The sequence below is a fragment of the Blautia fusiformis genome (genome assembly GCF_020686995.1).
In the GTDB taxonomy this organism is placed as follows: Bacteria; Bacillota; Clostridia; order Lachnospirales; family Lachnospiraceae; genus Blautia_A; species Blautia_A fusiformis.
The window spans coordinates 1-57,671 of sequence record NZ_JAJEPT010000016.1 but is presented as its reverse complement, the minus strand read 5'-3'; the positions used below and the strand labels follow the sequence as shown (position 1 = coordinate 57,671).

General features: G+C 41.9%; 58 protein-coding genes, 1 tRNA gene, 2 pseudogenes and 2 riboswitches (1 of these 63 running past the window's edge). Of the genes and pseudogenes, 3 read left to right on the top strand and 58 right to left on the bottom strand.

What is annotated here, in order from left to right; genetic code table 11:
• Nucleotides 1-55: riboswitch (cobalamin riboswitch) on the bottom strand; it reaches 119 nt to the left of the window's first position.
• A 147-nt stretch (nt 56-202) separates the two neighbouring features.
• The 57 genes and pseudogenes from LKD46_RS13455 to LKD46_RS13175 form a co-directional block, all read right to left on the bottom strand.
• The gene (locus tag LKD46_RS13455) at nt 203-1,561 is read right to left on the bottom strand and encodes an MATE family efflux transporter (RefSeq protein WP_015526673.1); all 1,359 of its coding nucleotides are present in this window, start codon (nt 1,559-1,561) and stop codon (nt 203-205) included.
• A 155-nt stretch (nt 1,562-1,716) separates the two neighbouring features.
• On the bottom strand, nt 1,717-2,391 hold the full coding sequence (locus LKD46_RS13450; protein WP_059086423.1) for an ABC-2 transporter permease: 675 nt from the start codon (nt 2,389-2,391) through the stop codon (nt 1,717-1,719).
• Nucleotides 2,388-3,236: an ABC transporter ATP-binding protein gene (locus LKD46_RS13445; RefSeq protein ID WP_059086424.1), complete on the bottom strand. Its 849-nt coding sequence runs from the start codon at nt 3,234-3,236 to the stop codon at nt 2,388-2,390. The genes LKD46_RS13450 and LKD46_RS13445 overlap by 4 nt, the downstream gene beginning before the upstream one ends.
• A 2-nt stretch (nt 3,237-3,238) precedes the next feature.
• Nucleotides 3,239-3,613: a GntR family transcriptional regulator gene (locus LKD46_RS13440; protein ID WP_015526677.1), complete on the bottom strand. Its 375-nt coding sequence runs from the start codon at nt 3,611-3,613 to the stop codon at nt 3,239-3,241.
• A 167-nt stretch (nt 3,614-3,780) separates the two neighbouring features.
• Nucleotides 3,781-3,900: pseudogene (locus LKD46_RS13435) on the bottom strand (methionine--tRNA ligase subunit beta); the annotation flags it as partial.
• A gap of 47 nt (nt 3,901-3,947) precedes the next feature.
• The gene (locus tag LKD46_RS13430; RefSeq protein ID WP_118753269.1) at nt 3,948-5,066 is read right to left on the bottom strand and encodes a PDDEXK nuclease domain-containing protein; all 1,119 of its coding nucleotides are present in this window, start codon (nt 5,064-5,066) and stop codon (nt 3,948-3,950) included.
• A gap of 31 nt (nt 5,067-5,097) precedes the next feature.
• Nucleotides 5,098-6,081, bottom strand: a complete 984-nt coding sequence (locus LKD46_RS13425) for a helix-turn-helix transcriptional regulator (RefSeq protein WP_110103172.1) — start codon at nt 6,079-6,081, stop codon at nt 5,098-5,100.
• 38 nt (nt 6,082-6,119) lie between these two features.
• Entirely contained in the window at nt 6,120-6,440 is a 321-nt protein-coding gene (locus tag LKD46_RS13420; protein ID WP_110103171.1) for a TfoX/Sxy family protein, read from the bottom strand.
• A 35-nt stretch (nt 6,441-6,475) separates the two neighbouring features.
• Nucleotides 6,476-7,108, bottom strand: coding sequence for a GyrI-like domain-containing protein (locus tag LKD46_RS13415; protein ID WP_015526682.1), 633 nt, complete (start codon nt 7,106-7,108; stop codon nt 6,476-6,478).
• A 43-nt stretch (nt 7,109-7,151) separates the two neighbouring features.
• Entirely contained in the window at nt 7,152-7,946 is a 795-nt protein-coding gene (locus tag LKD46_RS13410; protein WP_015526683.1) for a hypothetical protein, read from the bottom strand.
• Between the two features lie 38 nt (nt 7,947-7,984).
• Complete coding sequence (locus LKD46_RS13405) at nt 7,985-9,229, bottom strand: restriction endonuclease subunit S (protein WP_110103170.1); 1,245 nt, start codon at nt 9,227-9,229, stop codon at nt 7,985-7,987.
• Nucleotides 9,222-10,856: an HsdM family class I SAM-dependent methyltransferase gene (locus LKD46_RS13400; protein ID WP_180214239.1), complete on the bottom strand. Its 1,635-nt coding sequence runs from the start codon at nt 10,854-10,856 to the stop codon at nt 9,222-9,224. The genes LKD46_RS13405 and LKD46_RS13400 overlap by 8 nt, the downstream gene beginning before the upstream one ends.
• Before the next feature lie 11 nt (nt 10,857-10,867).
• Nucleotides 10,868-14,053 carry a type I restriction endonuclease subunit R gene (locus LKD46_RS13395; RefSeq protein WP_173740862.1) on the bottom strand — a complete coding sequence of 1,062 codons (3,186 nt, stop codon included), beginning with the start codon at nt 14,051-14,053 and terminating at the stop codon, nt 10,868-10,870.
• Nucleotides 14,054-14,070: 17 nt separating this feature from the next.
• Complete coding sequence (locus LKD46_RS13390) at nt 14,071-14,277, bottom strand: helix-turn-helix domain-containing protein (protein ID WP_008789334.1); 207 nt, start codon at nt 14,275-14,277, stop codon at nt 14,071-14,073.
• A gap of 447 nt (nt 14,278-14,724) precedes the next feature.
• A complete protein-coding gene (locus LKD46_RS13385) occupies nt 14,725-15,312 on the bottom strand; it encodes a helix-turn-helix domain-containing protein (protein ID WP_110103169.1) in 588 nt (195 codons plus the stop codon).
• 315 nt (nt 15,313-15,627) lie between these two features.
• Nucleotides 15,628-16,101 (bottom strand): annotated as a pseudogene (locus tag LKD46_RS13380) (lysine--tRNA ligase); the annotation flags it as partial.
• 170 nt (nt 16,102-16,271) lie between these two features.
• Nucleotides 16,272-17,507 carry a site-specific integrase gene (locus LKD46_RS13375; RefSeq protein ID WP_015526700.1) on the bottom strand — a complete coding sequence of 412 codons (1,236 nt, stop codon included), beginning with the start codon at nt 17,505-17,507 and terminating at the stop codon, nt 16,272-16,274.
• A 35-nt stretch (nt 17,508-17,542) separates the two neighbouring features.
• Entirely contained in the window at nt 17,543-17,713 is a 171-nt protein-coding gene (locus LKD46_RS13370) for a hypothetical protein (protein ID WP_015526701.1), read from the bottom strand.
• A 93-nt stretch (nt 17,714-17,806) separates the two neighbouring features.
• Nucleotides 17,807-18,016: a DUF6462 family protein gene (locus LKD46_RS13365; protein WP_005609464.1), complete on the bottom strand. Its 210-nt coding sequence runs from the start codon at nt 18,014-18,016 to the stop codon at nt 17,807-17,809.
• Nucleotides 18,017-18,108: 92 nt separating this feature from the next.
• Nucleotides 18,109-18,477 carry a hypothetical protein gene (locus LKD46_RS13360; protein ID WP_015526702.1) on the bottom strand — a complete coding sequence of 123 codons (369 nt, stop codon included), beginning with the start codon at nt 18,475-18,477 and terminating at the stop codon, nt 18,109-18,111.
• A gap of 12 nt (nt 18,478-18,489) precedes the next feature.
• The gene (locus LKD46_RS13355; protein WP_005609451.1) at nt 18,490-18,729 is read right to left on the bottom strand and encodes a hypothetical protein; all 240 of its coding nucleotides are present in this window, start codon (nt 18,727-18,729) and stop codon (nt 18,490-18,492) included.
• Between the two features lie 242 nt (nt 18,730-18,971).
• Complete coding sequence (locus tag LKD46_RS13350; RefSeq protein WP_044961323.1) at nt 18,972-19,346, bottom strand: hypothetical protein; 375 nt, start codon at nt 19,344-19,346, stop codon at nt 18,972-18,974.
• Nucleotides 19,339-19,806 carry a helix-turn-helix domain-containing protein gene (locus LKD46_RS13345; protein ID WP_044961321.1) on the bottom strand — a complete coding sequence of 156 codons (468 nt, stop codon included), beginning with the start codon at nt 19,804-19,806 and terminating at the stop codon, nt 19,339-19,341. The genes LKD46_RS13350 and LKD46_RS13345 overlap by 8 nt, the downstream gene beginning before the upstream one ends.
• A gap of 140 nt (nt 19,807-19,946) precedes the next feature.
• Complete coding sequence (locus tag LKD46_RS13340; protein ID WP_015526705.1) at nt 19,947-21,821, bottom strand: AAA family ATPase; 1,875 nt, start codon at nt 21,819-21,821, stop codon at nt 19,947-19,949.
• A 37-nt stretch (nt 21,822-21,858) separates the two neighbouring features.
• Nucleotides 21,859-23,502, bottom strand: a complete 1,644-nt coding sequence (gene mobQ, locus LKD46_RS13335; protein WP_110103167.1) for a MobQ family relaxase — start codon at nt 23,500-23,502, stop codon at nt 21,859-21,861.
• Nucleotides 23,502-23,867, bottom strand: coding sequence for a DUF3847 domain-containing protein (locus LKD46_RS13330; protein ID WP_015526708.1), 366 nt, complete (start codon nt 23,865-23,867; stop codon nt 23,502-23,504). Before LKD46_RS13330 ends, mobQ begins: the two co-directional genes overlap by 1 nt.
• Nucleotides 23,868-24,109: 242 nt before the next feature.
• On the bottom strand, nt 24,110-24,337 hold the full coding sequence (locus tag LKD46_RS13325) for a helix-turn-helix domain-containing protein (RefSeq protein ID WP_015526709.1): 228 nt from the start codon (nt 24,335-24,337) through the stop codon (nt 24,110-24,112).
• Nucleotides 24,338-24,366: 29 nt separating this feature from the next.
• Nucleotides 24,367-24,777 (bottom strand): single-stranded DNA-binding protein, encoded by a 411-nt coding sequence (locus LKD46_RS13320; protein ID WP_015526710.1) that lies wholly within the window; start codon nt 24,775-24,777, stop codon nt 24,367-24,369.
• A 687-nt stretch (nt 24,778-25,464) separates the two neighbouring features.
• Nucleotides 25,465-25,707 (bottom strand): hypothetical protein, encoded by a 243-nt coding sequence (locus tag LKD46_RS13315; RefSeq protein WP_044961316.1) that lies wholly within the window; start codon nt 25,705-25,707, stop codon nt 25,465-25,467.
• Between the two features lie 71 nt (nt 25,708-25,778).
• Nucleotides 25,779-25,919 (bottom strand): hypothetical protein, encoded by a 141-nt coding sequence (locus LKD46_RS13310; RefSeq protein ID WP_015526712.1) that lies wholly within the window; start codon nt 25,917-25,919, stop codon nt 25,779-25,781.
• A gap of 198 nt (nt 25,920-26,117) precedes the next feature.
• Nucleotides 26,118-26,501 carry a hypothetical protein gene (locus LKD46_RS13305; RefSeq protein WP_180214226.1) on the bottom strand — a complete coding sequence of 128 codons (384 nt, stop codon included), beginning with the start codon at nt 26,499-26,501 and terminating at the stop codon, nt 26,118-26,120.
• Between the two features lie 291 nt (nt 26,502-26,792).
• Nucleotides 26,793-29,606 (bottom strand): DNA methyltransferase, encoded by a 2,814-nt coding sequence (locus tag LKD46_RS13300; protein WP_227574221.1) that lies wholly within the window; start codon nt 29,604-29,606, stop codon nt 26,793-26,795.
• A 255-nt stretch (nt 29,607-29,861) separates the two neighbouring features.
• Nucleotides 29,862-30,470, bottom strand: a complete 609-nt coding sequence (locus LKD46_RS13295) for a recombinase family protein (protein WP_015526714.1) — start codon at nt 30,468-30,470, stop codon at nt 29,862-29,864.
• Between the two features lie 109 nt (nt 30,471-30,579).
• The gene (locus tag LKD46_RS13290) at nt 30,580-30,879 is read right to left on the bottom strand and encodes a hypothetical protein (RefSeq protein ID WP_021651153.1); all 300 of its coding nucleotides are present in this window, start codon (nt 30,877-30,879) and stop codon (nt 30,580-30,582) included.
• A gap of 45 nt (nt 30,880-30,924) precedes the next feature.
• On the bottom strand, nt 30,925-31,308 hold the full coding sequence (locus LKD46_RS13285) for a TnpV protein (protein ID WP_015526717.1): 384 nt from the start codon (nt 31,306-31,308) through the stop codon (nt 30,925-30,927).
• 13 nt (nt 31,309-31,321) lie between these two features.
• Nucleotides 31,322-31,549, bottom strand: coding sequence for a DUF6462 family protein (locus LKD46_RS13280; protein WP_015526718.1), 228 nt, complete (start codon nt 31,547-31,549; stop codon nt 31,322-31,324).
• Nucleotides 31,539-31,808: a DUF6462 family protein gene (locus tag LKD46_RS13275; RefSeq protein ID WP_015526719.1), complete on the bottom strand. Its 270-nt coding sequence runs from the start codon at nt 31,806-31,808 to the stop codon at nt 31,539-31,541. Before LKD46_RS13275 ends, LKD46_RS13280 begins: the two co-directional genes overlap by 11 nt.
• 245 nt (nt 31,809-32,053) lie before the next feature.
• On the bottom strand, nt 32,054-33,826 hold the full coding sequence (lysS, locus tag LKD46_RS13270) for a lysine--tRNA ligase (RefSeq protein WP_243148929.1): 1,773 nt from the start codon (nt 33,824-33,826) through the stop codon (nt 32,054-32,056).
• Nucleotides 33,827-34,151: 325 nt separating this feature from the next.
• Nucleotides 34,152-34,637, bottom strand: coding sequence for a transcription elongation factor GreA (gene greA / locus LKD46_RS13265; protein ID WP_015526720.1), 486 nt, complete (start codon nt 34,635-34,637; stop codon nt 34,152-34,154).
• A gap of 269 nt (nt 34,638-34,906) precedes the next feature.
• Nucleotides 34,907-35,857: a glycosyltransferase family 2 protein gene (locus LKD46_RS13260; protein WP_015526721.1), complete on the bottom strand. Its 951-nt coding sequence runs from the start codon at nt 35,855-35,857 to the stop codon at nt 34,907-34,909.
• 115 nt (nt 35,858-35,972) lie between these two features.
• Nucleotides 35,973-36,941, bottom strand: a complete 969-nt coding sequence (gene dusB / locus LKD46_RS13255) for a tRNA dihydrouridine synthase DusB (RefSeq protein ID WP_110103185.1) — start codon at nt 36,939-36,941, stop codon at nt 35,973-35,975.
• A gap of 9 nt (nt 36,942-36,950) precedes the next feature.
• A complete protein-coding gene (locus LKD46_RS13250; RefSeq protein ID WP_015526724.1) occupies nt 36,951-37,319 on the bottom strand; it encodes a DUF6145 family protein in 369 nt (122 codons plus the stop codon).
• Nucleotides 37,320-37,450: 131 nt separating this feature from the next.
• Nucleotides 37,451-38,257 carry a biotin--[acetyl-CoA-carboxylase] ligase gene (locus LKD46_RS13245; RefSeq protein WP_021652593.1) on the bottom strand — a complete coding sequence of 269 codons (807 nt, stop codon included), beginning with the start codon at nt 38,255-38,257 and terminating at the stop codon, nt 37,451-37,453.
• Nucleotides 38,257-39,255, bottom strand: a complete 999-nt coding sequence (argF, locus tag LKD46_RS13240) for an ornithine carbamoyltransferase (RefSeq protein WP_021652592.1) — start codon at nt 39,253-39,255, stop codon at nt 38,257-38,259. The genes LKD46_RS13245 and argF overlap by 1 nt, the downstream gene beginning before the upstream one ends.
• Before the next feature lie 26 nt (nt 39,256-39,281).
• A complete protein-coding gene (locus tag LKD46_RS13235) occupies nt 39,282-40,223 on the bottom strand; it encodes an SPFH domain-containing protein (protein WP_015526727.1) in 942 nt (313 codons plus the stop codon).
• Between the two features lie 3 nt (nt 40,224-40,226).
• Nucleotides 40,227-40,667 (bottom strand): NfeD family protein, encoded by a 441-nt coding sequence (locus LKD46_RS13230; RefSeq protein WP_021652591.1) that lies wholly within the window; start codon nt 40,665-40,667, stop codon nt 40,227-40,229.
• A gap of 15 nt (nt 40,668-40,682) precedes the next feature.
• A complete protein-coding gene (locus LKD46_RS13225; protein WP_110103165.1) occupies nt 40,683-41,459 on the bottom strand; it encodes a TrmH family RNA methyltransferase in 777 nt (258 codons plus the stop codon).
• A gap of 36 nt (nt 41,460-41,495) precedes the next feature.
• Nucleotides 41,496-42,155, bottom strand: a complete 660-nt coding sequence (locus tag LKD46_RS13220) for a potassium channel family protein (RefSeq protein WP_110103164.1) — start codon at nt 42,153-42,155, stop codon at nt 41,496-41,498.
• Nucleotides 42,156-42,168: 13 nt separating this feature from the next.
• Nucleotides 42,169-43,563: a TrkH family potassium uptake protein gene (locus LKD46_RS13215; protein ID WP_021652589.1), complete on the bottom strand. Its 1,395-nt coding sequence runs from the start codon at nt 43,561-43,563 to the stop codon at nt 42,169-42,171.
• 8 nt (nt 43,564-43,571) lie between these two features.
• On the bottom strand, nt 43,572-44,561 hold the full coding sequence (gene pfkA / locus LKD46_RS13210; protein WP_059086454.1) for a 6-phosphofructokinase: 990 nt from the start codon (nt 44,559-44,561) through the stop codon (nt 43,572-43,574).
• 68 nt (nt 44,562-44,629) lie between these two features.
• On the bottom strand, nt 44,630-48,097 hold the full coding sequence (locus LKD46_RS13205) for a DNA polymerase III subunit alpha (protein ID WP_227574220.1): 3,468 nt from the start codon (nt 48,095-48,097) through the stop codon (nt 44,630-44,632).
• Nucleotides 48,098-48,202: 105 nt separating this feature from the next.
• A complete protein-coding gene (locus tag LKD46_RS13200) occupies nt 48,203-49,045 on the bottom strand; it encodes a CvfB family protein (RefSeq protein WP_118515162.1) in 843 nt (280 codons plus the stop codon).
• 178 nt (nt 49,046-49,223) lie between these two features.
• A complete protein-coding gene (locus LKD46_RS13195; RefSeq protein WP_408611455.1) occupies nt 49,224-50,810 on the bottom strand; it encodes a Na+/H+ antiporter NhaC family protein in 1,587 nt (528 codons plus the stop codon).
• 186 nt (nt 50,811-50,996) lie between these two features.
• A riboswitch (Lysine riboswitch) is annotated at nt 50,997-51,167 on the bottom strand.
• A 183-nt stretch (nt 51,168-51,350) separates the two neighbouring features.
• Nucleotides 51,351-51,536 (bottom strand): helix-turn-helix domain-containing protein, encoded by a 186-nt coding sequence (locus tag LKD46_RS13190; RefSeq protein WP_330612728.1) that lies wholly within the window; start codon nt 51,534-51,536, stop codon nt 51,351-51,353.
• 260 nt (nt 51,537-51,796) lie between these two features.
• Nucleotides 51,797-52,498 (bottom strand): L-ribulose-5-phosphate 4-epimerase, encoded by a 702-nt coding sequence (araD, locus tag LKD46_RS13185; RefSeq protein WP_118515168.1) that lies wholly within the window; start codon nt 52,496-52,498, stop codon nt 51,797-51,799.
• Between the two features lie 50 nt (nt 52,499-52,548).
• Nucleotides 52,549-53,256, bottom strand: a complete 708-nt coding sequence (locus tag LKD46_RS13180) for an acyl-[acyl-carrier-protein] thioesterase (protein ID WP_227574219.1) — start codon at nt 53,254-53,256, stop codon at nt 52,549-52,551.
• Between the two features lie 170 nt (nt 53,257-53,426).
• Nucleotides 53,427-53,498, bottom strand: a tRNA-Gln gene (locus LKD46_RS13175).
• Nucleotides 53,499-53,773: 275 nt separating this feature from the next.
• Here LKD46_RS13175 and LKD46_RS13170 point away from each other — a divergent pair.
• Nucleotides 53,774-55,234 (top strand): nicotinate phosphoribosyltransferase, encoded by a 1,461-nt coding sequence (locus LKD46_RS13170; RefSeq protein WP_118515172.1) that lies wholly within the window; start codon nt 53,774-53,776, stop codon nt 55,232-55,234.
• A gap of 72 nt (nt 55,235-55,306) precedes the next feature.
• Nucleotides 55,307-55,870 (top strand): M15 family metallopeptidase, encoded by a 564-nt coding sequence (locus tag LKD46_RS13165; protein WP_227574218.1) that lies wholly within the window; start codon nt 55,307-55,309, stop codon nt 55,868-55,870.
• Between the two features lie 69 nt (nt 55,871-55,939).
• Here LKD46_RS13165 and LKD46_RS13160 read toward each other — a convergent pair whose 3' ends face one another.
• On the bottom strand, nt 55,940-56,488 hold the full coding sequence (locus LKD46_RS13160) for a stage V sporulation T C-terminal domain-containing protein (RefSeq protein ID WP_138276822.1): 549 nt from the start codon (nt 56,486-56,488) through the stop codon (nt 55,940-55,942).
• A 381-nt stretch (nt 56,489-56,869) separates the two neighbouring features.
• Here LKD46_RS13160 and trhA point away from each other — a divergent pair, with 381 nt between their 5' ends.
• Nucleotides 56,870-57,535, top strand: a complete 666-nt coding sequence (gene trhA / locus LKD46_RS13155) for a PAQR family membrane homeostasis protein TrhA (protein WP_227574217.1) — start codon at nt 56,870-56,872, stop codon at nt 57,533-57,535.
• Nucleotides 57,536-57,671: the final 136 nt, after the last annotated feature.

Genomic DNA, 57,671 nt, shown 5'->3' with positions numbered 1-57,671 from the left:
CATTTCACCAGATTCCTTATTAAGTACTTTGTACACCCTTCTGACTATTCAATTTTCATAGTTGCAATGAATAAATATTATAATATCATACTTTTCTTTTTATATAAATAGTTTTTTGTCAAATATAAAATATCTGAACGTTTCATAGTGAAACCCGGATATTTTCTGCCTGTATTATTATAGATCCCTTAAGTAAATAACATTATGTATGAACGGTGACTTCTTTATATTTCCGTATAATGATCATATAACTTACGAATAATAAAACAGCTGCACTGCTCCATGCACAGATCTCTGCATAGTATATTCCATCTTCACCGATCAGTTTTGGCAGCAGCAGCGCAACACTGACACGCATTATAAATTCTGCAATGCCGCTGGCAAGCGGAATCAAAGTATTACCCAGGCCCTGGATAGCGGAACGATACACATACAGCAGATACAGCACCCACAAAAAGACAGCCATGATAAACAAATACTTATATGCTATATCCAATACCTGTCGGGTCTGATCCGGTTCACCGGATACAAACAGGGACAGTACATTACGTCCAAACAGTACCATCATGCCGGAAATGAAAGCCGAAGTGAGCACTGCCATATAAGTGCCGCTGCGCACGCCTTTTCGAATCCTCTGGTATTTTTTTGCACCAAGATTCTGGCCCACATAGGTTGTAATAGCATATCCATATGAAACGGCAGCCATCTCCAAAACCCCATACAGCTTGTTCGATGCCGTAAATCCCGCCACAAACAGAAAACCAAATCCATTGATCACATACTGTACCACAAGTCCTCCCACGGAGATGATCACATTCTGTATCGCAAGAGGAACCGCCAGTTCCAAAAGCCGCAGGCTCATAGAGGGCTGCCTGTAAAAGTCCTTCTTTTCCAGGCGGATATCCGGGATTTTACGTAATACGATCAAACAGTACAAGGCAGAAAATCCCTGCGCGATAACGGTCGCCACTGCTGCTCCGGCTATACCCCAGCCAAAAACCGCCACAAATAACAAATCCAGTCCCACATTGATCACTGCTGCCACTGTCATTGCGATCAACGGAGATCTGCTGTTTCCAAGTGCCCGAAGGATCGCTGCAAATATATTATAAGCAGCTATGATCGGGATTCCTGCAAAGATCAGCCGCAAATATAGCATTGTCAGATCAATGACATTATCCGGTGTCTGTAAAAATAAAAGAACATGATAAACTGTACCTTCACTTACTGCGAGTACGACCACAGACAGTAATGCTGTCATGATATAGCTTTTCGCTACTGCACATTTCAGATTTTCCTTTTCCCTTGCTCCATAATACTGAGATACAAGAATAGAAAAACCCTGTGTGATACCTGTCATAATCCCCAACACCAGCCATACCAGCCAATCTCCGGCACCTACTGCCGCCAGTGCTTTAACTCCTACCACTTGTCCGACGATCATGGTGTCTGCCATTGTATAAAACTGCTGAAAAATATTTCCAAGCATCATTGGTATGGCAAAAGTTATGATCAGTTTTCCGGGAGATCCGGCAGTCATATCTTTTTCATTAGTTCCCATAAGAATCTCCTTTTCTTTTCATCCTTGACCGCTATTTTACAAGGGACTCTTACGAAACACAAGCCTATTTTTTCACAAAGTTTTTCTCATATTTTTGGTAGCTATTACATCTTTATAATCATTATTTTTAATGGATCATCTTTGCCACGCCTATCTTAAAACTCTTTCTTCTTCATGGCGCTCATACTATACTTATACGAAGCAAACCATATAAGCAGACTTAGCACAATGAGGGCAATCCCGATTTCAAGATCCCCTATTCCCCCTATCATATGCAGAATACTTTCTTTTAATCCCAAGTTAGTCTTCACAAAAGATCTAATTGTATAACAAATCGCAAAAATAATTAAAATTGCGATTGGCAGCACAATTCGCCCTTTCTCTCCTTCGAACCTTATCCTGATCGCGATCATAATTCCCGCAATTGCCTGAAACACAAAAAATGTGATCAACTCCATTGCCAGCATTTCCAGATCAAACACCTCTTCAGGATTTATGAGTACCATAATTCCTGCACAGATCATTCCAATGCACCATCCACATGCTGTCATGATAAAGGAAAAAATATATTTTTCTCTGACATATATTTTTTTATTTACGGGTAAAGAAAATAAATATGTGTAACCATGGCCATTTTCATCATAACTGATCGTATTACCTGAATATATCGCCAGAACAGATGGGATATACATTGCAATGAAAGCAGCTGCCTTTTTTCCTGTAAGTATAAAAAACAATGCTACAAACACTAACACCAAAAAAAGATTACCACCCTGTCGAAAAAACAATCGAAAATCCTTTTCCAAAAGCCCTCTGATTCCTTTCATCATCTTTCGCCTCCTGTCAACATCAGGATCACCTGATCGAGTGATCCGCTCTCTACTACGATTTCCGGATAATTTTCTATATAATACTGCTTCTCGTTCGTCAGACAGGCAACTCCAAAAAACTCTTTTTTCTCTTTCAAAAGATACCTTTTGTCCACTGCCTGATATTGTTCCTCACTGACCTTCAACACTGCATATTTTTCAAGAATCGTATCCATCGCTTCATGAAGTACAATCTTTCCTTTATGTATCACATAAATGTCATCACACAGATGTTCTAAGTCCGAAGAAATATGTGAGCTGATCAGGATACTTCTCTCCGGCTCTTCTTCCATATACTCTCTTAAAATATCCAGCATCCTTTCCCTCGCTCCGACATCAAGCCCTGCTGTCGGCTCATCCAGCATCAGGAATTCTGCCTGATGTGTCAATGCAACGATCAGATTCAGCTTTGCTTTCATTCCTGTTGAGTACTCTTTTATAAATTTATCCAACGGAATCTGATATTCTTCACACATCTGATGAAATTTTTCTGCTTCAAACTTTGGATATAATTTGGCAAGGACTGCCTCAACATCTTTCCCTTTCAAGTATCCACTGAATCCGGTTTCTGCCAGGACAACTCCCAGCTCTTCTTTCTCTTTTTCACTTAACTCTTCCGGTATTTTTCCCAGGATCTTTATCTCACCGGCATCATAAGAAATGAGTCCGAGCACTGCCTTGAACAAAGTACTCTTACCGGCTCCGTTCTCTCCAACCAGACCGGTGATTCTTCCTTTTTCTACATTTAACGAACAGTCTAACTGAAATTCACCGTAGCTTTTCTTTACTCCTTTGATCTCCAACATAATCATTCATCCTCCATGATGAGTTCAAACAACGAACGGATCTCTTCCTCTTTCATTCCGCAGCGCCTTCCCTTCTGAATTGCTGCTTCCAGATCCGCCTCAACCTCTTTCCTGCGCTCTTCTTCCATCAGCTGTGTATTCGAAGCCGCTACATACGTTCCTTTCCCATGAACTGTGACTGTCATGCCCTCTGCTTCCAGATTGTCATATGCTTTCTTCACAGTAAGTGCACTGATCTTCAGTTCCTTTGCCATTGTTCTCACGGACGGCAATATATCATTTTCTTTTAACTCTCCGGAGATGATCTGCGCCTTGATCTGCTCCATGATCTGTTCATAAATTGGTACCATCGATGTATTATTGATTATAATCTTCATATGTTCCCTCCTGTTGCAAACAGTATATAACAGTATAATACTGTTGTCAACTGTTATATACTGTTTTGCAGTAGTTGACTGCCGGGATATATTTTTTAGCACGAAAAAAGCACCTCTCGGTTTTCTGATTATTAACTCTGAGAAGTGCTCTTGTTTTATATCTAATTTTAGTACAGCTTTGCACCTGCCGGGATTCTGTCATCTACCATCAGAAGGTTCAGTCCTTCATGACCATCTTCCTCAGGTACTGCTGAGATCAGCATACCCTCGGAATCGATTCCCATCATGAAGGAATTCATTCTGATCAAATGCTCTTATTTTATTTCTTTTTAACTCATTCAATGTTAAAAGTATAGTTTTTGTTTCTGTCTTCATTATCCTGCTGCTGAAGATAAAACATTGCCTTTTGAGTTTCAATCTCCGCTTTCAGTTCTTCTTTTGTCGGCAGGTATAATTTGTACTTGGAAGCAAATAATTGTTCATTGTCATGCATAACAGAATAACGGGCAATATCATCATCTGTATCGGAACAAAGAACAATACCGATTGTTGGGTTATCGCCCTCACTACGTTTCAATTCATCATACATACGGATATACATATCCATCTGTCCTACATCTTGATGTGTTATCTTTTCTGTTTTCAGGTCGATGAGGACAAAGCATTTCAGTATGTAATTGTAAAACACAAGGTCGATATAATAGTCCTGTTTCTCCGTATGGATATGCTGCTGCCTTGCCACAAAAGCATATCCCTTTCCAAGCTCCATCAAAAATTTCTGCAAATTGGAAAGAATACTTTTCTCAAGGTCACTCTCTGTAAAATCTGTATTCTGCGAAAAGCCTAAAAACTCCGCAACTACCGGATTCTTGATAAACTCCAACTTATCATTCTGATACGGTGCAGTCAGTTCCTTCATTTCACTTTCTACAAGCTCTTTTTTCTGAGTTTTGAGCATACGGTAATAATACTGAGAAGAAATATTCCTCTGCAAAGTACGGACACTCCAAGTCTGTTTTGCGGCTTCTTTCTCATACCAGTCGCGAGCTGCCTTCTCTTTAACCTGTAATAATGTTGCATAATGCGACCAAGACAGTAACCCAACAGATTTTCCAGACGATGTCTGGAAAATTTCAGGATAGGTCTTATAGAAAGAATAAAAGCTATATAGATTCGACTTTGTATAACCTTTTCCATATTCAGCCGATAATTCTTTTGCTAACTTTTTTATAATTTCAGCTCCATATTTTGCCCTATCCTCGCCCTGCAATTCTTCACTTGCAATTCTATAACCAAGGAGCCAATTTCTCTGTATAAGCGTTGTATTGACCGCTCGATATGCAGCTTTTTGTGAAGATTCGATAATCCCACACATATCTTTTAAGATGTCATCGGTTTTAACAAAATTATCCATAAAATTATTTTGACCGATTTTTTCTAATTTATTCTCCATAGCTACCGCTCCTTTGGATTTCATTTTCAAATTATTCGCTTTCCTGCATATTCTCATCAGCTTTTGCAATCATCTGTCTGTACTGTTCTTTCACTCTTTCCGGTGCAAGTATCTGTACTTTGCCATTGAAGCCAAACACCCAACCGAAAAAAGTAGGACTGGCTGATACTTCGGTCTGTACTCTGAAAGACGTCATATCATACGCAAGGGTTGTCACATCTTCTCCGAAACGGTCAACCATTGTTTTCATCAGGCTGTTATCACACCGTAAATCCACCAAAACTTTCTCGCCTGAGAACATAAAGAAAACTTCCTTTGTGTAATTCTCAATATCAAAATCATCAGGCATAGGAATAATGTCCTTAGCCAGTATCTCCGGCTTAGAAGCAATACGGTCTACCCTGAAATTGATAACCTTGCTTTTCTTCTCTGAATATCCGAGAACATAATAATAGTCCCCACACCAGAGAAGTTTATACGGACTGAACTTATACACTTCGCCCTTATTCTTCAGAACCTTTTTCTTCAATCCGGTATAATCATAATACTGAAAAGAAATCTGCTTACCTGCATTGATGGCATCATTTATAGCGTCGATGATATAATATATCTGCTCATTATCCGGCTTAATTCGATTGACCACATAGTTATTACGTTTCAGCTTTGCCACCTGTCCCGGACTGGTCATCGTATGTATCTTCTCAATCAGGGTTTCGCTTTTCTTCTTTGTAATGAACTTCGATGACTCTACTGCATCTATCAGCAGTTTCAGTTCCGGCAATTCAAACTTACGACTGGCTACAAAGTATTTGCTCTGAGTAGAATGGATAGTAACAATGTCCATCCCAAACTCCTGAAGTGCTGCAATGTCTTTTGTGACTGTAGTTCTATGTGCAGATATTCCGTACTCATCATTCAATATATTGATTAACTGTGTTGTGGAAAGAGGATTTTCTTCATCAGTTCTTTCCAGTAAAATCTTTTGTAAATATAAAATCCTTGGCTTTGTTTCCATAATTTTTATATACCTATCGCTCCATCAATAGTATCTGTCTACTTTTTCTTTTTAATCTTAGGTGCTGACAATTCATCGTACATTGCATTAAATAGTCCTGTTAAAAATTTCTTATTATCCACATCTTCTACAAGCAGCATTTCCTTTGCCCCATCATACGGCAATTCATAAGTAGCTGTCGGCATATATGAAATTGCTGATTTTATCGGTTTTACAAGTAATCTGTCATCATAAATTCCGCCGACAATTTTACCACGATAATAAATAATATATTCGCCCATCATCGCACGGTAAGTAATCTCGTCCAATTCTGCCAACTGCTCTAATACAAATTCCAAATATTCTTTACTTGATGCCATTAGTTGTCCTCTGACCTAATTTCATTTTACTCAATTTATGCCTTCTTTATTGGGTGTCTTATTACTGTTTTGCATTTCTCCGGTGCAACTTTTCTTGGGTCTGATAAATAGATTTCGTGATGGCGTCGCTCACCAGTAAAATCATTTACATAACCGTTTTCTTCAAGATATTTATCCATCATTGCCACGGTTGCAGGTTCATCATCAAAAGCTCCTATATGCATTATTTGTACGCACAAACCTTCGTCAATACTCAAGAACTCTGCACCAGAGCAATCCATCTTTTTCTTTTTTGAAGCAGTTTCCACCGCCCAATCAAAATCTTTCTTTGCAATAAAATCAGGCATACGAATAATAGAAATCCAGTTGAAAGCTGATTTGTTGGTATAATCTACACTTTCAACATTGTCCTGCCACCAAAATCCCTCAAGCGGTGGTACAACATATTCAAAAAATCCGTCTATTTTGTAATCCGTCTTATAACTCATCTTGAGAGTATAGGCAACAGCATACAAAACACCAATAGCAGTTTTATATTCCTCGCCTTCTTCATTAGGATTTCCTTTACCTCGTACTGCTATATAATTTGCCTTTGGAATTGCCACAATCTGCGGCTTATTCTTCGGCATATAAAATTCTTTATATTCTTTCTTAAAATCGAATGCCATTCATCATTTCCTCTCTGAAAAATCATTTTACTTACCTTATAATTTATAAAACACAATTTGTATATATTTCAAATAAGGCTAATAGGAATAAATCTTCCATTGTTTCTATGACTTCTCCATCGTATCCTCCCGGAGAACCGTATGATTTATCAATGTTTTTATTTTTATTCCCATAGATTGCTGAAAACTCTGCAATAACAGTAACCAACTGGCATGTTTCTATTCCTTCGCAACTTTCAAAATTATATTCTACCGACAACTGCTGAATTGGTGTAGCCTTTTTGTCATTACTATTAAACGCATTAGCCAAAACATCTGTAATATGATTTTGATACTCAAACTCTTGATGTGGAATTGGTTTAGCAGCATAGTATTCTAAGCTACGAGTAAAATACTTCCCTCCATCGTAAAAAACACTTTTATCATCAGGGAAGCGTTTATTTAGCACACTTTCTATTGCAACCAAACACTTTTCATAAATACTGTACTCACTGACTCGTAAATCCAAACCGCAATATTCCAAAATTCTATTTTGAACCTCTTTAGTACAACAGCAAAATTCTCTATACATCTCTCTGTTGTAATAAAACAAATCATTATACATCGTGGCTATTGCACATAATGGAATAAGCCCTCTATCCTTATAATATTTAGAGATGAATGAAACCGCTTGTGCTTTTACGCTTTCTTGATGACGCTGTTCATCTCGCTTGTCCTGCCTTTTTTCAAACCTCTCCATACGGTTGCTTTGTCTTATTTGCAGGACTGCAATAATAACCGTGACTATTAAGGCAACCACCGCACAAATAATACTTATCCAATCTGAAACACTTATCATATAGTTTTCCCTTCTACTGTAAACGATAATTTACCACATCAATCACTGATGGTAGCCTGACCGTTCATCAGCATAGGTATCAACCAATCACGCAATTTAATTAGCTCACTAGTTTCATTAGCGATTTGTTTTTTCATTTGATATATAGGTCGTACATATTCAGAAAAATTTTTAATTATATTAGCTGGAGGCAATATAATGTGGCTGTCCTGTAAATGTTCACTAGTTATATGCCCCATTGTTGTTTTTCTTGCTTCAGCTATCTTTATAAAATGTATAAGATATTCTGACAACTGCAAATATACATATTCTGAAGAAAAATAGCTTTTAGGAACGACTTTAAAGATGTGTTGATTCAATCCTGCATCAACCCCATACCACATTATTACCTCTAAAGATGCTGACCATGAAAATAAAATATCTCCTGAAGAAATAATATTTTTAGCAGGAATTGTTGATGATACACGCTCAGTGTCATTAGTAATGCCACCATTCATTTCACGTATTTTTACAACTGGCAATGAATGTTCTTCGTCAGATGGACGATATTTTTGACATGCAATTCCATTGATATAATCCGCTATATCATAAAGATTACCGGAACGCCAATCTTGAGGTATTTCTTGTTGGAGATTTTTGTTCCACACTAATTGTCCTCCTGATGAATGATATGGATTTCCATTTTCATCTGGAAAGTTAAATTGAATAAACCAATAATTGTAAAGTAGCTTAGCTTGCTGCTCTAAATTATCGTTTATCGCATTATTATTGGCAATTTTTTCATCAATAGACCATAACAAATTTGCAATTTTTTGTTGAGAAATCACATCGGGAATTTCAACCTCAACATCATAAATTTTTTCAGGCGATGTATGCTTTACCTTCGTACCTGATGAACTACGTTCTAACTGCTCTCTTACACTTTTGGTCATAAAAAGATAATATGCAAATAATTTGTTCAAACGTTTTTCATCACAAGTAATCAGTCCTATTCGCTGATTATGCAAGTATTTATTATTTTCAGGAACTAACGCTGTACTTCCTAAAAGTCCCTCTGCCTGTTGTGTCATGGCAACTATCAAATCGCCTTTATGACACAAATATTCCTTTGGATAAGTTCCTGTATAGTAACGTTCTTTCCCATTATTAGGCTTAAATCCACCTTTTTCAAAAAAGTTTCCCGGAGTCAAAATACTTTGTTCTCCATCTTCTGCAAAATACTCTCCCTTAAAAGCCCAACCATGCTTTACGGATAGTATTTCTCCAAGTTTCATTCTATTCATACTTTACCTTCTTTAACTGTTCCATAATTTCCGTTTTCAGTTTGTCGCCCTCCGCAAAATATTCCTGCAACTTCTCTGCATAGGCACTCATACGAGCATTAAACTCGTCCTGTGACAATTCAACATATTCAATTTTTACATCAAAATATTGTCCCGCTGCAAGTGAATATTTCTTTTCTTTGATTTCATCATAGGTAACAGCAACTGAAAAATCATCAACAGCTTCTTTATTAAGGAATGTATCAACAATCTTATCAATCTCAAAATCACGAAGTCTGCGTTTTTGATTATTACCGTCCTTATATTCTTCTCCCAGTTTTGAAGCATCTATCAGTACAACCTTATCTGTTTTTCTTGAATTATCGAAAAACAATACTGATACATTAGTTCCGGTATTAGCAAATACATTTGACGGCATACTAATACAGCCATAAACTATATGCTCGTCCACAATATGTTGTAGTATCTTCTTTTCTACACCTGATTTTGCGGTTACAAATCCAGTAGGAACTACAATCGCACCTTTTCCGGTTGATTTCAATGAATTAAGAACGTGCTGAATGAACAACGTATAAATTGCCATACTCTCTTTCTTCTTGGCAGGTACTTTCGGAACTCCCGCCCAAAAACGAACGGGCATTGCTGCTATACGTTCTCTTGTATCTGAGAAATCCATCTTAAAAGGCGGATTTGAAACTACATAATCAAAAGTTCTTAATTCCTGTCCATTATCACTCTTATGATATGGAGCAATCAGCGTATCTCCTTGAATTGCGTGGTCAAGAGAAGATACCAAGCTGTTCAGGATAAGATTAAGTTTTAACATTTTATTACTTCGCTGTGAAATATCCTGTGCAAAAATCGTACACTTATCTTCGCCAATTTTATGGGCAAGAGCCATCAAAAGTGTCCCTGTTCCGGCTGATGGGTCATAACACTCAATGCTATGTAAATCAGTTGCATTTCCAACAAGCAATCTTGCCATAATCGTTGCAATAGCGTGAGGAGTATAATACTCTGCATACTTACCACCGCCTGCGGTATTGTAGTCCTTTATCAGATATTCAAATATATCTGCAAAGAAATCATAGTGCTTCTCAAATGCTTCTTCAAAAGAAAAGTTTACCAACTTATCAACCAAAGCACGGGCAAAAGGTGCTCTTGCTGTATCGTCCGTTACATACTGTGTCAGCTTTTCAAAAAGCGGTATTTTTGTATTCTGAGCAGTCTGAGTTGAAAATATATCAATATTCTTATCTGCTATATCTGTCATCGTGCTGTCAAAAATCAAATCAAAATCGCCTTTTGCTTGCTGATTCCACAAGTTGGCAATGAGATGTTCCGGGTTAAGCAATGGAATATCTGACGGTAAACTATCAAAAATATCCAATCGGTCATCTTCCGACATTTCTGCATAAACAAGTTCCCATTTTTCGGCATTTTTAAGAACAGGACTGACTTTTTTTACTTCATATCCGAATTTATCATTAAGGAACTTATAAAGGAAAACCTGAGTGATAATTTTATATTCGTTACCATCGTTTCCCATACCATAGGTCTGACAAGTTGCTTTTAAGGCATCTATCAACTCTATGGTTTTTTCTTTTATCGTCTTTATTTCTTCCATTGTGTTCTCCTTTATGCCACTGAATAAGTCTGGTTATACTGGTCAAGATACTGTTTTGTAATCCTGCTCTGTATAAATACTCTATCCTCACGAGCACTCGCTATTCCCAACTTATCAATGCCTGCTTTTATTTGTGTCATAACCGTTCTCTCAAAATATGCGTCTTTCTTCAATATATCATTTCTGTCATACACTTTCTGGTCAATATCAGACTTAATAGAAAGCAAAACATTCATAATAGACATATCATATTCTGAAACAATCGGCTGTTTATTTGCTGCTTTTCGAGCAAGATTTTCTTCCCTGATTCTTTTATGAACCCTTGCAAATTTCGCATCGCCATTATATTTTCTCAGCAGAACCGTGTTTTTCTTCTGCAATTCATCAAGCTTTTTCAGAATATCTTCCAATTCCTTTCCTTGCTCCTCAATCTCAGATACACTCTTAGGTTCAAAACCATGTTGCTTGAAGCGAAGCAAAAATGCTTCCTGCAAAGTAATAAACTCAGGGTCATCAGGGTCGATATTCTGAGTAAAGGCACGAACAGTCTTTTTATACTTTTCTGTTACTGCGTCTTTACCACCGACGATTTTCAATTCTTCCTCGCTGATTTTGCTGAAATTAAAAGTAATATCCTCCATTGCTTCATTGACAAGCAACTTTGTGGTATCATCACTTGCAAAAAGTTCTTTCTGATTTATGTTATCAATATGATGTTGCACCTCTGAAATCAATGATGGCAATTTTGTTAATTCCATTTTTGCAAATGTTTCCTTTAACTCATCATCGCCAAAGGTTCTTACCAAATTACAACAATCACGAGCAGCAATAAGAATTTTTTTAAGTTTAAGCAATTCCTGCTTATCCTCAATCGTGGATATTTCAGAACTAAATTCTTCTGCATTATCTGTGGTGTAGTTAAAAAGAACCTGCTGCACTTCCTGCATTTGTTTAATGAGTTCTGCCGGGTCTTCAATAACCTGTTTGAATGTATCTGTTTCATTTCCCGCACCAACTTCATTCGGGTCATTAAAACGGTTCAGCTCTTTGAGGTATGCTTCATTTGTTTCCTCAAAATTCCTTTTTATATTTGCAAAATCAATGACATAACCATAATGGTTTTCTTTATACGGTCTGTTGACTCTTGTAATTGCCTGCAACAAATTATGGTCTTTCAATTTTCGACCAAAATACAGGCGTTTCAATCTTGGTGCATCAAATCCGGTAAGAAGCATATTGAAAACGATAAGAATATCAACTGTCATATTATTTTTGAAGTCATCAATAATCTTATCTCTTGTATCTTTGTCATCACTATCGTGAAGTATAAGTCCAGCTCGCAAATGACTTTTCATAGAAGCGTCTTTATTAAGTTCTGCTTGAATTTCATCAAAATACGCAAACAGCTTCCTTGCCTGCTCACTTGTTTCACAAATGACCATACCGCCGAGCGTATTATCTCCCTGAATTTGTCTAAATCTCTTTAGGTCAGAAATAATATATCTAAGCAACTCTTTGACATAGTTATCGTGTTCAACAATCTGACTTTTCTTTACGTCTTTCTTTTCTACCAAGGTTTCAAGTTTTTCATAAATTTCAGAAAGTCGCTCCTTATACTGCGTTTCTATATCCTCACGGATAATTTTCAGCGTATATCCATCTAAAATTGATTTGTCATAATAGTATGTATGAATATAATTACCAAAAACTCTCCAAGATTCTCTTTCTTCTTTCAAAAGTGGTGTTCCTGTCAACGCAATCTTAATCGCATTTTTATCCGCATCAAGAAGATTAGCCAAGAATGAGCCTTCTGGTTTATATCCTCTATGTGCTTCATCAATAATAAACACTCTCTGCAAATTCGTTGCATACGCAGGAAGGTCAACTTTTGACCTATCTTCAGCAAAACGCTGTATATTTACAACTGTAATTTCTGGTTTTCCAGTATTTCCCTCTTGTGCCTGATTGTTACGGAACTGTTCCATAAGTTCAGCACGGGAACTTGCTGTTTTTACAACCAATCCACGAGCTTCAAATTCTTCTGAAGCCTGTTTCAGCAAATCAAGGCGGTCAACAATGAAATAAAACTTTGCAACTTTATTTTGCTTGCTAAAATAGTCAGAAAGAACATAAGTCAGGTAATAAGAAAGGGCTGTTTTTCCACTACCTTGAGTATGCCATATAACACCTGAATTAACACCTTCATCAATCTTACTTCTTACTGTTAATGCAGCAAACATCTGTTGATAACGCATTATATGTTTCTGCTCAATAAACTCTATCTTGCCATTTATTTCTTTATGAAAACGAACATAGGCAATTCCATATTTTAATATAAATAGCAATCTTTCAGGACTACACATAGATGTCAGTACACGGTTGGTTGGTGTATAGGTATCTAAATTTGTTTGATATTCCGGAGAAGTATGAATAACCTGACAATTAAAGTCAGTCAATATCTTCTTTTCAACAATCGAGTCAATATCCTTATATGGGAAATCTGCATTATAAGGTGCAATATCCAAATTAGTAGGATTTTCTTCTCTGAAACAGTTGAACGGTGCAGACTGTTTTGCCGTCGTACAGTAGAATGCCCCCTGAACCGGAACAATACCACCCATAGTGTCATATTCCATATTATTAGAAAAAATCATCAACTGTGTAATATTCAAAAATCTCCTAAATTTTTTATTAGGAAATCTCTTTTGGTTCATTCTCTTGCTTTCTGCAACCATACCGCCGTGATTATTCGGCTTCTTTACTTCAACAAACACAAGTGGAAGTCCATTTACAAACAACGTAATATCAGGTCTAAATTCATCTTGGTCACGCTTACAAGTGAACTCAGCGGTAAAATGATATGTATTATTTTGGGGATTTTCAAAATCCACCAATCTAACAGGCGAAACAGACGATAAACGCTCGTAAAAACTGCGTCCTATATCATCATTATCTAATTCCTGCCTAATAGTTTTCAATGTCTGTTCCGCTTCTCCTACGTGAGTAGGATTAAGCCGTGCAAACTGCTCCTTAAAAACATCTATTAAGATATTGGTATCAGGGTCATATACTGTCCCTGCCATATCCTCAGTTATTTTTCCAAAATAAGTATAACCAAGGCGTGTCAAATGAACCATTGCTGGCATTTGGACACGGGTAGCTTCGTTAAACATATTTTTCTTACCACTTGCCGCCATCTTCAGACCTCCTCATATCATTCGTCTAATATGACTTCACATACATCGCCAATATCACAATGAAATACTTTGCAAATTCTCATAAGCACATCAAGGGATACTGTTTCATTCTTATTTAATTTTGTTGCAACAGACGATGAAATTTCCGCAGCACGCATTAAATCTTGTCTTTTCATTTGATTATCAATCATAAGTTTTTGAAGTTTATTGTAGCTTATTCTCATCTGTAACGCTCCTTCGTATTCTCCGTTCCTTTTGGTTACAGTTACTCATTTGACATTATACTATAAATAATCTATTTTTTCAAGATATAGGGGTTTATTCGCAACTCCTATCCGGCAAGGTGTCACTTTTTACAAACACCTAATACGACTCTTTTAAAGAATAATAAAAAAGAGATGCCGAAGCACCTCAATTATACATTCTATTATTAACATTCATCGCAAGCGTTAAATTCTTTTCCGACCACTCCGAAACAAGCTCCGGGTGTACTTTTGCTAAACTGTTATTCATAGCCAAACCTCAACCTCCTTGTGCTTAGAGTATATGAAGTTTTGGCTTTATCTTGTAGTTTGCGAATATCCGTATAAATAGAAAAAGCCCTTTGAGAAAAGGATTTCTCCTCTCTCAAAGGGCAACCTGACAAACTGGAATTTGGCGTTCCATCACTATTAGTTCAAAAGGATGTGCATCAGAAAACCAATTAAAACGCAAACAACAAATGTTGTCAACGCAGTACCTATAACTAAAAGAATTTTTTGATAAGGACGTTTGCCTATTTCTCGTTGCTTATGAATATCATCCAAAAGTTTTCCCTCAGAAAATGCGACAATTTCTTTATAGGTTTGAACATCATTATCTTTTTTTACCTTTTCAACCTTAAAGGCAAAGTACATAGAGATTGCCCAAATGATTCCCCAAGGAATGAATGCCCAAACACCAAGCCACATAAATAGCGGAACTGCAGAAACAGCAGTTGCAATTAGCATTATAGTGTAGGATTTTCCATAGCGATTCATCTTTTCAATTTCTTCTTTTTGAATTACATCTTTCATAACTTCAATATCTCCTTTGATTAGATTGTCAAGGGAAATTTGAAAGATTTCACTCAGTAATACCAAACTATTCACATCTGGATAGCTTTTATCATTTTCCCAATTTGAGATTGTTTGCCTTGAAACATAAACACGATTGGCTAACTCCTCTTGGGATAAATGTGCTTCCTGACGATGCATTTTTATTTGCTTTCCAAGTTCCATCTCGTCACCTCCTTGCATACTCATACTAATCGAAAGGTCTTATTTTCGCTATCAAAGTGCATTGACATCTATGTTTTCCGTGTGTCAAAGGTCTTTTACAGACCGTAAACTTCCGATTTGTATTTCTATTTGTTTTAAAAATGGGCAACTCCGATTGGAATTGCCCACTCATTGTACTAATTATGCGATTTTTTCTTGCTTGCACCGATTTCTGCATCAAATGATGTAAGTTTGATGTAAATCGCTGTTTTTTAGTTTTTTATCAAATGAAGTACGTCCCGTCTATTCGGTAAAACGGTACATCTTTACATCATCTTAATAGAGCTTTGCACCTGCTGGAATATGGTCATCAACCATCAGAAGATGGAGCTTTTCTTCGCCTTCTTCTTCGTGGATAGCACTGAGGAGCATACCGCAAGAGTCAATGCCCATCATAGCTCTCGGTGGAAGATTTGTGATAGCGATAAGCGTCTTTCCAACCAGTTCTTCAGGCTCATAATAAGCGTGAATACCGCTTAAAATAGTTCTGTCTGTGCCTGTTCCGTCATCAAGAGTGAACTGTAAGAGTTTCTTTGACTTCGGTACTGCAACACACTCTTTAACCTTTACTGCACGGAAATCTGACTTGCTGAATGTGTCAAAATCAACTGCTTCCTCAAACAAAGGCTCAATCTTTACCTTAGAAAAATCAATCTTTTCAGGCTCAGCTTTCACTTCTGCAGCTGCCGGAGCTGCTTCGGAAGTCTTGGAAGCTTTCTTATCAGCGTCCAGGGACTTCATTGTCGGGAATTTTTTTAGCATTTCTTCGTTATTCTTCATAACGCTTCGCTGGGCTGTTTCTATTAAATTGTCTTCTCTTCATCATTATTCATGATGAACCATTGTCAAATTATATTTGTTGTCAATTTGATGTCATTTGGTTCTTTCTGTTGTCAGATGGAAGTCTTCATAAGCCCTTCTTAAAATACATCCATTGTTGCAGCCAAATGTTCAAATGTTTCCTGTTTTTTCTCCTCGGTCGCTTCCGCATAGATATCCATAGTAGTCTGAATATCCTTATGCCCCATGATCGACTGGATAACCTTCAGATTGGTTTCTCTTTCACAAAGTCTTGTACAAAAAGTGTGTCTCAGATTGTGTGCCGAAAAGTTGGGGAGCAGCACTGGCTCTCGATGCTCTTTTCTTGCTTCTACTTCTTCCGTCGCATTGTAGGAAGAAGATATCCTCTTGATTGCCCGATTGACTGACTGTGCATTCATTATATTTCCATAACGGTTACAGAAAATAAATCCTGTCATTCCATCAATCTCTGCATCCGTCCAGCCTTTCTCTTTCTGTTCTTCCCAGATCATTTCAAAAGCATCTTTTACCGCATCCAGCATAGGAATCGTCCGCATCCCAGCTTCTGTTTTCGGTGTTGAAATGTGATTTTCTGAGGCACGATCCTCACCTACCGGATAATACGTCAGATTATGATTAACGCAGATAATCCGCTTCTTATAATTGATGTCTTCCCATCTCAATCCCAACACTTCACCGATACGACAGCCAGTTCCAAGAAAAACGGTAAAGATTGGCCACCAGTGATAATAAATCGGATGCGTGGCAATATATTCAATAAATGCTCTCTGCTGTGGAATTGTCAGTGCATGTCTCACACCGGTTTTCATACCCAAATTTTTCTTTAACTCTGCCATGACACCATCCGAAGGATTTTTTCTGATAATGTCATCCCTCACTGCCAGTTGAAAAGTCGGATGCAGTAACGTATGAACTGTTTCCAGTGTATTGATCTGCAATTCTTGTTTCTCAACCAGGTAATTATAGAATTGCACTACATCTGAATACTTGATCTCTGCTATATTCCGCTTTCCAAATGTATCTCGCACAAAGCGGTCATACATATACAGATAATTGCTCTTGGTCGTCGGTTTCAGATTGTTTTTGAGACTCATGTAACGGTCAAATACAAAATTTACAGTAGCCTTTCCGGCAACATAGATATCCAGACCGTCCATCTGATCTTTCAAGAGTTGTGCTTCTTTTTCCCGAAGCGTTACAAGGTCTTGTGCATAAACATATTTACGTCTTCCAAGTGGGTCCGTATAAGTATATACATACCTCTCATCGGAACGTCTCTGTGATTCACCTTTCCGCAGGACTCTGCCCCGCAGATCTTTTCTTGTCTGTGCCATATAAATCCTCCTTCAAATAAAGGAAGGACTCCATATTATTCAGGTCTGTTCAAAACTTTCTCCAGTCCCTGCAAGACAACTTCTGTCACAGTCATTTTGTGTTTTCCGGCATAATCACAGATACGCTTATACATAGAATCTTCCACCCGGATACTCAATACTTTCTTTTTTACATTTTCCGATTTTGGTCTCCCTGTTCTCGCCATATCTGTTCTTATTCCTCCACATCCACATTATAATTTTCGTATGACAAAAAGTCAATCCCTGTTTTTCGTCCTTCCGCAAGTTTCTTCTGTTTTCTACGCAATCCGAAATGTCTCCAGATATTTCTCAAAGATCTCACAATTTACAAGCGCAACTTTATCAATCTTGTACACTGCTTTCGCCTCTTTTGCCAGCTCTTGGAATTTTGTCAGCCCAATGCTGTAAAGTTCTGCCCCTTCCTGATAACGGACAAATTTCTTGGCTATTTTCTTTGTCTTTTCTACATCTTTACGTGCATATCCCATACACGACACCTCCTTTTGGGCATGAAAAAAGCAGCTACCCTATTTTTTTCATAGACTAACTGCTCGTGTTAAGTTCCATATTCAGTTTTATTCTATAAATCCGACAGTGAAATTCGGTCATATGCGCCATTTTTCTTATCTTCCGGGTGTGGTTCCAGTCCGATAATCGTAATGTCTTTCTGGTCTGGTCCATAAACCCAGTACATTCTCATTGCGCCACTGGTTTTGTTTTCCAGATAAGACTGCCACACTTTCATTCCATAACGTCTGGACAATGGCTCTATCTCATGGGTTTGAAGACTTGGATACCCTGGATCTGCCGATAACAGCTTTAAAGCCTTTCCCCATTTTTTATACAACTGTTCTTCCTTCTTTTTTATATTCCCAGAACGATATTTCTCCTGCAGATCTAGCCAAAGTTCCTGCATTTCAGGGATTCCCATTCGTATATTAAAGTTCATTCTTTGTTCCTTTTAAAAATCTGACAGGTCAATAGCCGGAGAAACATCTCCTCTTTTAAAGTTACTTACTGCACGATCCATATCTGCCAGGGTTCTGGCTGAAATGCTCTCTGGCACTGCCAGTTCCCGAGGTTCCAGAATAATGCAGCCATTTCCATATTCTTTTACATTATAATACTGATAAGCAGCTCCTCTGAGGGTAATCCTTTTTTTATTGTCCAGATGAGCAACATAATCTTTCATTGCTTCCATTATCAACACCTCCTACGCAAGCATTTGTGTGGGAAATCCCACCTCTTGCTATTATAATACGCTTTTCTATATTTTCTGTCAATCCAAATTTACTTATTCCTATACACTTAAAAATATCCATACGCCGGCAGGTGGCAGACGGCAGATAAGGTATCTATAAAACGCTGTACCTTCTTAATCTGTCTGCCACCATCCGTTTTTTAATCAGATATTCCTGTTTATTCTTCATTCGGTCTCTTACATCACACATTATCTGCCTGAATGTTTTCTGCTTTTTCACTTTCTTTAGTACACTCATAATCTTCAATGCTTTCCGTCAGTTCATTCTCTATTCCCTGTTTTAATCCATTAAGAATTTTCTCACCTTTTTCTTTATGAACTTTTTTCATTGAATAAAGTTTTTTTGCTCCAACTATTAGTCCTACCCCAGCAAGAGTTGCTGTTGCACCAAGCAATGCGCCTTTTCTCATACCGTTTTCTTCAAAAAAATCTACCATAATTTTCATTCCCTCTTTCATATCCCCATCACCGATATTTTTCAGACCATGCGTCATATCCGGTGCAGCTTTACATTCATTAGACAATAACTCTGTTATTTTTTTACTAAGATCACTCATTTGCATCCCCCTTTACATTCTCAATGTTTTTCAATAAATATTCCAGGCTTTTTACCTTTGTTTCTTCATCAACTATTTCCTGTTCAAGCTGGGCAATAGCCTTCTTCTTATTTTTTATATTTGCATTAACCGTTACAAGATTCTCTTTCAATATCTTTTTTATTTCCTCCGAATCAACAGTAGAATTCTTTATTGCTTCACCTTTTTCAATATTCTTTGCTACAAAAGTTCCTAACAACAATGTCGAGGCAGCAACAATTCCTCCTATCGGATTAGCCAATGCAGCAGCATATTTAGGCGTATTCCTTGTGAATTCTCTCAACATTGCATCAGTGATAACACTCCCCTTCTTCCGCGAATCCATATTAGCCTTTAATTTCCCTGAGCGAATCCATCTTCTAACAGTTTCTTCAGACGTATTCATCATTTTGGCAACTTCTTTTACTGTGTACGTGTCCAAAGAATCTCACCTCCTAAAATCAAGTATACATTTTAATGCTACATTTGTCAATTTTTATAGCATTAAAATGTAGCATTAAATTCAACGATCTATACAATTGTTAAACGGTTCTGATTGGTTGGATTATTCTTTAATATTAATCACACTTTTAACCGAATACAGTTTTCCTGCTTCTCATTTATCCAATACTCCAGTTCATTCTTCATCCGGCTTCTTACATCACGCATTGTCCTCCCGGATATTCCCTGTTCCTTTGCTTTGTCGTCTAATTCCCTGATTGAAATTTCGTTTTTATCAACAAGCAGTTCCTGAATCAGCTTTGCTCCTCGTTCCAGCTTTGTTTCGGTTGCTTTTCCTTCTTTTCCATCTAACAATTCATCTGCCGAAATTTCATAAGCTCCCACCCATCGGAAACCTTCTTCATCTCCCAGTTTAAAAGCCATTGTCTCCCCTGGCGGTGCAAGAGAACTTTTTTCATGAATCAACACTCTCGTTGTCGGATCTTTTCTCACTTTTCCAATAAAAATCAAGCTTCTTACTGCTGCCATGATATCAATAGAGCCAAGCCCCCGGTAAGTACTCTGTGTCCCAGAAGATTTGTTCAAATGACCAATCAGTACGATAGCACAACTGGTTTTCTCTGCAATCATACCCAATTTGCGAAATACCGGACGAACTTCATTTGCCCGGTTCATGTCCACATCTGCTCCGATAAATGCCTGTACCGGATCAATGATTACAAGCCGGACATGATTCTGTCTGACCGCTTTTTCAATCCGATCATCGGATAAGGTCAATACTTCTTCCGAATCATCAATTACCATAACCCGGCTCAGATCTGCTCCTGCTTCCACCAGTCTTGGCTTAATAGTATCGCCCATGCCATCCTCTGCTGTCTGGTAAATCACATTGAATGGCTCAATATCTTCCATGTTTGGAAACAACTTACGGTTCGTGCACGCTGCTGTCAGCATCATGGCAAAATAGGTTTTTCCCTCTCCCGGATTGCCCTGAATAATTGTTAGTTTTCCAAATGGAATATAAGGGAACCACAGCCATTCCACACTGGTCTGTTCAATATCTTTATAACATAACATCGGCACCAGTGCTTCTTTCTCCTGCATTTTCATTGTAACGGTTTCCTGTATCACTTTCTTTCTGTCAGCATTTTCGTCACAGAGAATTTCATTCCAGTCTTTTCTGGCAGGTTTCAACCGGATCACACGATATCCATCCGGAATTTCTCCTGCCAATTTTTCACAAGCTTCATTTCCTGCGTGATCATTATCCAGGCACAGGAAAACCGAAGTAATCTGAGGGCGTTCAGAAAGAAAAGTCATCAGTGCCACACTGGAGACTCCGCCCAGGCTCAGGTAGCTACGTTTCTTCCAGTCTTTTGGAAATAACTGGATAAATGACAGCAGATCAATGGCTGCTTCAAATACAAACAGTTGATTATCCTCTCCTCTGTGACAGAATCCATAAGATTTATCCGAACCAGCTACATCTCCCCGATATTTTATCCCGCCAGTTCCCCTGCAGTGCGCATATCTCGGAATACCGTCTGCATCTCTGCCGACAAATACAACATTATGGTGTTTCTTTTCTTCGTAAATATTCCCACCGGCAATCCATTCCTCCACCAGATCTTTCTCAAGCCTCCTGATTTCTGTCAGATATTTTATGACCGTCTCATTCGTTTCACTTTTCTCCGGTAACCGGAAGTCAGGTGACGGGGCGAGGCAGGACTTCTGCCTGCCTTCGCCTTCTTCATCGATCAACATCTTCACCGCTTCCGGAAATGTGGCATGATAAAATTCCATCACAAAATCCACCGGATAGCCACCCTTATTCTGGCTATGACGATACCAGCGATTTCCTGATACCGTTACACTGTCATGCTTTTTCCAACGGTATTCTCTGCCACTTTTTACCAACTGTTCTCCCCGTGCATTCAGAAAAGAAGCAAGATCTGTCTGGTTTGCTCTTGCGATCTGTTCTTCTGTATACTGCATTTTCATCATCCTTTCCCGTCTGTCCTGCAACAGATTTTTATAAACTTATCTCATTACTTCGTTTTTTCTTCATTTGTCGATTTTTCACTTTTTCTTCCTCAATCAGTTTCTGGTTCTCCGCCAGTCTGCCATGAATAGAAGATTTCTGTTTCGATTCCTGCTCCGGCATTTCTCTTTTTTCTTCTGAAAGCCCGGAAGTATCTGTTTCTGGCATTTCACGATCTCGCCTGGCAATATCAGCACATCTCTGTACCTTTTTCACAAAGGCAAGCTCATCCTGATAGGGCTGATTATCAGCTTTTAATTCTTCAATCATTATACGGAGATCTTCTTTTTCTTTTTTCCATCTGGATTCTGGCAGCCGTCCCTTTTTATCCCGGTATGGTTTTAGTTCACGCTCACATTTACGATAATAATTGATCGCTTTTTTATGCTCCGTATAAAACTTTTCCCGTCTTTTCTGGAAAAAGAAGTGGTTGTATTCATCTATCAACGGCTGATTCTGCTTCAATACCTGCATCTTCTTTTCCAAATCTTCCAGGTTTTTCAGTTGTTCTCTCTTTTCACTGATTTCAGCTTTGCTGGCAGAAATAATTCCATTCAGTTCCTGAATTCGTGTTTGTAAATCGTCCATTGTCTCAATGTTGTGTACCTGAAGATAATTGATGGATTTTGCAAACTCCTGTAAGTTTGAAATTTTCTTTCCCCTTCGTTCCATCTCCGCATAAAAATTTGAAAGTTTCGGGCTATTCTGCGTTTTTTTATCATAATAATCTTGCAGACTCTCCAAAAGCGTCGGGTTCTGCTGCCTTCGATCCAGTTCCATTTTCATTTCTTCATAGGCTGTTTTCATCCACTGGATAGATTCTTTTAAGGAAATGAACATCTGATTGAATTGCCGGATCGCCCGATTCAACTCTCCAATGATTGTTTTGATTCCCTTCTTCTCCATTGCTCTGACTTCGTACCCTTCATGAATTGTCGGGATCAGATCAATTCCCTGTTCTTTATAGGAACGATGGTCGATTCTTGCTGCCATATGACACTCCCGGAATTTATCATTCACTTTCTCGGTCCATGCCTTTCTCCATTCCTTTAAAAGTTCAGGATCGTTCCAACCGGTAGTAGAAACAGCATTGAAGACATACTTTCCTTTGGCATCTTTTATCCTGTTTCCTTCTTCGTCTAAAACATATTCCCGTTTCTGTTTATTTCCCCAAATTCCTTCTTCTGTAAAAGGACGAATTGGAGCAAGTACATGAAAATGAGGATTATCCGGTTCATCTCCATCTTTTGATTTTCCCTCATGAACTGCCAGATCCACAATCATGCCACGTGCCACAAATTGTTCCTGGCAAAATTCTCTCGCCAGTTGGATATTCTCCTCTAACGTCAGTTCATTCTGCAATGCAATGTCAAAAGAATAGGCAAGCTGTGCCCGCTTGCCCTTTTCTGCTCTCTCTACCTCGTTCCATAATGTTTCCCTGTCTGATAATCGTTCCGGCACATAATCCGGTTTGAGGATTTCTGTAAACATCACACCGGATTTCCTCGTGTAATCATGGACTTGTCCATAATAATCGTTATACAATTTTTGCCCGGAAATATACGCAGCCGAATTCACCACTGTCTGCCCTTTTCCTCTGGATACCTGCTTTACAGAAAAATGATAAAGTGCCATCAGCTATCATCTCCCTTCGTGGTTTTCTCTACTTCTTCAGCAATCTGCTGTCGTTCCTTTCTTCCTGCCTCCAGATATCTATCCCGGACTGTATCTCTGTTGTATTTAAGAACTTTCATTTCATTCATTACTTTCTGGAAATCCTCCTGCTCAAGATCTTTGGACATAGGAAACGCTTTTTCAAACTCAGCACCTTTAACCACCAATCGGTGTGATCGTTCTTTCCTCTCGATCAGCTTTTTTCTCTGTTCCAGAATATTCTTATTGTGCATTGCCTGTTCAAGTTCCTTTTTACTTTTTTCCATGTTGGCTTTCAATTCTTCCAGTGACATGGATTCATATTTGGGGTTCTTCTCTCTGGTCATTGTCTGTCTCTCCTTATTTTCACAAACAAAAAGAACCAGCTTTCTCTCATAAATGCTGATTCCCTGATATAAATGAGATAGGCACCTGTGCCGCAAGGGGAGCTATCCCCTTGTCCGAAATCTATGATTTCGCTACATTCCCGGATTAAGATTTCTCAAATCCGGGAACAGCACCGCAGGTCGCACGATACAGGCAGATGTAATTGCCTGTATAGAAGTGCGCTCTTAGCTTGCTAAGAGAATTATGCCGTATCCGGCGTGCTATTTTCATCATCCGTAAATTCCATCATCTCATCAATGGTACAGTCCATTTTTTTACAGATCTTCTCAACTGTCTCCATGGACACATACTTGTTTTTTCCCATCCGGGCAAGAATATTTCCGCTGATTCCGGCGAGGTATTGCATCTCTACTCGCTTCATATTTTTATCAATGAGCATTTTCCATAATCTGTTATAACTCACACCCATAATCCACACCTCCAACCACTTATTCCAGATTAGTCAAATGGGATCTCACCTTCTGCTGCTTCCATAAATCCGTCCTTATCTGTTTTCGGTGTACCAGTTGAGTTTTCACCACCGCTGTTGTCCTTGTTCTGAGCAAATTCATGCTCTTCCACAATTACATCCGTGGTATAAATCATCTTTCCATCCTTGTCCTTATAATTACCAGTACTGATACGACCACCGATCACAATCCGCATTCCTTTATGAAGATATTTCTGTGCAAACTCTGCACTCTTTCCAAATGTTACACAGGAAATAAAATCTGCTTCCTGTTCCCCATCACGTTTATATCTTCTGTTTACTGCCAGCATGTATCTTGCTACTGCCATATCATTATCTTTCCCGGCATATTTAATTTCCGGATTTTTTGTCAATCTTCCCATTAAAATAACCTTATTCATAGTCATTATCATCCTTTCCAGGCATTTCGCCCTGTGAATATTATTATCAGTTACTTTTTCGCCAGCGGTTTCCGTGCGTTTCCCTGTCACCTGCAGCCATCTCAGACTGCCTCTGCCTGCATATACAGGTCACTGACCATAAGGCTCCGGTCAGCCGCCCATCATCGGGAGTGTCATTATGATCTCGCTCACTTTCAGAAAAGAAAGGTCATGGCAAGACTCCTGGTAGACTTCCAGGGTGCACTTATCAGTTGTCAAGGTTCAACAAAGGAACATTTTCAAAACGTCCTCTAATTACTAAAGTCAAATGACCTGGCACGATGCAAAAAATTCGTGATATTTTTTTGCGTTTTTATTACCTTACCTTTTGTTTTCGTTAGTTCCTTCATATACTCTGTACTGAGGCGTATAAAAACGGACATGATTTTGAAAAATAATTGTTCCTCTACCTATAAAGCTTTAAAAACGGTATTTACCAACCCTCTTTTGCAAGTTTGTTATACATAAATGAAATATTTCTTCACTAATTACCTGTCACATAGAACGTGAGGGCAGATATTTTCTTAGAAAAATCATTTTTCCACTAATCACACGTGGCAAAGGATATAATGTCAGATGATTTTGAAAAAAAGCAAAAAAAATAGGCACTAACCATTTACGGTTAATGCCCTTTGGGATAATCATTATTTATCTGTTTTTATCTGATTGCGAAAGTACACTTGCAGCTAAACTCTTTGTTGTTCCAGAATACTTATTACTGTTCATTACCATAGATGCCTTTGTTTCCATAGCTTTACCAGTAATTTTTCCGGTGTTTCTCTGTGACAATACACTTGCAGCTAATGACTTCTGAATTTGAGAACTATTATTCGATCTCATAATTTTTGAAGCCTGTGTTGATAATTTCTGTCCACTTGATTTTTTATTCATGTTTTGTCTCTCTTTCTTTTTAAGAGAGAATGTGATCATCAAACATTCTCGAACATATTGTTACTTATAATTTATTTATCGTTCTTTTCTTTGGCTTCTTTACGTGGAAAGCAAAATACCTTTTTGCCAACCTGCTTAGCATATAAACGATTTCCATTTCTTAATGTAATATATGCTGTAAAAACCATGTCAGTCTGGTCACATTTTACCATGCAATCTGCCTCCTTTCCAAAAGATTTTTCTCAGACGAATCCGAAAAAGTATGGAAATTGGCAGAAACAAATACTAAAATATATTTGAAAGATATGGTTTTAGTAGATGATCTTTTGTCTCTGCTATTTCCGCCAGAGTTCGTTTGAGGCCCTAATCTCAAATGAACTCTTTTTTTGGAATCAGAAAAGTTGCAAGCCTTATATCATAGTGACTGCTTCATTCAAATCAAACAGCATTAAATTCATTTCTGGAACTAATACGCCATTTACTCGATACGACAACTGACTCAAATCCCAATCACAAATTCTTGCAATCGTGTTAATCAAATCTTTTGCATTCCATCGAACCGACAAAACACCATTTGATTTTTCCTTATAAAACTGTACTGACTTATCATCATGTTCATCACATGCTTGAACCGCAATCTGTTTATCAGATTCGTTTATCAGAAGCTTTACATATGTTGGGTATTTCATCTTCATGATTACAGATTTGTTGAATGTAATACCATTACTTGTAATCGAAATATATGGTACACCCTCGCTAAAGTCAAACGTCTTAAAATTTGATAAATCAATCACTCTGCTCGCCTCCTTTCTGTTTTCTATATGATTATAACATATTCATCCATTCTGTTCAATCCTATTTATTTTCTTGTTTTCTTTTCGTCTTTTATTTGTTTTTTATTCATCTTTTGTTCTTCTATTATTTTATTATTTATTCACTTGTCATTTTGTACATTTGTATTAAAACTCATGCGAATACTTTTTATTTAAAAGAATTTAACTGAAAACAGATACAATTTTTATAGTAGTCAAAACAAAAGGCACTAACCATTTGCGGGTAATGCCTTTTCGGTTAATCATTATTTTCTATTTTTCTTCTGTCAGCTTCTGATACATTTTCATCAATTCTGCCACACAATCGGCTTCCGACATTTTAGTGCTGAATCCATAAGCCTCCATCACAGCTCTGTTGTTTGCGTTATGTGCTTTAAGTAATTCCGGCGGCATAGTCAACGGGTCATAAAGATCTGCAAGACTGCTATTTGGATAAAGTGCTCTGGCATTTAAGATTGCCTGTGCAGTTTTCTTTATCTTTTCTTTTTGTTCATCCGTAGGTGACGGCCATGGGAAATTATTGTAAACAATCGTATTAGAATAACTATAATCACTCTTTAATCTGCCACATACAACTCTTGTCCATGCCATATGAACATTCGACATCAATATACCAAACTCATAGCTTGTTGCAGATGGCATTGTAAAAAGTTTATCACCCGGAATAATTTCACCATCCAGATAATCCATTGGAATATATCTTCTGTTTTGTGATGACACCTTCGGTATCGCTATATACGGAGAATCATATTCAAGTATTGATGCAAATAATCCTGGAGTATCTGCAGCTTTTCTTGTATTATTTCTCGTGCTTGCCATTCTAAATTCACGAACTTTATCAATTCTTTCTCTGACAAGCGGACACCGTTTCAATAATGATGGATCTGCCCCAACCAGCCATATACAATATCTTGGTTTTCTATCAATAAAATCTTTTCCCATCATATAATGTCTGATGAAAGATATTGCCTGTGGCTCTTTAGATATCAATTCTTCTTTTTCTTCTTCCGTAAGTATCAAATATCCGCCATCTATTGCCTGTCCTCCTAATGAAATAGGTGGAACATCTGATAAAGGTTTCATTCTTTTTTCAATTGAAATATTATCTGCATCCAGCAGATAACCATTAATATTTTTTGCTACTATTATATCGTCCTTGGAATATATCTTCTTCTGATACTCTGCACCATTTTTTCTACTAAATCCTATAATGACACAATGTACATGTGCTTTGATTGAAGCCTCACTATCCCATATAAATGTTCTATATGCATAATCAATTTGTATTCTATCTTCAAACAGTGGTTTCCACAAAATGGAAACGCTCTCTCCCTGAGTAATTGAATTAGTCGATACAAGAGCTGCTCTGATATTTATATTTTCCTTCATGTAATCAGATGCCTTTTTATACCAGCAACTTACATAATCGAGATTACCTACACTTTTCCATCCAGCAAATATATCAGCAACATCTTCTTTTTGTTTTTCTCCCATCCACCTTGCACCAACGAAAGGTGGATTCCCCATTATATAAGATAATGACTTAGCCAAAACAACGCTGTTCCAATCTATCTTCAGTGCATTACCTTCTGCAATATTTACATACGTCTTCAACGGAAGGAAATCATCATTGAACCCATATACAATATTTTTTGTTTCCTCCATCATCTGTGATTCTGCAATCCACAAAGCTGTCTTTGCTACTGTCACGGCAAAGTCATTGATCTCAATTCCATAAAATTGTTGAATGGATACTCTGATTGGATTATGAACATCTCCCAACGTCATCTGACCACCAACTTTTTCACGAATGACTTCATTTTCTAACCGTCGAAGTGATAAATATGTTTCCGTCAGAAAATTTCCCGAACCACAAGCCGGATCTAAAAATGTCAGTAAAGCCAGTTTATTCTGAAATTCATCCAGACGTTTTACTTTTGTCCTCTGCACCTGTATTTTCAAAATCTCATGAAATTCCGTCTGCAATTTATCGAGAAACAACGGATCAATCACTTTATGTATATTGGAAATACTTGTATAGTGCATTCCACCGGATCTTCTCGTTTCTGGATTTAACGTTGACTCAAACACTGCCCCAAAAATTGTAGGGGATATATCACTCCAGTCAAAATCTTCAGAAGCTTTGGTCAAAAGTAATTCTTTGATTTCTTCTGTCAACGGCGGAATCTCAATAGTTTCATCTGAAAACAATCCACCATTCACATACGGAAACTGTGCTAAATCTTCTTCTAAATATTCGTCTCTCTCAGAGACAGGTGTATCCAAGACTTTAAACAGTTCCAGTAATGCACGCCTACAGTCTTTCACTTCATATGCTTTCAGATAATCATGGAAAATATTCCGTTTTCCAAAAATCCCAGCATCCTCGGCATAAAGACAGAACACAATTCGAACACATAAAGCATTCAGACTTTTCAGTTTATGCTCTCTTTTCTCTTTTTGTTCAATGGTTTCCTCTTTCGCTTTTACTTCTGGAATCTTATACTGTGTAAGGAATGCTTCATAAAGCAGTCCAACAATATCTCCTGCTTTAATCGATACTTCCATCTCGTGAGAGATTTTCTGCACATCTTTCTTTATTAAAATATCAAGCAACGGATACTTACTCGGTATTTCATCCAATGATATTTTTACTGCCTCCGGTACTCTGGCATTCATATCATAAATCCATATATCAGAGAAATTGCTGGTAATGATCCAACGTGCCTTTTCATCATATGGGAGATTATCATTATATCGTTTTGCTTGATCATACGGCGTCAGTTCTATTGAACCAGAATTCATAATCTTATGGTCCAGTGCTTTACCAAGACTCTTTTGTTCAATCAATACATGCGTTTCTGGAATATACACATCAATTCTTTTTGTATTTCCATCTACCACAACTTTTTTCTCAAATTCCACACGATCTGTCACATTCTCCATTCCAAGAACGTTTGACAGAAAATCAATCCAATATGATCTTCCATCCTCATCTTCTCTTCCTCTCCCCTTCCATTTATTTGCAAATTGGCGGGCAGCTTCCCTCTGTTCTGCATCGGTCATCGTTTTTTTCCTCCTGCGTATCCGTAAGCTCTCATATTCATAATCTATTAACTCAGACAGGTAAAGTACCGATACTTATCATGTATCTGTATATCATCATTCATCTGCAAAAATGTGTACTTTCCTGTAAAATGCTCATTTTTTCTCTACTACTCCATAATATCATAAAACAGCCTATCTTCCAACGATAGAAGTTCGTTGACGATACCTCCAAAGCACTTGTCAAAAAGTACACTTTCATGTAAAACACCCACCTTACAATAATTTGGCTTTTTCGTAAATTTCTGCACGATACCGAAAAGTTGATAAGGGCATATTACATTCTTTCGCAGCAGACGTTCCAGTTATTTTCCCGTTTTTCCACCGCTGATACACATCGTGAAAATTATCTGGCAATCTGCTTGGTGGTCTACCGAACCGCACACCTCTGGCTTTTGCCGCTGCAATACCTTCTGCCTGCCTTTGCCGAATATTTGTTCTTTCGTTTTCTGCTACAAATGACAGTACCTGCAATACAATATCTGACAGAAACGTTCCCATCAAATCTTTTCCCCGGCGAGTGTCAAGTAAAGGCATATCAAGAACCACAATATCAATTCCTTTATCTTTTGTGAGAATTCTCCACTGTTCCAGTATTTCCGCATAGTTACGTCCTAAGCGATCAATACTTTTTATATAAAGAAGATCATCTTTCCGGACACGTCGAATCATTTTTCTGTATTGTGGGCGCTTGAAGTCTTTTCCAGACTGTTTATCAATAAAAATATTCTTTTCTGGGATAGCCAACTCCTTCAATGCAATCAATTGCCGATCTTCGTTCTGATCCCGACTACTGACACGTATATATCCAAATATATTTCCCATCCTTGTTTCCTCCTGCATAGTCTCTGATAGGTGAAAAGCTGTCTTCCCCAAAAGAAAGACAGCTCCCCATGTCTTCTCTGAACTTTTTCACTCTAAACTACTCTCTTATTCAGGACAATGCTTTAAGGATCTGTTTCATGCACTTTTTCAACTTCATCCCATCTTTTAATCCCAGTCGATAAAAGAATTCCTCTGTATCTGCTCCACTGTTGAATATAGCATCACAATATTTCGTAATCGCTTCTTCCTGCTCCGGCGAAAGTGAAACTATTACTTTTTCATATTCTTCCTCGACTTTATCTGGTTCTGTATCTGTTTGCTGTTTTAATTTCCAGTCCGTATATGCCTTTCCCATGTGTTCTGTTATTGCCAGATTTAAAAATTCTTCAATTTCTTTTGTCATTTTCATAGATTCCCACCTGCTCTTTCTCAATCCTGTATCTCATTTGCCCTCCTATACATACACCAATTCGTTCAATACAATTTCCTGTGCACGATTCCTGATATTATTTGCCCTGCGAACCCATTCCATAGGATTCTGTGCTTTCAAGTCCTCTGTTACGCCCTCAGCACTTCTCATCTGTGCTTCAATCAGCTCAAAGCGTTCCTGTGCCTGTTCATTCACATCTGCCAGATGACTGTCCAGCCTGGCGGTCAGAAGAAGACAGCTATACATTCCTGATTTATGTTCTTTCAGATATTCCTTCCGTAGCATCCCCCAGCAGCCAATCGGTCTGGTTTCTTCCGGTAAGGATAACACTGGCAGATAATAATCTCCTACCAGTACATAATCCAATCCATTATTATCATCATGTATCTTTTTTCTTAATTCGCTCATGTGCTTGCCTCCCTCAGATTTTCCTTTGCTCACGTAAATATGCTTCAAATATACTTCTTCGAATCAAAACTTTCTTTCCAATCTTATAGACTGCTCCAGCTTCATGTGCCATGCGAATAACAGGTTTCATTCCCAACCGGTAATACTCACACGCCATATTGTAGGTCACATAGTCATGGCTCATAAATTCCAGATCTTCATCGTCAATCTCATCTGAAAACATCCATACATTACCGCTCATCTGTCTTCTTCTCCTTATCTTTTCCTGTTGCCGGTTCATGGAAACGTTCCAGGTAATCATCAAAAATATCACGACGAATCAGTACCGTTCCATCAATTCTGTAAATAGCTCCTGCATCACTGGCAAGCTCTAAGAGTTTCTTATGAGAGATACTGTAAATAATCTCTGCCTGTTGATATCGCAGATACTGTCGGCGTAATTTTCTTAAATGTTCCGGAACTTCCTTCATACTTGTAATCGGTTTGTACTTTTCATTCATAATGCTTTCCTCCAAAATTAGATTTACTGTTTTACAGAAGTTGACTGCCGGAATATAACTTTTCCACGAAAAAAAGCACCTCTTAGATCAACTCTAAGAAGTGCTCTTGCTTCATTGCCAAACCCGTGTCTTTCCACCTGAAATTCGTCATGCTTCATAACGATTCATTATTATCCCAAATTTTGTTGTCAAATTGTTGTCAAATGCGGTCTGACATCATGGTTTTAGACATTTTATATTTAATTTTAGTACAGCTTTGCACCAGCCGGAATGTGGTTATCAACCATCAGAAGATGAAGTTTTTCTTCTCCTTCTTCTTCGTGGATTGCACTAAGCAACATACCACAGGATTCAATTCCCATCATAGCTCTTGGAGGCAGATTTGTGATAGCGATCAGTGTCTTGCCTACCAGTTCTTCTGGCTCGTAATAAGCGTGAATACCGCTTAAAATCGTACGATCTGTGCCTGTTCCGTCATCCAGAGTGAACTGCAGAAGCTTCTTGGATTTCTTAACAGCTTCACATGCTTTTACCTTTACAGCTCTGAAATCAGACTTGCTAAAAGTATCGAAATCTACAAATTCTTCGAATAACGGCTCCACTTTTACCTTAGAGAAATCGATCACTTCTTCTTTCTCCGGTGCAGCTTCAGAAGTGCTGTTTGTTGTCTTGGAAACTTTCTTATCAGCGTCCAGTGACTTCATTGTCGGGAACAGAAGTACGTCACGAATTGCCTGGCTGTCTGTCAGGAGCATAACGAGACGGTCGATTCCGTATCCGATACCACCTGTTGGCGGCATACCGATCTCCAGTGCATTCAGGAAGTCTTCATCTGTGTGGTTGGCTTCCTCATCACCTGCGTCTGCAAGGGCATCCTGTGCTTTGAAACGCTCTCTCTGATCGATCGGGTCGTTGAGCTCGGAATATGCGTTACACATTTCCCATGTATTGATAAAGAGCTCGAAACGCTCTACCTTGTTCGGATCGGAAGGTTTCTTCTTGGTCAGCGGAGAGATCTCGATCGGATGATCCATGATAAATGTCGGCTGGATCAGCTCTTTCTCACAGTACTCCTCGAAGAAGAGGTTGATGATATCACCCTTCTTATGGCGATCCTCATACTCGATATGATGCTCGTCAGCAAGCTTCTTGGCTGCCTCATCATCTGCTACTTCGTCAAAGTCGATTCCTGCATATTTCTTGATGGCATCGTTCATGGTCAGACGTGCGAAAGGCTTTCCAAGATCGATCTCGATACCATTGTAGGAAATCTTTGTGGAACCGCAGACCTTCTCTGCAAGGTAACGGAACATGGACTCTGTCAGCTCCATCATTCCCTCATAATCAGTATATGCCTGATAAAGCTCCATCAGAGTGAACTCCGGATTGTGACGGGTATCAACACCCTCGTTACGGAATACACGGCCGATCTCGTAAACTCTCTCAAGTCCGCCTACGATCAGTCTCTTAAGATAAAGCTCCAGGGAAATACGAAGCTTAACGTCTTCGTTCAGTGCGTTATAATGTGTCTCAAATGGTCTTGCAGCTGCACCGCCTGCGTTGGAAACCAGCATTGGTGTCTCAACTTCCATGAAGTCACGCCCTGCAAGAAAGTTACGGATCTCCTTAAGGATCTGGGAGCGTTTGATGAATACATTCTTGCTGTCCTGGTTCATGATAAGATCCACATATCTCTGACGATAACGGGTATCTGTATCTGTCAGTCCGTGGAATTTCTCAGGAAGGATCTGTAAGCTCTTGGAAAGAAGAGTCATCTTCTCTGCATGAATGGAGATCTCACCTGTTCTTGTTCTGAAAGCAAATCCCTCCAGACCAAAAATATCACCGATATCAGATTTCTTGAAATCTGCATAGTAATCGGTTCCAATGGCATCTCTTGCCACATAAACCTGAATGTTACCCTGTAAATCCTGGATATTGCAGAAAGAAGCTTTTCCCATTACACGCTTGAACATCATACGTCCTGCGATTGATACATGGATCGGGCTTGCGTCCATGATGCTTCTTCTTTCTTCATAATCCTTCTTCTGAGCCTCTTTTGCCTGCTCTTCATCAAGACCTGTTACATCAAGCTCCTTGCGATCTTTGAGAAGCTCTGCCTCATGTGCTTCATAGAGATTCTTTACCTCAAGGGAATGATGTGTCTGATCAAATTTTGTGATCTGAAACGGGTCCCTGCCATTTGCCTGAAGGTCTGCCAGTTTGTCACGACGTACCTTAAGCAGCTGGTTTACATCCTGCTTCTTCTGCTCTGCCACTTGTTGGCCTCCTTAATCTATCTGTCGTTCAAGCGGATCTGTGCGATCCGCTCCGTTGTCTGCTTTATACGTTTCTCTGGATCTCAAGAACCTTATATTTCATGATTCCGGACGGCATCTCAACCTCAACGATATCGTTGGTGTGTGCACCGATCAGTGCTTTACCTACCGGAGACTCATTGGAGATCTTTCCCTCAAGGCTGTTAGCCTCTGTGGAACCTACGATCTTCAGCTCCATATCTTCCTCAAATTCATAATCATGAACCTTAACCTTGCAGCCTACGCTGATTCTGTCAAGATCGACTTCATCCTCTACTACAACCTCAGCGTTCTTGAGGATCTTCTCGATCTCCTCGATACGTGCCTCGATATCTCTCTGCTCATCCTTTGCTGCATCGTACTCTGCGTTCTCAGAAAGGTCTCCCTGCTCTCTGGCCTCTTTGATCTTTCCTGCTACTTCTTTTCTCTTAACAACTTTCAGATCGTGCAGCTCGTCTTCCAGTTTTCTAAGTCCTGCGTATGTGAGTAAGTTCTTCTTTGCTTCTTCCATTTTGCCTTACTTCCTTTCAAAACCGTGCTGTTTTTTCTGAAAAAAATACAGCTTCGGATATTTCTGTTGCTACCATTCCCAAGAGCTCTTTTTTCTAAAAAAGGGCGTAAAAATCTCAGGATATTCACAATTCCTGTATTATACCGAAAAGCCCCAGTATTGTCAAGCATTCCACGTCGAAAAAGGGTCCCTGAAATATGCAAAAAAAGCCGCGCGAAATCTCAGATTTCAACACGGCTTTTCTATATTATCCTGCCCGGTCTGATTCCTTATTTCTTCTCCGGAAAAAGATCTTTATAACGATTAGTCACCATCTGTGTCTGATACTCAAAATCCTGTTTATGCTGATTGACCAGTGTAGAAAGGATGATCCCGGAAAACCAGCAGATGATAGCTGTCAGGATCACAAACCCGCTGACGATCAGTGTCGGGATCTTTTCCACTGTCCCAACCTCCAGAAAATGTACCAGCACCGGAATAAAGAATACCATTCCCACCACAAACAGCACTGCTGCGATAAGGGAGAAGAACTCCAGCGGCTTGTAATTCTTGAACATTTTCACAATAGTCTTCAGGACCTTAAATCCATCTGCATAAGTATTCAGCTTGGACTCACTTCCCTCCGGCCTGTCACGATATTCAATGACTACATTCTCAACCTGCATGTTCTTATCGATGGCGTGGATCGTCATCTCTGTCTCGATCTCAAAATTCCTGGAAAGTACCGGGAATGTTTTTACAAAGCGGTAACTCATGGCACGGTAACCTGTCATGATATCCTTGATGTTGCTTTTGAAAAGACGGTTAATGGAACCTCTTACGATGCTGTTTCCAAAGTTGTGGAAAGGTCTCTTGTTCTCTGTAAAATATGTAGAAGAAAGGCGGTCACCAACTACCATGTCTGTGCCTTTCTCCAGAACCTTGCTGCACATTTCAGCTGCAAACTCTGCCGGATAAGTATCGTCGCCATCTACCATAAGATAACACTGCGCATCAATATCCCGAAACATACTGCGGATCACGTTTCCTTTTCCCTGCTGATACTCATAACGGACAACTGCCCCTTCTTTTCTGGCGATCTCGTCTGTTCCATCTGTAGAGTTATTATCATATACGTAGATCACAGCTTCCGGAAGTGCTTTTTTCATATCGCGGATAACCTTTGCTACCGTCTTGCTTTCGTTGTAGCAAGGAATTAAAACTGCTATTTTATCTGCCATTATTTTTCTCCTGTAAAACAAAAAAACTTTCTGCGGATTCCCGCTAACTGACTGTAGCACGCGCCCCGTTCCTTGTCAATAGAACGTTTCGTTTTCTCCGACATACTTTTCTTTTTTATCGCTCCAGTACCATGTCTGTAAGCTTTTTCAATTCTTCATAGCTTGAAATATTATTAGATTCTCTCCGGATTCCCGCACTGTGCCGCATACCGGCTGTATACCAGGCTACATGCTTCCGCATTTCGCGGATCCCGATATACTCACCCTTGATCGCGATCTGATCTTCGGCATGGCGCAGGATCATCTCGCAGACTTCCTCTGCGGTTGGTCTGGGAAGCTTTTCCCCGGTGTGGAAATAGTGGTTCAGCTCCCGGAAGATCCACGGGTTCCCACGTACTGCACGGCCGATCATCACCGCATCGCAACCAGTCTCTTTAAACATGGCTTCTGCAGTTTCCGGTGAAACGATATCTCCGTTTCCTATCACCGGAATAGTCACCGCTTCCTTCACCCTGCGGATAGCATCCCAGTCCGCCTGGCCAGAATAATACTGCTGTCTGGTCCTTCCATGAACTGCGATGGCTGCTGCACCTGCATCCTCCACCCGTTTTGCGATCTCCACCACATCCACCGGCGTATTTTCATCAAAGCCAATGCGGACCTTCACCGTTACCGGCTTGGAAACTGCTCCGGAAACACTGCGGACGATCTCTTCGATCAGCTGAGGATCCTTCAGAAGAGCTGAGCCCTCGCCATTATTTACCACCTTGGGAACCGGACATCCCATATTGATATCGAGAATGTCAAAGGGACGCTCCTCAATGCTTTTTGCCACCTCTGCCATAAGGTCCGGCTCGCTGCCGAAAAGCTGCATGGATACCGGATGCTCCCCGGGATCGATCTCCATCAGCGCCTCTGTATTCTTATTATGAAAAGAGATCGCCTTGGCACTGACCATCTCCATACAGATCAGGCCTGCACCCTGCTCCTTGCAAAGTCTTCGAAATGCCAGATCCGTAACCCCTGCCATCGGTGCAAGCACAAAGGGGTTCGGTATCTCCACATTTCCGATCTTCCACTGCATCTTCATGGATCATTCCTCAACGGCATCTGCTTTTTTCTGCAGTTCCTCATCCGGGATATCTCCCAGGAAAAATACCTTGTAATACATTTCCAGAGATTCCAGAAGCTCTCTTTTGTCCCGCTGGAGCTCCTTGATCTTCAGTGCACTTCCGATCTCGTCAAAACGGGCATCTGCCTCCAGGGCCTCAGTCTTAAACTGCAGACTGCCGTCCTCATCAAATTCCAGTGTCAGGATCCCGCCTACATCCTCTGTGAAAAGCACACACATGATCTGCAGCTCCTGCTTTACCGTCTCAGGAAGAGACGCAAAATCCTGGTTAAAATAATATTTCTGCTCATAAGAGCTTGCTCCGCAGAGCACAATGTTATCCTGATACATAAAATCTCCTTTATTTATAACTTGACACTCCCTGCAGCTAAAGCAGGGAGATTCTTGTTTTTTCCACTACTGCAATAAAACATCAACGGAAAATCGCTGCCGGAAATTTTATCCGATCTGTGCTGCATGTTTTACACATAGCTGTATAAACCACGTACAGAAACCTCTCCGGAATTTACTTCCTCGACTGTACCGTCTGCACGCTCTACCAGAAGCTCTCCGCCGGCATTGATCCCTCTTGCGATCCCCTCATATGGATCATTCTGATCCAGTACACGTACCGGCTGGTTCAGATTGGCCAGCATTTTCTCATAATCCGGTTTCAGGCCGCTGAGATCCTCTGTCTGTACAAATCTCTCATAATTTTCCTCAAAATGCTTCATCACAAGTCCGACTACCTGTGCCCGGTCAAAGGGATGTCCGCTTTCCAGATACAGAGAGGTAGCCTTATCTGCCGTTTCTTCCGGAAAGCTTTCCATGTTTACGTTAATCCCGACTCCGATAACTGCACAGCCGATCTTATCCTGCTTCATGGTCATTTCGGTTAAGATACCGCAGATCTTTTTGCGGGAAACAACTACATCGTTAGGCCATTTGATCCCTACCTCAAGACCGAGCTCTGCTACTGCCTGTGCAACTGAAAGTCCCATAACAAGTGTCAGCATCGGCGCCTTCTGCGGAGAAAATTCCGGGCAGATAAGGATACTCATAGTAATGGCACTGTCCGGCGGCGCACTCCATCGTCTTGTAAAACGTCCGCGTCCTGCGGACTGATATTCTGCCACAAACAGCTCTCCGTGTCCTGCGCCTTCTTCCCTCCAGGCACGTTTTCCCCAGAGGTTGGTGGAATCTGTTTCTCTTGCAAAATGGACGGTTTTGCCCGCCCATTTTGTATGTGTTGCCTGTGAAATTATTTCTTCATTAAATAAATCTGACATTATTTCTCCGGCTCTCCTAATGTTGCAACGATCACAGCCTTAATGGTGTGCATACGGTTCTCAGCTTCGTCGAATACCTTGGACTGCGGAGACTCGAATACTTCGTCTGTAACCTCCATATCTGTAAGGTTGAAACGCTCGCCCATCTCTTTTCCGATCTTTGTCTTAAGATCATGGAATGCCGGCAGACAGTGAAGGAAGATCGCCTTTTCACCGGCGTTCTCCATTACATGTCTGGTAACCTTGTATGGTGTCAGGTCGTGGATACGCTCTGTCCATACTTCGTCAGGCTCGCCCATGGATACCCATACATCTGTGTAGATGATGTCCGCATCTTTTGTTCCTACCTCCACATCCTCTGTGAGAGTGATGGTGGAACCTGCCTCTTCTGCCCACTGCTGACACTGTGCTACAAGCTCATCATTCGGGAAATATTTCTTATTGGTGCAGGCTACGAAATCAAGACCAAGCTTGGAGCATACAACCATCAGGGAGTTACCCATGTTGTAACGGGCATCGCCCATGTATACAAGCTTCAGGCCTTTCAGTTTGCCGAAATGTTCACGTACTGTCAGCATATCTGCAAGCATCTGTGTCGGATGATACTCGTTTGTCAGGCCATTCCATACCGGTACACCTGCATGCTTCGCAAGCTCCTCAACAATATCCTGACCGAAGCCACGGTACTCGATTCCCTCATACATTCTTCCGAGAACTCTTGCAGTATCTGCAATGCTCTCCTTCTTTCCGATCTGGGAGCCTGTGGGATCCAGATAGGTAGAACCCATTCCCAGATCATGAGCTGCCACTTCGAAGGAACAGCGTGTTCTTGTGCTTGTTTTTTCAAAGATCAGGGCAATATTCTTACCTCTGTAATACTCATGAAGCTCTCCTGCTTTTTTCTTTGCCTTCAGATCTGCTGCAAGGTCGATCATGTAAGTGATCTCTTCCGGTGTAAAATCTTTCAGTGTCAGGAAATTTCTTCCTTTAAGATTCATAATATGTCCTCCTCATGGCTGCAGATTTATTTCTGCTCTGCCGGTTTATCTGTCATGATTTCCTTCAGGGATGTTGCCAGCCCTGCGATGCCCTGTATCTCGGACGGAATGATGATCTTCGTTGCCTTGCCGTCAGCAACCTTTGTAAGAGCCTCCAGGCTCTTCAGAGTAAGAACAGATTCATCTGCTCCTGCTTCCTTGATCATACGAAGTCCTTCTGCAGTTGCCTGCTGTACTTTAAGGACTGCCTGTGCCTGTCCTTCAGCCTCTTTGATCATACGCTCCTTCTGAGCCTCCGCATGAAGGATCGCCGCCTGCTTCTCAGCCTCCGCATCCAGGATAGCGGACTGTTTTTTACCCTCTGCAACAAGGATGGTGGAACGTTTCTCTCCTTCTGCTTTCAGAATGGCTTCTCGTCTCTCACGCTCAGCCTTCATCTGTTTCTCCATGGCATCCTGGATGGCTGCCGGAGGAATGATGTTCTTAAGCTCCACACGGTTAACCTTGATTCCCCATGGATCTGTAGCCACATCAAGGGAAGCACGCATCTTGGTATTGATAACCTCTCGGGATGTCAGTGTCTCATCCAGCTCCATATCACCGATGATGTTACGAAGTGTTGTAGCAGAAAGATTCTCGATAGCCATGATCGGATTCTCAACGCCATATGCGTAAAGCTTCGGATCTGTGATCTGGAAAAATACAACCGTATCGATCTGCATGGTTACATTATCTTTGGTAATTACCGGCTGCGGTGGAAAATCCACAACCTGTTCTTTCAGGTTTACTCTTCTTGCAACACGCTCAATGAACGGAACCTTGAAATGGATTCCTGTACTCCAGGTAGCCTTGTAAGCGCCAAGACGTTCCAGTACCACTGCATAGGCCTGCGGTACAATGCGGATACAGGATGCAAGTACCCACAGCACAAGAACGATGACTACAAGCAAAACAACAACTCCACCCATAATTTAGCCCTCCTTGCTAATTTCTTTTACGATCAGCTTCACTCCGCGGATCTCTTCGATCTCAACCACTGCACCTGTTGGAATTTCTTCCCCGTCATCTGCGGTCCGTGCAGTCCACTCGATGTCATTGATCCTCACCTGCCCGGTCTGGGCCAGGTTGTTGACCGGCTGTATCACTACGGCTCTTTTTCCCAGAAGACTCTCTGCATTGGTCTTTTCCACGCCCTTGTTCATGTAGCGGACCGCCAGAGGTCTGGTAAAGATCAGAAGCACCACGGAAACTCCGAAAAATAAAAGGAGCTGTACAACAATTCCCCCACCAAGCCACGAGGCAATGCACGCCACAAGAGCACCGCCTGCAAACCAGACAGTGGTAAGTCCTACCGTGATTGCTTCAATTACCAGTAAAATTGCCAGTATTCCAAGCCAGGCCAAAGGTGTCATAAAACCCCTCCTCTCTTATTCTCTTCTCTGTCTTGCAGCTTCGTACATCAGGATTCCTGATGCCATGGCAGCATTCAGCGATTCTACCTTTCCGCACATGGGAATGCGGATCAGACAGTCTGCTGCCTCCGCCGCCTGATCAGTCAGGCCCTTTCCCTCGTTTCCGATGAAAAATGCGGTACCACCCTTATAGGATTCCTGATCATAGGAATTCTCACCCTTCAGATGAGCTGCAAAACTGCGGATTCCCTTTTCTTTCAGCTTCTTTTCTAATGATACCACATCTTCCACGTATAGAAAAGGCATTCTGTAAATAGAGCCCATGGTAGAACGGATCACCTTGGGATTTGTGATATCCACGCAGGTTTTTGTGAGGAAAACTCCGCTTACGCCGGCGCCCTCACCGGTCCTGAGAATGGTTCCCGCATTTCCCGGATCCTGAAGATCCTCCAGAACCATGACCAGAGGATTTTTTCCCGCCAGTACCTCCTCCTCGCTCCAGGAAGGCAGCTTCAGAACTGTCAGGATCCCCTGGGGAGTCTTGGTATCACACATCTGACGGAATACGGAATCCTTCACGATCTCACAGGGATATTTTTCTGCCTGAGACATCAGCTCTCCATCCTGGGAAACGGTCTCGGAGACAAACACCTGGGAAACCCAGCTTTCCGGTGCTTCCAGAAACATTTTCCGGCCTTCTGCCACAAAAAGTCCCTGCTCTCTTCTGGCTTTTGCCTTCTGGTTCAGCTGCATGACATTTTTTATTTTTGCATTTGATACACTGGTTATCATACTTTTATTTCTCTCCTTCCGGCAATCCGTATTCGGTTAACGTAATTCCTCACGACTTGCATTCAGATCCTTGTTTTTTCCGATGGCGATTATGGAACAGTTGTCCGGAAGCGGTTCGGAAGGATCCAGATCTACCGTGACATTTTCACCCTGCTTGATGCCAATGATATTAATGTGAAAACGCTCCCGTACATTCAGATCTGCCAGATTTTTTCCACTCCAGGATACCGGCATGGAAAACTCCGCCATACTGAACTCCGCTGAAAGCTCAAACACATCCAGATACCCGCCGGACATAAGATTTCTGGCAACTCGCAGTCCCATGGACTGTTCCGGATAAATGATCTTATCTGCACCAATTTTGTCAAGTATACGTCCATGAAGAGAATTCATACTTTTTGCAACTACAAAGGGCACTCCCAGATCCTTAGCCTGCATGGTCGCGGAAATACTGGCTTCCAGATTTTCGGCAACTGCGATAATGGCTACATCCACATTCTGAACTCCCAGAGCCTTCAGGATTCCCGGTTCACGGACATCTGCTTTTACCGCATAGGTTACTTTTTCGGAAATCTCTTCGATATTTTCTTCTTTGTCATCAATGGCAAGGACATCACAGTCTGACTCTGCCAGCGTCACCGCCAGAGTCATTCCAAACTGTCCAAGCCCGATCACGGCAAAAGATTTGTTTTTCATTCTATTCTCCTGTTTAACCGATCATGATATCTTCTTCACCGAGATGCGTTGTGCTTCCCGGCCTGTTGCGTACACGCATCACAACTGCTGTTCCAAGTGTCAGCGGTCCGATACGTCCCAGATACATGGTAAGGATCACGATCCACTTGCCTGCCACATTCAGCTGAGGTGTCAGTCCTCTGGAAAGTCCTACTGTAGCCCCCGCAGAAGTGATCTCATATAAAACATCTGCCAAATCCACTCCCGGCATTACTGCGGACAAAAGCACCGTCATGGTAAAAAGGATCAGCACACTGGTTCCTGCAACAACCATGGCAGAACGGAGATAGCTCTCACGGATCCTGCGGCCGTATACCTCTACATCCTTTTTTCCCTGAAGATATGCTGCAATAGAAAGGATCAGAACCGCAATGGTAGTAGTCTTCACACCACCGGCAGTGCCCATGGGTGATCCTCCGATAAACATCCACAGTAGGGAAATGATCACGGTAGGTGTGGACAAAAGCGACTGATCCATGGTATAAAATCCCGCCGTACGTGTTGTCACTGACTGGAAAAAGGATGCCATGAGCTTTGTTCCCAGTGGTGCCCCCTTCAGCGTGGAAGGGTTTCCGGATTCAAAGATAAATACCAGAAATGCTCCTGAAAATACCAGGATCCCGGTCATCGTAAGGACCAGCTTGCTCTGAAGCCGCAGTACACGAAAAACTCTGGATGGGGAGAGCTCTTTTCTCAGAACCTTGCGGAATTTATCCCACAGATCCCACCAGACGATAAATCCAAGACCTGACACAATGATCAGGCCAATCGTAGTGATATTGACCAGCGGATTGCTCACATATACCGAAAGGCTTGTTTCCCCGAAAAGATCGATCCCTGCGTTGCAGAATGCAGATACCGCCAGAAATATGGCATGCACCAGACCTTTTTTTATTCCAAATTCCGGTACAAAGCAAAACGCATACAGGACCGCACCGATTCCTTCTGCAAGAAACACGCATTTCACCACACTGCGGACTACAGCCACGACTCCACCCATTTCATCCAGGTTGTAGGATTCCTTGATGATCCGCCGGTTTTTCAGGGAAATTTTCCGCCGGAGGCTGATGAATATCATATTCGCCAGTGCGATCAGTCCGATCCCGCCGATCTGTATCAGGCACAGGATAACCGCTTTTCCAATGGGGCTCCACTGGACTGCCATAACAACTGTGGAAAGTCCTGTTACACATACGCTGGTCGCCGCTGTAAAAACAGCATCCGGGAAGGTAACAGCCTGCCCGGGTGCACTGCAGAACGGCATCCACAAAATAAGTCCACCTACAAAAATCACCCCCGCAAAGCCGAGGGCAATTATTTGTGACGTATTCAGTTTATGCAATCCGTCTGAAACTTTTTTTAAGTTCATAAATATCTTTATTTTCTGTAATTATGAGAAAGAGAATTGCAGACCTCCCACATGTAGGAATCTACATTCTTCTGCATTGCAAGAGCCTCATTGATGTCGAAATCGACAAACTCACCATGACGGTATCCAACCACACGGCTGCGTTTTCCGGCAACAAGAAGATCTACTGCAAGAGCACCCATCATGGACGCATATACACGGTCCTTACATGTAGGGCTTCCACCACGCTGCATGTGACCAAGGATCGTTGCACGTGTCTCGATACCTGTTGCAGCCTCGATACGCTTCGCCATAGCCTCTGAATGGCCGATACCCTCAGCATTTACGATGATATGGTGTTTCTTGCCTTTCTTACGGCTCTCTACGATATTGTCAATAAGCTTCTGCTCGTCGTAATCATATTTCTCCGGGATCAGGATATCCTCAGCACCATTTGCGATGCCGCACCATACTGCAAGGTATCCGGCGTTACGTCCCATAACCTCGATGATACTGCATCTCTCATGGGATGTGGACGTATCACGTACCTTGTCAATAGCTTCCATAGCTGTATTTACAGCAGTATCAAAACCGATGGTGTACTCGGTACATGCGATATCAAGGTCAATAGTTCCCGGCAGGCCAATGGTGTTGATTCCAAGGTTCGCAAGCTTCTGCGCACCTGCGAAGGAACCGTCTCCACCGATAACAACAAGGCCGTCGATCCCATGCTTTCTGCAGATCTCTGCAGCCTGCTGCTGTCCTTCCTCTGTTCTCATCTCTGCACATCTGGCAGTATAAAGAATTGTTCCGCCTCGCTCAATCGTATCGGAAACGTCCTTTGCTGTCATATCTCTGATCTCTTCATTTAAGAGACCGCTGTATCCTTTATAGATTCCCTTTACGTTCAGTCCGCTGCTTAATCCTCTTCTGACAACAGCACGGATTGCAGCATTCATTCCAGGTGCGTCACCGCCACTGGTCAAAACGCCGATCGTTTTGATTTTGTTCTCTGCCATATTGTTATCCTCCATCTTATGAAACAACCTATTGTAATACACATATTCGGGTATAGTTTATAGCATTTTTATAAGTTTTTCAATACTCTCTCCACAATTTTAACATTGGAACTTCCATATTTTTCACACATGCGTTCCAGCCAGGAGTCCTCGATATGGACCTGATAAGCAGGGGGAAGTTTCTTCATTGCCTTGACATCTTTGAGATAAATAACCACCGTGCTGTTTCCTCTGGATTCCATCAGATCGTCTACCAGACCGGTTTCGGCTTTTGCGTACTCTTCCCGGCTTTCAAACTGGAGCCACAGTTCTCTTGGCATATCATCAAAAAGACGGACCTTTTCCAGGATCAGCTTACTGGCTTTGTCGTCTTCTGCGGATACTCTTCCCTGAATAAAGAGCCGGGCATCTTCATTCAGGAACATCTGGCATTTTTCGTAATCACGTGGAAATACCACAACCTCCACGGTGCCTACCAGATCCTCCACTGTAAGAAACGCCATTACCTTATTATTCTTTGTATATTTTATGGTTTTATCCGTGATCATTCCGCCCACGATCACTTTCTGATTATCGTAAACCTCCGGTATCCCTGTTTCATCATCCGGCTGAAAATCAGAAGTTTTTGCAGAGATCATTTTTTCCATCATATTCCGGTAACGCTCCAGCGGATGACCGCTGAGATAGATGCCGAGCACTTCCTTCTCAAAGGTCAGTATCGTCTCCTTCGGATATTCTGCTGCCTGCGGCATACGGATCTCAAATTCCTTTTTATCTTCTTCAGGCGCAATATCAAAAAGACTCAGCTGTCCCGCCATGGTATGCTTCTTATCCTGGTTGATACTGTCTATGATCTGCGTATAAACCGTCATTTTCTGATTCCGGTTTCCCTCCAGGCAATCCAGCGCTCCGGCCTTGATCAGATTTTCCACAACCCTCTTGTTGATCTGGTCGATATTTCGCTCAATAAATGTTTTCAGGGAGGTATATTCTCCGTGCTCCTCACGCTCCCGCACGATCCCCTCGATTACCGGACGGCCGATGCTCTTGATAGCAGAAAGTGCATAACGAATGGCACCATTGTCAACAGAAAAGCCATAAACACCGTGATTGATATCCGGCGGAAGGATCCGGATCCCCATCTGGCGGCATACAGAAATATACTCGGCAACCTTGTTTGGCATTTCCACAACGGATGTCATCAGTGCAGCCATAAACTCTACCGGATAGTAATATTTGAGATATGCCGTCTGATAGGAGACCACCGCATAAGCGGCAGCGTGAGACTTATTGAAGGCATACTTTGCAAAATCTGTCATCTCATCGTAGATCTTGTTTGCGATCTCCTCGGAAATACCGTTGGCGATACATCCCGGTACTCCCTCTTCGGCATTTCCGTAAACGAAATTCTGGCGTTCTTTTGCCATAACAGAAGCTTTTTTCTTGGACATGGCACGGCGTACCAGGTCACTTCGTCCAAGGGTATAGCCTGCAAGCTCACGGACGATCTGCATAACCTGCTCCTGGTATACGATACAGCCATAGGTCGGCTTCAGGATCGGCTCCATCTGCGGACAATCATAACGGATGGTATCCGGACGGTTTTTTCCGCGGATGTACTGCGGAATGAAATCCATGGGGCCCGGACGGTAAAGCGAAATTCCCGCGATCACGTCCTCAAGACTCTGCGGCTTCAGCTCCTTCATGAAGCTTTTCATTCCGGCGCTCTCCAGCTGGAACACGCCGTCAGTACGTCCTGTTCCGAGAGAATCCAGTACCTTTTTATCGTTGTAGTCGATCTCTTGCATATCCAGAAGCATACCGGTACTTTTTTCCACCATTTTCACAGCATTCTGAATAACCGTCAGGGTACGGAGGCCCAGGAAATCCATTTTCAGAAGTCCCAGCTCTTCCAGTGTTGTCATGGTAAACTGCGTGACAATGGAACCATCCTGTGCTCTGGAAAGGGGTACGTATTCCGATACATCCTTCTGGCTGATCACAACACCTGCCGCATGCATGGAGGTATGCCTCGGAAGCCCCTCCAGACGTTTTGCCAGATCGATCAGACGATGGATATCGTCCTGTTCCTCGTAAGCCTTGCGAAGCTCCGGATTCATTCCCAGTGCCTTGTCAATGGTGATATTCAGCTCCTGTGGGATCATCTTGGCAATAGTGTCCACCTGGGCATAAGGCATATCCAGAACACGGCCCACATCACGGATGACACCGCGGGCTGCCAGCGTACCGAAGGTAACGATCTGAACCACGCAGTCATCACCATATTTTCTTCTTACATAATCAATAACCTCCTGTCTCCGTTCGAAGCAGAAATCCACATCGATATCCGGCATGGATACTCGCTCCGGATTCAGGAAACGTTCAAAGAGCAGATCATACCGGATCGGGTCCAGCTGGGTGATCCCAAGTGTATAGGCAACCAGGCTTCCTGCGGCAGAACCTCGTCCCGGACCAACCATGATATCGTTGTCCCTGGCATATTTGATAAAATCCCATACGATGAGAAAGTAATCTACATATCCCATATTTTTGATAGTAGACAGCTCATAATCCAGGCGCTTTTTCAGCTCCTCTGTTACCGGATGATAACGCTGCTCAAGTCCCTCATAGCAAAGCTTGTTCAGATATTCCCATGAGGTAAGTCCGTCCGGCACATCATATTTCGGCAGCTTGGTCACACCAAATTCAATCTCCACATGACATCTCTCCGCGATCTTATGCGTGTTTTCCAGCGCTTCCAGCGCATATGGAAAAAGCCTCGCCATCTCTTCCGGCGATTTCACATAATACTGGCCGCCCTCATAGCGCATTCTGTTCTCATCGCTGAGCTTTTTCTGAGTCTGCAGACAAAGAAGAACATCATGTGGTTCCGCATCCTCTGCCATAGTGTAATGCACATCATTGGTGGCAACCAGATCGATCCCCGTCTCTCTGTGCATACGGAGAAGCTGCTGATTTACTGTCTGCTGCTCCGGAATCCCATGATCCTGAAGCTCCAGAAAGAAATTTCCTTTTCCGAAAATATCCTGATAACGTAATGCCACGATCTTGGCATCCTCATACATTCCACGTGCAAGATATCTGGCGACCTCTCCTGCCAGGCAGGCACTTAAGGCAATGATACCCTCGTGATATTTTTCCAGAAGCTCCAGATCCACACGTGGCTTGTAATAAAACCCTTCCACAAATGCCTTGGATACAATTTTCATCAGGTTGCTGTATCCCTGATTATTCTCAGCCAGCAGGACCAGATGATAATAACGGTCATCCCCACTTCCCACTTCTCTGTCAAAACGGGAGCCCGGAGCCACATAAACCTCACATCCGAGGATCGGATTGATCCCGGCTTCTCTTGCAGCCCTGTAAAAATCAATGACACCATACATAACGCCATGATCGGTGATCGCCGCACTGTCCATACCCAGTTCTTTTACTCTGGCTACATATTCTTTGATCTTATTGGAGCCATCCAGAAGGCTGTATTCTGTATGGACATGTAAATGTGTAAACTCCAAATTTATTCTCCTTATCGTAAAAAACAGGGCTCCGGATCCTCCCCGCTCTGCACTTTTCTCTGAACGTGCCGGAGCGTGTCTGATCCGGAGCCGGTCAACACCTTGTTATTTTTTAATGTAGATTCTCTTGTCACGGATCTCTACTTTTCCTTCCTTCATCAGATGACCGACTGCACGCTTGAATGCGTTCTTACTGAGGCCAAACTCTCTCTTGATGACTTCCGGTGAGGCATGATCATCAAATGGCAGCACCCCTGCAAATTCCTCGATCACGCTGAATACGCTCTCTGCATCCTCATTGATCTGGATGTAAGCCTTCTGGCGGTCACTGACATTCATCTTGCCATCCTCTTTCACCTCTGTGACACGAAGATCAAGAATAGCTCCCGGTCTGTACTTGCCTGTTGCCTCCCGTGCCGGGATCAGAGCGGAATATTTATCATCTACCGCAACAAAAACGCCAAAATTCCCGCTGATCTCATAGACACGCCCCTTTACCAAATCTCCCGGTACATAAGGAGTTCTGGTGGAAAGATAATGATACACCTTCATGGTTGCACAGAGTCTGCTGCTCTTATCCACATAAAGAGCTACCAGACACTCCTCGCCTTCACGGACCCGGTTGGTCTGCTCATGATACGGAAGAAGAAGATCCTTCTCCAGTCCCCAGTCAAGAAAAGCACCGATCCTGGTGACCTGTTTTACCTTAAGGACTGCTGTCTGTCCCACCTGAAGCATCGGCTCACGGGTCGTTGCGATCAGTCTGTCCTGGGAATCCTTATAGATGAATACTTCGATCTCATCACCTGCTTTGGTTCCTTCCGGTACCTGTTTGGACGGAAGAAGCACACGCTCGGTCTGAGGTGCGTTTCGGTCCTCTCCAAGATATATTCCGAAATCCACGGTTTTTACAACCAGTAATTTCTGTTTTTTACCTAATTCTATCATTCTTACTCCTGTTCCTTAAAACTATATATGATCATTTACTATTTGCTGTCTGTCCTGCATTATAACATAAGAGAATTATTATAGAAAGCACAAAAAAGGCAGCTTCGGAAATTTCTTTCCGTCACTGCCTTTTATTTGCGATTCATGGGGGAACCTGCCCCCACATTGGGTTAGTCTGTTATTCTGTTGGCTTCTCAACCGGCATCGGATTCATCATTTTAATGACAAAAAGTACGATCAGCATCAGCACGATTCCCACCGGAAGAGCGATCCATGCTGTTTTTACAAAACCTGCAACAATATAAGTTACAAAGGATACTGCCGCAGCCAGGATCGCATACGGAAGCTGTGTGGAAACGTGAGTCACATGATCACACTGTGCTCCTGCGGAAGCCATGATCGTTGTATCGGAGATCGGTGAGCAGTGGTCTCCGCAAACTGCACCTGCCATGCAGGCAGACATGGAAATGATCATCATCTCAGGACTGGATTTCTCAAATACCGCAACAACGATCGGGATCAGGATACCAAAGGTTCCCCAGGAAGTACCTGTAGCAAATGCAAGTCCACATCCAACCAGGAAAATAATGGCCGGAAGGATAACTTCAATACCACCGGCAACAGAACGCATTGCTTCTTCTACGAATACCGCTGCACCAAGTGAGTCTGTCATAGCCTTCAGTGTCCATGCAAAGGTCAGGATCATGATCGCCGGTACCATAGCCTTGAAGCCTTCCGGGATGCATCCCATACAGTCTCTGAAATTGATCACACGGCGGATCATATAGAAAATAATGGCAAATACCAGACCAAAAGCACTTCCCATTGCAAGGCCTGTAGAGGCATCACTCTGTGAAAATGCGGTAACAAAATCTGTTCCGCTGAAAAATCCTCCTGTGTAGATCATACTGATGACACAGCAGATAACAAGCACAACGATCGGGATCACAAGATCGATCACCTTTCCTCTCGGATTCGGTGTCTCATCATCCGTTGCATTCTCATACGGTCTTGCAGATGTTGTATAAAGATCTCCGTTCAGCGCATTGATCTCATGTGTTCTCATGGCACCAAACTCGGTTTTCATCAGTACCATGCCAACCATCATTACAATAGTAAGGATCGCGTAAAAGTTATACGGGATGGTTCTTACAAAAATCGCAAGTCCATCCTGTCCCTCTACGAATCCGCTGACTGCTGCCGCCCAGGATGAGATTGGTGCGATGATACATACCGGAGCGGCTGTCGCATCGATCAGATATGCAAATTTTGCTCTGGATACGTGATGTCTGTCTGTTACCGGACGCATAACGCTTCCTACTGTCAGGCAGTTAAAATAATCGTCAATAAAGATCAGGACTCCAAGGATGATCGCCGCAAGCTCTGCACCCACACGTGTGTGGATCTTTTTGCTGGCCCATCGTCCGAATGCGGCGGAGCCGCCGGCCTTGTTCATCATACATACCACAGATCCCAGGATAACAAGGAAAATCAGGATTCCTACGTTATAGCTGTCAGAAAGAACCTTGATGATTCCTCCCTCAAAAATCTGTGTTACGGTTCCCTCGAATTTAAAACCGGAATAAAGCAGTGCTCCTACTACAATTCCCACAAACAGAGAACTGTATACTTCTTTCGTGATCAGCGCAAGGATGATCGCTACAAGAGGTGGAAGCAGTGCCCAGATCGTTGCATACAGAGCAGGCTGGTAAGTCTCCTCCGCATCCGCAGCCAGCACAGTCAGAGGACTTGCCAGTGCGCCCATGAATATCATTGCCATAACAGACAATGCTGTTCCTGCTTTTTTACTCATTTTTCTCCTCCCTTTTTCGGGGACAAAAAAACGGAGGCTGTCTCTTCTTAAGAACACCTCCGGTTAAATAATCCTTATTTAACTTATAGCCTGTCAGAAAATCTCCATTCAGCATATTAAATGCAGATTTCCCGAAGTGCTACCGATAGCGCTCCACATCCGTGACAGTACAACGCATATTCTACGTTATCCCAGCACCCTGTCATCTGGCCTTCCAGAGCACTTCGGCAGATTTTCCTTTCTTTATGAACAGCCTGCCAGGGCCTTGCATCCATAAATACTGATAAAATCCGCGCCTCTATCTTCTTATCCGTGACCGTTTGCCCTCTGCAGGGCTTCCCGGCCGTCTTTTTTTCTTTATACTGTAGCAGTTTCCGACATAAATATCAAGTAGTTTACACAGATTCCTGCCAGTCAGACCAATATTGTGCTACTTTTCACTCCGTTCTCAGCGGAATATTACCAGTGAACTATAATCCAATATTGCCTTATTTACTGCTCGTTCAGAAGCCACTTCACATCCACTCCCAGTACCTTGGCAAACACCCGCAGTTCATAATCTGCTACAAAACGTTCTCCTCCTTCGATCCGGCTGATACTGTCACGCTCCAGCATCACTCCTTCCACCTGCATTTTTGCGGCCAACGCAGATTGCGACATCCGTTTCATATTCCTCATCTGGCGTATTTTTTCTCCGGAAACATTCTTTTTTCCTTGATAAGTGTATATTTTCATCCTGCCACCTATTTTAATAAATGTGTTAATGTTCTGCATTTTTCTTGACATTAGCACATATTTCGGCGGCATCTGTGTTAAAGGTCAGCAAATCTGACATTTTCTGCATTTTTCGACAAAAATGCCGCGGTACTGTTCCGCGGCATTTCCACTCAGGCGGATATTGACGATCCACCATCGGGTCAAACTGTTTTTTCTTCTAATCAGTCTTCCAGATCTACCTGACCATAATACGCATTTGCACCATGTTTTCTGTAGTAATGCTTATCCTGAAGCTCCTGCGGTGCCGGTTTTACATCCGGATTGATCAGCTCGCAGCGAGATGCCATCTTGGCAACCTCCTCAAGAACAACTGCGTTATGAACTGCCTCATGAGCATCCTTACCCCAGGTAAAAGGTCCGTGGTTCTTGCACAGCACGGCCGGTACTGCTTCATAATCTTTGTTTTTAAAATAATCAGCAATAAGAACTCCTGTGTTCTTCTCATATGCCTCTTCGATCTCTCTTTTGGTCAGATTACGCACACATGGTACTTCTCCGTAAATGTAATCTGCATGTGTGGTTCCATAACACGGGATCGATCTGCCTGCCTGTGCCCAGCTTGTTGCCCAGGATGAGTGGGTATGTACGATACCGCCGATATTCGGAAACGCTCTGTAAAGAACTGCATGTGTCGGTGTATCAGAGGATGGATTGTATCTTCCTTCTACTTTATTTCCATCAATATCTACCACTACCATGTCTTCCGGTGTCAGCTTGTCATAATCCACACCACTTGGCTTGATCACAAAAAGTCCCTGCTCCCTGTCGATCCCGCTGACATTTCCCCATGTAAAAGTAACAAGACCATATTTTGGCAGATCCATATTTGCTCTGTAAACTTCTTCTTTTAATTTTTCAAGCATAGCGCGCCCTCCTTTTACGGTATAGTACTAATAATCTCTACCGCTTGTATTTATTTTGTAAACTCAACTACTGCGTAAGGTTCTTTATCCTCTGCGTTGAGAACTACAGTTTCTTTATTTTCTGTCATATATACTTCCGGAATGATAACATTATCCAGTACTGCCTGACGTTTATATTCAGCACGAAGCTGACCGACTTTAAATTCCTCAGGCAGATGATCCGCTGCCATCCGGATATACTGACAATTGTTCACATGATGATTGGTATCCAGATGATGCTTCTGTACGGAAAAAGCATTCTGCACTTCCCGTTCCTTCGGAAGCGCGATCTTTCTTGGTGCATAATCCATCTCTATTTTTTCGCCCAGATCATAGGGATCTGTATCTGTCGGTGTCAGCTTTTCCGGAATACCGGTTTCTGTATTGATAAAGGACCAGTAGGAATTGGCCCATGCCAGCTTCTCACCCTCCATTGTCTCAAGAATAAAATTACGCATTCCGATAAATCCACGGAATCCATAAGGAATTGTTGTTACTTTTATATTTTCACCAAGCTTTGGATACCGCTTCGTGATCACCTGCCATGCAGAAAGTACCCAGGCTCTTTTCTGTTCCTTTAATACTTCCATACCGACTCCTGTCTGCTCGGATTCAAAGGTACAGCAATCCTGAAAATAATCCAGAACTCCCGGCAACGTCAGGCAGCCATCTTCTCCGATCTCACTGAATCTTACTCGACTCTCAAAACTGTAACTCATTCATGCCTCCTGTCATACTGTCTATACTTTATTGTAACACTTGGCAGAAAGAAACGCACTTGTTTTTTTGGCGCAGCGGATTGCGAATATTATCAGTGAACAGCAACTTGCAAATATCTTCTTATTTTTGAGCACAAAAAAAGTACCTCTCAACCGAGGTACTTAAGAAGCAGGGCTACAAGGATTCGAACCTTGAACTGACGGAGTCAGAGTCCGTTGCCTTACCGTTTGGCGATAGCCCTATGTGTTTTATTTTTTGCTTGCCTTATCGCTTGCGACGGATGTTATTATATAACAGCTTTTTTGAAATTGCAACCCCTTTTTTTAATTTTTTTTATTTTTTTTCAAAATTTCTCAAACTGCTGTTAAAACTCCCTATTATATGCGGGATTACGCAGTAAAAAAAATTTTACAATCCACTCCTTTGTGTTATAATAAGCCGTATAATAAAAAGAGCGGAAACAACCGTGTATTTCCCTCCGGTCACAATATCCGGAGGCATCCAAAGGAGAACGCTATGCGAGCAAATAACCTTACTCTGCTCACGGACCTCTATGAGCTTACCATGATGCAGGGATATTTCAAAAACCCTACCAACCAGACCGTTGTCTTTGATATGTTCTACCGCAACAATCCATGCGATGGCGGTTTTGCCATCTGCGCAGGACTGGAGCAGATGATCGAATACATCGAAAATCTCCGTTTCTCAGAAGAAGACATTACCTATCTGAGAAGTCTTGGCATCTTTGAGGATGATTTCCTTGAGTATTTGAGCAACTTCAGATTCACCGGTGATATCTACGCAATTCCGGAGGGGACCGTGATCTTCCCGAGAGAGCCGATGGTCAAGGTTATCGCACCGATCATGGAAGCTCAGCTTGTAGAGACCGCCATCCTGAACATTATGAACCATCAGAGTCTTATTGCCACTAAGGCAGCACGTGTATGCCACGCAGCCAAGGGCGATCCCATCATGGAATTCGGTCTTCGCCGTGCCCAGGGTCCGGACGCCGGAATCTTTGGTGCCAGAGCGGCAGTGATCGGCGGGTGTGCCGGTACTTCCAACGTACTGACCGGCCAGATGTTTAACGTTCCGGTTCTCGGAACACATGCTCATTCCTGGATCATGAGTTTCCCGGATGAGTACACTGCCTTTAAGACCTATGCGAGACTTTACCCGAATTCCTGTACTCTTCTGGTTGACACCTACGATGTCCTGAAATCCGGTGTTCCCAATGCGATCCGTGTATTTGAGGAGATGCGTGAGGAAGGTATCCAGCTGAAGAACTACGGAATCCGTATCGACAGCGGTGATCTTGCATATCTTTCCAAAAAAGCTTACAAGATGCTGGCTGCTGCCGGTTTCGATGATGCTACCATTTCTGCCTCCAGCGATCTTGATGAATATCTTATCGAAAGCCTGAAGGCCCAGGATGCCAAGATCAATTCCTGGGGCGTCGGAACCAAACTGATCACAGCCGATAACAATCCGGCATTCGGCGGCGTATACAAACTTGCCGCTGTAAAGGACGCTGACAGCGATACCTTCCAGCCGAAGATCAAGCTTTCCGAAAACACAGAAAAGGTTACCAACCCGGGCAACAAGACTGTATACCGTATCTACAGCAAGAAGACCGGCAAGATCAAGGCCGATCTGATCTGCCTTGCAGATGAGAAATTCGATCCGGAAGAAACTATGGTGATCTTCGACCCGGTTGACACCTGGAAAAAGACCAAGGTTCTTGGCGGAACCTACGAACTCCGTGAGCTCCTTGTTCCGGTAATTAAAGGTGGTAAGAGCGTTTACAAGTCTCCATCTGTCATGGAACTCCGCGACTACTGCAAACAGGAGCAAAACACACTGTGGGATGAATCCAGACGTTTTGTAAATCCGCAGAAGGTTTATGTAGATCTCTCCCAGTCACTCTATGACATGAAGAAGGCTCTCCTGGAAGAAATGAGTGAAAAAGAGCTCTGATAAACAGAAATAAGCATTCATAAACCCTCCTTTCTTATCATAAGCTTATGGATAAGGAAAGGGGGGTTTTTATTGCACAGAGAATTTTATACCCGGCTGATCAGCAGGGAGCATCCTCTGCCGGAAGCCTTTGTGCCGGAACATCTCATCGATATCGGACTTCCATTTGAAGCAGCACCGGGAGATCCGAGGCGGCTTCTGGAGTATCAGGCTGCAAAAGCCGCTTCCCAGCTTTTCCATGCCTGTCACAGATGTGGTCTGAACCTGTGGGCAGTTTCCGGATATCGTTCCTACCAGCGGCAGAAGGAGCTTTTTACGGGAAGTCCTTTCGTTGCAGAGCCAGGAACAAGTGAGCACCAGAGCGGACTTGCTCTGGATGTATCCTGCCCTTCCATCCATATGGAACTCTCCGAAAGGTTTTCCGCAACAGGTGAAGGTCGCTGGCTGAAAAAGAACGCTCCACTCTATGGCTTTATCCTCCGGTACCCCAAAAACAAAGAGGAGATCACCGGCATCCCTTACGAGCCATGGCACATCCGCTATGTGACCAAACCTCTGGCTTCCTGGCTCACTATCACAAATCTGACTCTGGAAGAATACCACTGCTTTCCTTCACGGTGTCCGCACCCTCCCTGATCTGCTGCTTCCGGTATCTGATATTTATATACAGCTCTACGGATATTTTTCCTGCTTTCTATGCACGCCCTACTGCTCCATCTGTCTGCCAAGAAAACCGGCTGCTGTGCGGACAAGTGCACGCTCCGTGTCACCCATTTCCGCTTTTTCGCTTCTGGCCAGAAGGATCACAGCCCCGATCGCATCACTGGCACACAGGACAGGCTGTATCATTTTTCGTTCAAAAGAATCACTGTCATCAACAATGATCGGGATATTTTCCCTGCTGCTCCTACTGATCAGTCTGCATTCTCTGCCGGCAATGACTGCATCCAGATCAGAACTGATCTCTTTGCCTTCCAGTTCCCGGCTTCCGCTGCCACATGCCGCCACGACCTGATCACGATCTGTAATACAGGCAGTCAGTCCGGTGGTCTGCACCAATGCTTCCGCATATTCCGCAGCAAACGTATTCAGCTCTCCAATGGGCGAATATTTTTTCAGAATGATCTGTCCTTCCCTGTCTGTAAAAATCTCCAGTGGCGTTCCTTCTTTGATCCGCAGTGTCTTTCGTATCTCTTTTGGAATCACAACCCTGCCCAGATCATCAATCCTGCGAACAATTCCCGTTGCTTTCATCTTCCTGAATTCCTCCTGTATTTTCTGTTTATCGTACGTCAATGTTATGTCAACTATTTGTTTTTCATATGGTTATTATGCGAAAAACTGGGAGAAATATGCATAAAAATCTCTTATTTATCTGTCGCAGGAGCCACATTGTCGTATGCCTGCTGCAGAAATAAATCCTGATAAAGTTTTTTTGAAAATAGGGGTTGCATTTTTGAATAATAGTGGTATAGTATTCGTATACTTGATATGTAGTTTTGAATACTACATGTTATTTTATCAATTTCTACATTGTTGTGTCATAAACTGTCACAATGATCCATCATTGATGAACCGATCATGAAGTTGTCCATATGATATAAACAGCAGATTTTTTGCAGGAGGTGTTTTTATATGAAATTTAAATTAAAAGATCCGGGAAGCGCCATAACCCACGGAATCGGCATGCTTCTTGCCGTGGCCGGAGCCACTCCGCTGATCGTGAAAGCGGCCAGAAGCGCAGATGTTCTCCACGTTTTTGCAGTAAGTGTTTTTATCCTTACCATGATTCTTCTTTACCTGGCAAGCACACTTTACCATTCCGTAAACTCCACAGCCAAGGTGAACCGCCGTCTGAAAAAAATGGATCACATGATGATCTTCGTGATGATTGCCGGCAGCTACACTCCTGTATGCTTGATCGTTCTCCACGGACGCACCGGCTATATCCTCTGTGCCCTCGTATGGACCGTTGCCATCATCGGAATGATCCTCAAAGGCTGCTGGATCAACTGCCCAAAATGGCTTTCCTCTGTGATCTACATTGGAATGGGCTGGCTGTGTGTACTTGCTTTTGTTCCGATCTTCCACAATCTGCCCCGTGCAGGCTTCGGCTGGCTCCTTGCCGGCGGCATCATCTATACCATCGGCGGTGTGATCTATGCGTTGAAGCTTCCGATCTTCAATGCGAAGCATAAGAATTTCGGCTCCCACGAAGTATTTCATGTCTTTGTGATGCTGGGAAGTGTGTGCCATTTTGTTGTAATGTATTTCTTTGTAGCCGGTATGGCGATCCACTGAGTTACTCTGTGATCAGATAGATAACAATCTCACCTTTCGGATACCGTGACATGCTCCCCCCACTTAAATCTTACGATTTTGAAGTGGGGGCTTCCTGCTCGATTACCCTTTAGGGCAAAGCTAAAACAGGCTATCC

What these genes read in the sequence shown, in the direction of transcription:
- LKD46_RS13455 (WP_015526673.1), bottom strand. Translation starts at nt 1,561, where the DNA reads ATGGGAACTAATGAAAAAGATATGACTGCCGGATCTCCCGGAAAACTG.
- LKD46_RS13450 (WP_059086423.1), bottom strand. Translation starts at nt 2,391, where the DNA reads ATGATGAAAGGAATCAGAGGGCTTTTGGAAAAGGATTTTCGATTGTTT.
- LKD46_RS13445 (WP_059086424.1), bottom strand. Translation starts at nt 3,236, where the DNA reads ATGTTGGAGATCAAAGGAGTAAAGAAAAGCTACGGTGAATTTCAGTTA.
- LKD46_RS13440 (WP_015526677.1), bottom strand. Translation starts at nt 3,613, where the DNA reads ATGAAGATTATAATCAATAATACATCGATGGTACCAATTTATGAACAG.
- LKD46_RS13430 (WP_118753269.1), bottom strand. Translation starts at nt 5,066, where the DNA reads ATGGAGAATAAATTAGAAAAAATCGGTCAAAATAATTTTATGGATAAT.
- LKD46_RS13425 (WP_110103172.1), bottom strand. Translation starts at nt 6,081, where the DNA reads ATGGAAACAAAGCCAAGGATTTTATATTTACAAAAGATTTTACTGGAA.
- LKD46_RS13420 (WP_110103171.1), bottom strand. Translation starts at nt 6,440, where the DNA reads ATGGCATCAAGTAAAGAATATTTGGAATTTGTATTAGAGCAGTTGGCA.
- LKD46_RS13415 (WP_015526682.1), bottom strand. Translation starts at nt 7,108, where the DNA reads ATGGCATTCGATTTTAAGAAAGAATATAAAGAATTTTATATGCCGAAG.
- LKD46_RS13410 (WP_015526683.1), bottom strand. Translation starts at nt 7,946, where the DNA reads ATGATAAGTGTTTCAGATTGGATAAGTATTATTTGTGCGGTGGTTGCC.
- LKD46_RS13405 (WP_110103170.1), bottom strand. Translation starts at nt 9,229, where the DNA reads ATGAATAGAATGAAACTTGGAGAAATACTATCCGTAAAGCATGGTTGG.
- LKD46_RS13400 (WP_180214239.1), bottom strand. Translation starts at nt 10,856, where the DNA reads ATGGAAGAAATAAAGACGATAAAAGAAAAAACCATAGAGTTGATAGAT.
- LKD46_RS13395 (WP_173740862.1), bottom strand. Translation starts at nt 14,053, where the DNA reads ATGGCGGCAAGTGGTAAGAAAAATATGTTTAACGAAGCTACCCGTGTC.
- LKD46_RS13390 (WP_008789334.1), bottom strand. Translation starts at nt 14,277, where the DNA reads ATGAGAATAAGCTACAATAAACTTCAAAAACTTATGATTGATAATCAA.
- LKD46_RS13385 (WP_110103169.1), bottom strand. Translation starts at nt 15,312, where the DNA reads ATGGAACTTGGAAAGCAAATAAAAATGCATCGTCAGGAAGCACATTTA.
- LKD46_RS13375 (WP_015526700.1), bottom strand. Translation starts at nt 17,507, where the DNA reads ATGGCACAGACAAGAAAAGATCTGCGGGGCAGAGTCCTGCGGAAAGGT.
- LKD46_RS13370 (WP_015526701.1), bottom strand. Translation starts at nt 17,713, where the DNA reads ATGGCGAGAACAGGGAGACCAAAATCGGAAAATGTAAAAAAGAAAGTA.
- LKD46_RS13365 (WP_005609464.1), bottom strand. Translation starts at nt 18,016, where the DNA reads ATGGGATATGCACGTAAAGATGTAGAAAAGACAAAGAAAATAGCCAAG.
- LKD46_RS13360 (WP_015526702.1), bottom strand. Translation starts at nt 18,477, where the DNA reads ATGAACTTTAATATACGAATGGGAATCCCTGAAATGCAGGAACTTTGG.
- LKD46_RS13355 (WP_005609451.1), bottom strand. Translation starts at nt 18,729, where the DNA reads ATGGAAGCAATGAAAGATTATGTTGCTCATCTGGACAATAAAAAAAGG.
- LKD46_RS13350 (WP_044961323.1), bottom strand. Translation starts at nt 19,346, where the DNA reads ATGAGTGATCTTAGTAAAAAAATAACAGAGTTATTGTCTAATGAATGT.
- LKD46_RS13340 (WP_015526705.1), bottom strand. Translation starts at nt 21,821, where the DNA reads ATGCAGTATACAGAAGAACAGATCGCAAGAGCAAACCAGACAGATCTT.
- mobQ (WP_110103167.1), bottom strand. Translation starts at nt 23,502, where the DNA reads ATGGCACTTTATCATTTTTCTGTAAAGCAGGTATCCAGAGGAAAAGGG.
- LKD46_RS13330 (WP_015526708.1), bottom strand. Translation starts at nt 23,867, where the DNA reads ATGACCAGAGAGAAGAACCCCAAATATGAATCCATGTCACTGGAAGAA.
- LKD46_RS13325 (WP_015526709.1), bottom strand. Translation starts at nt 24,337, where the DNA reads ATGGGTGTGAGTTATAACAGATTATGGAAAATGCTCATTGATAAAAAT.
- LKD46_RS13320 (WP_015526710.1), bottom strand. Translation starts at nt 24,777, where the DNA reads ATGAATAAGGTTATTTTAATGGGAAGATTGACAAAAAATCCGGAAATT.
- LKD46_RS13315 (WP_044961316.1), bottom strand. Translation starts at nt 25,707, where the DNA reads ATGAATAAAAAATCAAGTGGACAGAAATTATCAACACAGGCTTCAAAA.
- LKD46_RS13310 (WP_015526712.1), bottom strand. Translation starts at nt 25,919, where the DNA reads ATGGTAAAATGTGACCAGACTGACATGGTTTTTACAGCATATATTACA.
- LKD46_RS13300 (WP_227574221.1), bottom strand. Translation starts at nt 29,606, where the DNA reads ATGACCGATGCAGAACAGAGGGAAGCTGCCCGCCAATTTGCAAATAAA.
- LKD46_RS13295 (WP_015526714.1), bottom strand. Translation starts at nt 30,470, where the DNA reads ATGGGAAATATATTTGGATATATACGTGTCAGTAGTCGGGATCAGAAC.
- LKD46_RS13290 (WP_021651153.1), bottom strand. Translation starts at nt 30,879, where the DNA reads ATGAAAATGACAAAAGAAATTGAAGAATTTTTAAATCTGGCAATAACA.
- LKD46_RS13285 (WP_015526717.1), bottom strand. Translation starts at nt 31,308, where the DNA reads ATGAGCGAATTAAGAAAAAAGATACATGATGATAATAATGGATTGGAT.
- LKD46_RS13280 (WP_015526718.1), bottom strand. Translation starts at nt 31,549, where the DNA reads ATGAGCGGTAATGTATGGATGTTTTCAGATGAGATTGACGATGAAGAT.
- LKD46_RS13275 (WP_015526719.1), bottom strand. Translation starts at nt 31,808, where the DNA reads ATGAATGAAAAGTACAAACCGATTACAAGTATGAAGGAAGTTCCGGAA.
- lysS (WP_243148929.1), bottom strand. Translation starts at nt 33,826, where the DNA reads ATGGACGCAAGCCCGATCCATGTATCAATCGCAGGACGTATGATGTTC.
- greA (WP_015526720.1), bottom strand. Translation starts at nt 34,637, where the DNA reads ATGGAAGAAGCAAAGAAGAACTTACTCACATACGCAGGACTTAGAAAA.
- LKD46_RS13260 (WP_015526721.1), bottom strand. Translation starts at nt 35,857, where the DNA reads ATGGCAGATAAAATAGCAGTTTTAATTCCTTGCTACAACGAAAGCAAG.
- dusB (WP_110103185.1), bottom strand. Translation starts at nt 36,941, where the DNA reads ATGCAGTGGAAGATCGGAAATGTGGAGATACCGAACCCCTTTGTGCTT.
- LKD46_RS13250 (WP_015526724.1), bottom strand. Translation starts at nt 37,319, where the DNA reads ATGTATCAGGATAACATTGTGCTCTGCGGAGCAAGCTCTTATGAGCAG.
- LKD46_RS13245 (WP_021652593.1), bottom strand. Translation starts at nt 38,257, where the DNA reads ATGTCAGATTTATTTAATGAAGAAATAATTTCACAGGCAACACATACA.
- argF (WP_021652592.1), bottom strand. Translation starts at nt 39,255, where the DNA reads ATGAATCTTAAAGGAAGAAATTTCCTGACACTGAAAGATTTTACACCG.
- LKD46_RS13235 (WP_015526727.1), bottom strand. Translation starts at nt 40,223, where the DNA reads ATGGGTGGAGTTGTTGTTTTGCTTGTAGTCATCGTTCTTGTGCTGTGG.
- LKD46_RS13230 (WP_021652591.1), bottom strand. Translation starts at nt 40,667, where the DNA reads ATGACACCTTTGGCCTGGCTTGGAATACTGGCAATTTTACTGGTAATT.
- LKD46_RS13225 (WP_110103165.1), bottom strand. Translation starts at nt 41,459, where the DNA reads ATGATAACCAGTGTATCAAATGCAAAAATAAAAAATGTCATGCAGCTG.
- LKD46_RS13220 (WP_110103164.1), bottom strand. Translation starts at nt 42,155, where the DNA reads ATGAAAAACAAATCTTTTGCCGTGATCGGGCTTGGACAGTTTGGAATG.
- LKD46_RS13215 (WP_021652589.1), bottom strand. Translation starts at nt 43,563, where the DNA reads ATGAACTTAAAAAAAGTTTCAGACGGATTGCATAAACTGAATACGTCA.
- pfkA (WP_059086454.1), bottom strand. Translation starts at nt 44,561, where the DNA reads ATGGCAGAGAACAAAATCAAAACGATCGGCGTTTTGACCAGTGGCGGT.
- LKD46_RS13200 (WP_118515162.1), bottom strand. Translation starts at nt 49,045, where the DNA reads ATGATAGAATTAGGTAAAAAACAGAAATTACTGGTTGTAAAAACCGTG.
- LKD46_RS13195 (WP_408611455.1), bottom strand. Translation starts at nt 50,810, where the DNA reads ATGGGCGCACTGGCAAGTCCTCTGACTGTGCTGGCTGCGGATGCGGAG.
- LKD46_RS13190 (WP_330612728.1), bottom strand. Translation starts at nt 51,536, where the DNA reads ATGAGGAATATGAAACGGATGTCGCAATCTGCGTTGGCCGCAAAAATG.
- araD (WP_118515168.1), bottom strand. Translation starts at nt 52,498, where the DNA reads ATGCTTGAAAAATTAAAAGAAGAAGTTTACAGAGCAAATATGGATCTG.
- LKD46_RS13180 (WP_227574219.1), bottom strand. Translation starts at nt 53,256, where the DNA reads ATGAGTTACAGTTTTGAGAGTCGAGTAAGATTCAGTGAGATCGGAGAA.
- LKD46_RS13170 (WP_118515172.1), top strand. Translation starts at nt 53,774, where the DNA reads ATGCGAGCAAATAACCTTACTCTGCTCACGGACCTCTATGAGCTTACC.
- LKD46_RS13160 (WP_138276822.1), bottom strand. Translation starts at nt 56,488, where the DNA reads ATGAAAGCAACGGGAATTGTTCGCAGGATTGATGATCTGGGCAGGGTT.
- trhA (WP_227574217.1), top strand. Translation starts at nt 56,870, where the DNA reads ATGAAATTTAAATTAAAAGATCCGGGAAGCGCCATAACCCACGGAATC.